Annotated in this window: 48 protein-coding genes and 1 pseudogene (1 of these 49 cut by a window edge); 25 read left to right on the top strand and 24 right to left on the bottom strand. The window is 62.3% G+C overall.

The window, feature by feature from the left end; genetic code table 11:
- The 3 genes from ABEH27_RS19375 to ABEH27_RS19365 all read left to right on the top strand — a co-directional run.
- Nucleotides 1–365, top strand: the 3' portion of a protein-coding gene (locus ABEH27_RS19375; RefSeq protein ID WP_346615114.1) for a response regulator. Its footprint begins 331 nt before the window's first position; the window shows 365 of its 696 coding nt (coding positions 332–696); its start codon lies beyond the left edge, outside the window; the stop codon is at nt 363–365.
- 179 nt (nt 366–544) lie between these two features.
- Nucleotides 545–1,897, top strand: coding sequence for an MFS transporter (locus ABEH27_RS19370; protein ID WP_346615113.1), 1,353 nt, complete (start codon nt 545–547; stop codon nt 1,895–1,897).
- A gap of 222 nt (nt 1,898–2,119) precedes the next feature.
- Nucleotides 2,120–4,312 (top strand): TonB-dependent siderophore receptor, encoded by a 2,193-nt coding sequence (locus ABEH27_RS19365; RefSeq protein WP_346615112.1) that lies wholly within the window; start codon nt 2,120–2,122, stop codon nt 4,310–4,312.
- A 133-nt stretch (nt 4,313–4,445) separates the two neighbouring features.
- Here ABEH27_RS19365 and ABEH27_RS19360 read toward each other — a convergent pair whose 3' ends face one another.
- From ABEH27_RS19360 to gloB, 7 genes are all read right to left on the bottom strand, one after another.
- A complete protein-coding gene (locus ABEH27_RS19360; protein WP_346615111.1) occupies nt 4,446–6,065 on the bottom strand; it encodes an ABC transporter ATP-binding protein in 1,620 nt (539 codons plus the stop codon).
- Nucleotide 6,066: 1 nt separating this feature from the next.
- Nucleotides 6,067–7,086, bottom strand: coding sequence for an ABC transporter permease (locus ABEH27_RS19355; RefSeq protein ID WP_346615110.1), 1,020 nt, complete (start codon nt 7,084–7,086; stop codon nt 6,067–6,069).
- A 1-nt stretch (nt 7,087) separates the two neighbouring features.
- Nucleotides 7,088–8,161, bottom strand: a complete 1,074-nt coding sequence (locus tag ABEH27_RS19350; protein WP_346615109.1) for a microcin C ABC transporter permease YejB — start codon at nt 8,159–8,161, stop codon at nt 7,088–7,090.
- A 1-nt stretch (nt 8,162) separates the two neighbouring features.
- Nucleotides 8,163–9,998: an extracellular solute-binding protein gene (locus ABEH27_RS19345; RefSeq protein WP_346615108.1), complete on the bottom strand. Its 1,836-nt coding sequence runs from the start codon at nt 9,996–9,998 to the stop codon at nt 8,163–8,165.
- Entirely contained in the window at nt 9,995–11,824 is a 1,830-nt protein-coding gene (locus ABEH27_RS19340; protein WP_346615107.1) for an extracellular solute-binding protein, read from the bottom strand. The genes ABEH27_RS19345 and ABEH27_RS19340 overlap by 4 nt, the downstream gene beginning before the upstream one ends.
- Nucleotides 11,825–11,983: 159 nt before the next feature.
- Nucleotides 11,984–13,414 (bottom strand): transglycosylase SLT domain-containing protein, encoded by a 1,431-nt coding sequence (locus tag ABEH27_RS19335; RefSeq protein ID WP_346615106.1) that lies wholly within the window; start codon nt 13,412–13,414, stop codon nt 11,984–11,986.
- Between the two features lie 100 nt (nt 13,415–13,514).
- The gene (gene gloB, locus ABEH27_RS19330) at nt 13,515–14,294 is read right to left on the bottom strand and encodes a hydroxyacylglutathione hydrolase (RefSeq protein ID WP_346615105.1); all 780 of its coding nucleotides are present in this window, start codon (nt 14,292–14,294) and stop codon (nt 13,515–13,517) included.
- Nucleotides 14,295–14,379: 85 nt separating this feature from the next.
- Here gloB and ABEH27_RS19325 point away from each other — a divergent pair, with 85 nt between their 5' ends.
- The 4 genes and pseudogenes from ABEH27_RS19325 to ABEH27_RS19310 all read left to right on the top strand — a co-directional run bounded on the left by ABEH27_RS19325 (nt 14,380) and on the right by ABEH27_RS19310 (nt 18,767).
- Nucleotides 14,380–15,153, top strand: coding sequence for a methyltransferase domain-containing protein (locus tag ABEH27_RS19325; RefSeq protein ID WP_346615104.1), 774 nt, complete (start codon nt 14,380–14,382; stop codon nt 15,151–15,153).
- Nucleotides 15,154–15,166: 13 nt separating this feature from the next.
- Nucleotides 15,167–15,613 (top strand): ribonuclease HI, encoded by a 447-nt coding sequence (gene rnhA, locus ABEH27_RS19320; RefSeq protein WP_012315304.1) that lies wholly within the window; start codon nt 15,167–15,169, stop codon nt 15,611–15,613.
- Nucleotides 15,614–15,721: 108 nt separating this feature from the next.
- Nucleotides 15,722–16,426, top strand: coding sequence for a DNA polymerase III subunit epsilon (gene dnaQ / locus ABEH27_RS19315; protein ID WP_346615145.1), 705 nt, complete (start codon nt 15,722–15,724; stop codon nt 16,424–16,426).
- A 93-nt stretch (nt 16,427–16,519) separates the two neighbouring features.
- Nucleotides 16,520–18,767, top strand: a pseudogene (locus ABEH27_RS19310) (Orn/Lys/Arg decarboxylase N-terminal domain-containing protein).
- Here ABEH27_RS19310 and ABEH27_RS19305 read toward each other — a convergent pair.
- Entirely contained in the window at nt 18,751–18,969 is a 219-nt protein-coding gene (locus tag ABEH27_RS19305; protein WP_346615103.1) for a hypothetical protein, read from the bottom strand. The pseudogene ABEH27_RS19310 and the gene ABEH27_RS19305 overlap by 17 nt on opposite strands.
- A 156-nt stretch (nt 18,970–19,125) precedes the next feature.
- On the opposite strand from ABEH27_RS19305, the gene ABEH27_RS19300 reads away from it, so the two are divergent.
- Together ABEH27_RS19300 and ABEH27_RS19295 are read left to right on the top strand one after the other, a co-directional pair.
- The gene (locus ABEH27_RS19300) at nt 19,126–19,686 is read left to right on the top strand and encodes an NADPH-dependent FMN reductase (protein ID WP_346615102.1); all 561 of its coding nucleotides are present in this window, start codon (nt 19,126–19,128) and stop codon (nt 19,684–19,686) included.
- A 126-nt stretch (nt 19,687–19,812) separates the two neighbouring features.
- Nucleotides 19,813–24,270 carry an NEL-type E3 ubiquitin ligase domain-containing protein gene (locus ABEH27_RS19295; protein WP_346615101.1) on the top strand — a complete coding sequence of 1,486 codons (4,458 nt, stop codon included), beginning with the start codon at nt 19,813–19,815 and terminating at the stop codon, nt 24,268–24,270.
- A 137-nt stretch (nt 24,271–24,407) separates the two neighbouring features.
- Here ABEH27_RS19295 and phnX read toward each other — a convergent pair whose 3' ends face one another.
- Both phnX and ABEH27_RS19285 read right to left on the bottom strand, forming a co-directional pair.
- Nucleotides 24,408–25,235 carry a phosphonoacetaldehyde hydrolase gene (phnX, locus tag ABEH27_RS19290; protein WP_346615100.1) on the bottom strand — a complete coding sequence of 276 codons (828 nt, stop codon included), beginning with the start codon at nt 25,233–25,235 and terminating at the stop codon, nt 24,408–24,410.
- Nucleotides 25,236–25,269: 34 nt separating this feature from the next.
- Nucleotides 25,270–26,376 (bottom strand): 2-aminoethylphosphonate--pyruvate transaminase, encoded by a 1,107-nt coding sequence (locus tag ABEH27_RS19285; RefSeq protein WP_346615099.1) that lies wholly within the window; start codon nt 26,374–26,376, stop codon nt 25,270–25,272.
- 133 nt (nt 26,377–26,509) lie between these two features.
- On the opposite strand from ABEH27_RS19285, the gene ABEH27_RS19280 reads away from it, so the two are divergent.
- The 10 genes from ABEH27_RS19280 (at nt 26,510) to ABEH27_RS19235 (ending at nt 39,748) form a co-directional block, all read left to right on the top strand.
- Nucleotides 26,510–27,373 (top strand): LysR substrate-binding domain-containing protein, encoded by an 864-nt coding sequence (locus tag ABEH27_RS19280; RefSeq protein WP_346615098.1) that lies wholly within the window; start codon nt 26,510–26,512, stop codon nt 27,371–27,373.
- 64 nt (nt 27,374–27,437) lie between these two features.
- Nucleotides 27,438–28,460 carry an AraC family transcriptional regulator gene (locus ABEH27_RS19275; RefSeq protein ID WP_346615097.1) on the top strand — a complete coding sequence of 341 codons (1,023 nt, stop codon included), beginning with the start codon at nt 27,438–27,440 and terminating at the stop codon, nt 28,458–28,460.
- A gap of 101 nt (nt 28,461–28,561) precedes the next feature.
- Nucleotides 28,562–33,070 carry an NEL-type E3 ubiquitin ligase domain-containing protein gene (locus ABEH27_RS19270; RefSeq protein ID WP_346615096.1) on the top strand — a complete coding sequence of 1,503 codons (4,509 nt, stop codon included), beginning with the start codon at nt 28,562–28,564 and terminating at the stop codon, nt 33,068–33,070.
- Nucleotides 33,071–33,158: 88 nt separating this feature from the next.
- Nucleotides 33,159–34,805 (top strand): AMP-binding protein, encoded by a 1,647-nt coding sequence (locus ABEH27_RS19265; protein ID WP_346615095.1) that lies wholly within the window; start codon nt 33,159–33,161, stop codon nt 34,803–34,805.
- A gap of 10 nt (nt 34,806–34,815) precedes the next feature.
- The gene (locus tag ABEH27_RS19260) at nt 34,816–35,583 is read left to right on the top strand and encodes an SDR family NAD(P)-dependent oxidoreductase (RefSeq protein WP_346615094.1); all 768 of its coding nucleotides are present in this window, start codon (nt 34,816–34,818) and stop codon (nt 35,581–35,583) included.
- 12 nt (nt 35,584–35,595) lie between these two features.
- Nucleotides 35,596–36,789 carry an acetyl-CoA C-acyltransferase gene (locus ABEH27_RS19255; RefSeq protein ID WP_346615093.1) on the top strand — a complete coding sequence of 398 codons (1,194 nt, stop codon included), beginning with the start codon at nt 35,596–35,598 and terminating at the stop codon, nt 36,787–36,789.
- 8 nt (nt 36,790–36,797) lie between these two features.
- Complete coding sequence (locus ABEH27_RS19250) at nt 36,798–37,925, top strand: acyl-CoA dehydrogenase (protein WP_346615092.1); 1,128 nt, start codon at nt 36,798–36,800, stop codon at nt 37,923–37,925.
- A 13-nt stretch (nt 37,926–37,938) separates the two neighbouring features.
- On the top strand, nt 37,939–38,712 hold the full coding sequence (locus ABEH27_RS19245) for an enoyl-CoA hydratase (RefSeq protein WP_346615091.1): 774 nt from the start codon (nt 37,939–37,941) through the stop codon (nt 38,710–38,712).
- 252 nt (nt 38,713–38,964) lie between these two features.
- Nucleotides 38,965–39,369, top strand: a complete 405-nt coding sequence (locus tag ABEH27_RS19240) for a TraR/DksA C4-type zinc finger protein (RefSeq protein WP_016485822.1) — start codon at nt 38,965–38,967, stop codon at nt 39,367–39,369.
- 184 nt (nt 39,370–39,553) lie between these two features.
- Nucleotides 39,554–39,748 (top strand): hypothetical protein, encoded by a 195-nt coding sequence (locus tag ABEH27_RS19235; protein ID WP_346615090.1) that lies wholly within the window; start codon nt 39,554–39,556, stop codon nt 39,746–39,748.
- Between the two features lie 7 nt (nt 39,749–39,755).
- Here the strand turns inward: ABEH27_RS19235 and ABEH27_RS19230 are convergent, their stop codons facing one another.
- On the bottom strand, nt 39,756–39,941 hold the full coding sequence (locus ABEH27_RS19230; RefSeq protein ID WP_346615089.1) for a hypothetical protein: 186 nt from the start codon (nt 39,939–39,941) through the stop codon (nt 39,756–39,758).
- A gap of 306 nt (nt 39,942–40,247) precedes the next feature.
- Between ABEH27_RS19230 and ABEH27_RS19225 the strand changes: the two genes are divergently transcribed.
- Entirely contained in the window at nt 40,248–40,718 is a 471-nt protein-coding gene (locus tag ABEH27_RS19225; protein WP_346615088.1) for a hypothetical protein, read from the top strand.
- A complete protein-coding gene (locus ABEH27_RS19220; protein WP_346615087.1) occupies nt 40,715–40,927 on the top strand; it encodes a hypothetical protein in 213 nt (70 codons plus the stop codon). The genes ABEH27_RS19225 and ABEH27_RS19220 overlap by 4 nt, the downstream gene beginning before the upstream one ends.
- A gap of 20 nt (nt 40,928–40,947) precedes the next feature.
- Here the strand turns inward: ABEH27_RS19220 and ABEH27_RS19215 are convergent, their stop codons facing one another.
- The 7 genes from ABEH27_RS19215 to ABEH27_RS19185 all read right to left on the bottom strand — a co-directional run bounded on the left by ABEH27_RS19215 (nt 40,948) and on the right by ABEH27_RS19185 (nt 48,099).
- Nucleotides 40,948–41,313 carry a Na+/H+ antiporter subunit G gene (locus tag ABEH27_RS19215; RefSeq protein ID WP_346615086.1) on the bottom strand — a complete coding sequence of 122 codons (366 nt, stop codon included), beginning with the start codon at nt 41,311–41,313 and terminating at the stop codon, nt 40,948–40,950.
- Nucleotides 41,310–41,588 (bottom strand): K+/H+ antiporter subunit F, encoded by a 279-nt coding sequence (locus ABEH27_RS19210; protein WP_110639073.1) that lies wholly within the window; start codon nt 41,586–41,588, stop codon nt 41,310–41,312. The genes ABEH27_RS19215 and ABEH27_RS19210 overlap by 4 nt, the downstream gene beginning before the upstream one ends.
- Complete coding sequence (locus tag ABEH27_RS19205) at nt 41,585–42,073, bottom strand: Na+/H+ antiporter subunit E (RefSeq protein WP_346615085.1); 489 nt, start codon at nt 42,071–42,073, stop codon at nt 41,585–41,587. Before ABEH27_RS19205 ends, ABEH27_RS19210 begins: the two co-directional genes overlap by 4 nt.
- Nucleotides 42,070–43,749 (bottom strand): monovalent cation/H+ antiporter subunit D, encoded by a 1,680-nt coding sequence (locus ABEH27_RS19200; RefSeq protein ID WP_346615084.1) that lies wholly within the window; start codon nt 43,747–43,749, stop codon nt 42,070–42,072. The genes ABEH27_RS19205 and ABEH27_RS19200 overlap by 4 nt, the downstream gene beginning before the upstream one ends.
- Nucleotides 43,746–44,090 carry a Na+/H+ antiporter subunit C gene (locus ABEH27_RS19195; protein WP_012315281.1) on the bottom strand — a complete coding sequence of 115 codons (345 nt, stop codon included), beginning with the start codon at nt 44,088–44,090 and terminating at the stop codon, nt 43,746–43,748. The genes ABEH27_RS19200 and ABEH27_RS19195 overlap by 4 nt, the downstream gene beginning before the upstream one ends.
- A complete protein-coding gene (locus ABEH27_RS19190) occupies nt 44,090–47,005 on the bottom strand; it encodes a monovalent cation/H+ antiporter subunit A (protein ID WP_346615083.1) in 2,916 nt (971 codons plus the stop codon). The genes ABEH27_RS19195 and ABEH27_RS19190 overlap by 1 nt, the downstream gene beginning before the upstream one ends.
- Before the next feature lie 149 nt (nt 47,006–47,154).
- Nucleotides 47,155–48,099 carry a DMT family transporter gene (locus ABEH27_RS19185; RefSeq protein WP_346615082.1) on the bottom strand — a complete coding sequence of 315 codons (945 nt, stop codon included), beginning with the start codon at nt 48,097–48,099 and terminating at the stop codon, nt 47,155–47,157.
- An 83-nt stretch (nt 48,100–48,182) separates the two neighbouring features.
- Between ABEH27_RS19185 and ABEH27_RS19180 the strand changes: the two genes are divergently transcribed.
- The gene (locus ABEH27_RS19180; protein ID WP_346615081.1) at nt 48,183–48,746 is read left to right on the top strand and encodes an XRE family transcriptional regulator; all 564 of its coding nucleotides are present in this window, start codon (nt 48,183–48,185) and stop codon (nt 48,744–48,746) included.
- Nucleotides 48,747–48,750: 4 nt separating this feature from the next.
- Here ABEH27_RS19180 and ABEH27_RS19175 read toward each other — a convergent pair whose 3' ends face one another.
- Nucleotides 48,751–49,299 (bottom strand): cysteine hydrolase family protein, encoded by a 549-nt coding sequence (locus ABEH27_RS19175; protein ID WP_346615080.1) that lies wholly within the window; start codon nt 49,297–49,299, stop codon nt 48,751–48,753.
- 82 nt (nt 49,300–49,381) lie between these two features.
- On the opposite strand from ABEH27_RS19175, the gene ABEH27_RS19170 reads away from it, so the two are divergent.
- Nucleotides 49,382–50,365 (top strand): helix-turn-helix domain-containing protein, encoded by a 984-nt coding sequence (locus ABEH27_RS19170; protein WP_346615144.1) that lies wholly within the window; start codon nt 49,382–49,384, stop codon nt 50,363–50,365.
- A gap of 9 nt (nt 50,366–50,374) precedes the next feature.
- Here ABEH27_RS19170 and soxR read toward each other — a convergent pair whose 3' ends face one another.
- Nucleotides 50,375–50,827 (bottom strand): redox-sensitive transcriptional activator SoxR, encoded by a 453-nt coding sequence (soxR, locus tag ABEH27_RS19165; RefSeq protein WP_346615079.1) that lies wholly within the window; start codon nt 50,825–50,827, stop codon nt 50,375–50,377.
- Nucleotides 50,828–50,913: 86 nt separating this feature from the next.
- On the opposite strand from soxR, the gene ABEH27_RS19160 reads away from it, so the two are divergent.
- On the top strand, nt 50,914–51,294 hold the full coding sequence (locus ABEH27_RS19160) for an antibiotic biosynthesis monooxygenase (RefSeq protein ID WP_346615078.1): 381 nt from the start codon (nt 50,914–50,916) through the stop codon (nt 51,292–51,294).
- On the opposite strand, the gene ABEH27_RS19155 is transcribed toward ABEH27_RS19160, so the two are convergent.
- Both ABEH27_RS19155 and ABEH27_RS19150 read right to left on the bottom strand, forming a co-directional pair.
- Complete coding sequence (locus ABEH27_RS19155; protein WP_346615077.1) at nt 51,273–52,043, bottom strand: alpha/beta fold hydrolase; 771 nt, start codon at nt 52,041–52,043, stop codon at nt 51,273–51,275. The genes ABEH27_RS19160 and ABEH27_RS19155 overlap by 22 nt on opposite strands.
- Complete coding sequence (locus tag ABEH27_RS19150) at nt 52,027–53,145, bottom strand: DUF3182 family protein (RefSeq protein ID WP_346615076.1); 1,119 nt, start codon at nt 53,143–53,145, stop codon at nt 52,027–52,029. The genes ABEH27_RS19155 and ABEH27_RS19150 overlap by 17 nt, the downstream gene beginning before the upstream one ends.
- A 220-nt stretch (nt 53,146–53,365) precedes the next feature.
- Between ABEH27_RS19150 and ABEH27_RS19145 the strand changes: the two genes are divergently transcribed.
- On the top strand, nt 53,366–55,174 hold the full coding sequence (locus ABEH27_RS19145) for an aminopeptidase P family protein (RefSeq protein WP_346615075.1): 1,809 nt from the start codon (nt 53,366–53,368) through the stop codon (nt 55,172–55,174).
- Between the two features lie 55 nt (nt 55,175–55,229).
- Here ABEH27_RS19145 and ABEH27_RS19140 read toward each other — a convergent pair whose 3' ends face one another.
- Together ABEH27_RS19140 and rhtA are read right to left on the bottom strand one after the other, a co-directional pair.
- Nucleotides 55,230–55,511 (bottom strand): hypothetical protein, encoded by a 282-nt coding sequence (locus ABEH27_RS19140; RefSeq protein WP_346615074.1) that lies wholly within the window; start codon nt 55,509–55,511, stop codon nt 55,230–55,232.
- A 189-nt stretch (nt 55,512–55,700) separates the two neighbouring features.
- Nucleotides 55,701–56,588 carry a threonine/homoserine exporter RhtA gene (rhtA, locus tag ABEH27_RS19135; protein WP_346615073.1) on the bottom strand — a complete coding sequence of 296 codons (888 nt, stop codon included), beginning with the start codon at nt 56,586–56,588 and terminating at the stop codon, nt 55,701–55,703.
- Nucleotides 56,589–57,211: the final 623 nt, after the last annotated feature.

The following is a 57,211-nucleotide window of genomic DNA, read 5'->3' as shown; positions in this document are numbered from 1 at the left end:
TTCTGGCCCGTGTGCGTGCGCTGTTGCGCCAGGTACCGCAGGCTGGAGGGGGCGAGGTGGCGGCAAGTTTCGGGCCGTTGACTGTGGACCTTGCGTTTCGCAAGGTGACCCTGGATGGCGTAGAGGTGGCGTTGACCCGCAAGGAGTACGCGCTGCTGGCGCAGCTGGCCGGGCACCCGGGGCGGGTGATAACCCAGCAGCAACTGCTGAAGGATATCTGGGGGCCGACGCATGTGGAGGACACCCATTACCTGCGCATTGTGGTGGGGCATCTGCGGCAGAAGCTGGGGGATGACCCTACGGCACCGCGGTTCATCATTACCGAGGCGGGTGTTGGTTACAGGCTGGTGGCGCCTGTCAACTAACGGCATGCACAAGCCTAGTTTCTGCAGATAGCCATTGGAGCGCGCTGAACTGGAGTAGACGCGGCGATCCCCATTCCCCGTCATCAGCGCGGTCAATGTTGGCAGACGGATCCACGCTCCGCCGGTAGATTCGTCAGGCGTGCTGGAAGCCCCGAACAACAATAACGAGGGACCCGACAATGCGGACCGCCACCCAAGCGAGCAACGCCTGGCGCATTCTGTTTCTGCTGTTCCTGGCCAACCTGTTCAACTTCTTCGATCGCACCATCCCTGCCATCATCATCGAGCCGATCCGCCTGGAGTGGCACCTCAGCGACTTCCAGATCGGCCTGATCGGCACCGCCTTCACCTTGGTATACGCCATAGCCGGCCTGCCGCTGGCGCGCATGGCCGACACCGGTTCACGCAGCCGCTTGATGGGCTGGGGGTTGATGGCCTGGAGCGGGCTGACGGCGGTCAACGGCATGGTCGGCAGTTTTTGGAGTTTCCTGCTGGTACGCATGGGCGTGGGCATCGGCGAGGCCAGTTACGCGCCCGCCGCCAACTCGCTGATCGGCGATTTGTTTCCCGCCGAGCGGCGGGCGAGGGCGATGGGCATTTTCATGCTCGGCCTGCCGTTGGGCTTGTTGCTGGCCTTTTTCACCATCGGCGCCATGGTCCAGGCCTTCGGCAGCTGGCGAGCACCGTTCTTCATCGCCGCTGTGCCCGGCGTGCTGCTGGCGCTGTTCCTGTTCATGATCCGCGAGCCCGCACGTGGCGCGGCGGAGGTGGTAGCCGTTTCCCAGGCGCCAGTGGACCACCCCCTGCGCCGGGTACTCAGCGTGCCTACATTTGCCTGGCTGGTGCTGGCCGGCCTGACCTTCAATTTTGCTTCGTACGCCTGCAATTCGTTTATGGTCCCGATGCTGCAGCGCTACTTCGAATTGCCCCTGCAGCAGGCAGCGGTGGCCACCGGCATGATCGTCGGCCTGACTGGCCTGGTGGGGCTGACCCTTGGTGGGTGGGTGGCCGACAAGGTGCATCAGCGGTTCGCCAACGGTCGGCTGCTGTTCGCCGTATTGAGCATGCTGGTGGCAACGCTGGCCACCGCCTGGGCGCTGCACGCCGGGCGTATCGAACTGGGCCTGTTCGTGGCCGTTTTCGGTGTCGGTTGGCTGTTTTCGTACAACTTCTACACCTGTGTGTACACCGCGATCCAGGACGTGGTGCAACCCCGCCTGCGGGCCACGGCCATGGCCCTGTACTTCGCCGGCCTGTATCTGCTCGGCGGCGGCTTGGGCCCGGTGGTGGTGGGAGGGCTGTCAGACCACTTCGCCGTGGCCGCCATGGACGCGGCGGGGGAAGCAGTGATGAACGAGGCGTTCAAGGCCGAAGGGCTGCATGACGCGATGTACCTGATACCCGTGGCGCTGATGCTGACCATGGTGTTTCTCTTGGCGGCGTCGCGGTGCTTCAGCCGGGATGCACAGCGGATGCGCGAGGGAATGGCGGCCGACTGTGGAATAGAGGTGGGCAAAGCCGCCCAAGCCTGAAGCCAAGCCTGCAAAGCGCCGGGGGAGCAACTCCCCCGGCAGAGCACATCGCTGCAATACGCGTTGTCGCCAGCGCTCTAGCATGCTCGTCCGGTGAAGGCTTCAGGCACCACTTGTCCAGTACATGGCATTTGGCCGCATTGCAGGTTGATGTTTGTATTTGCGAAGCATTAACATTTACGCCCTCACTCCTATTTCCTACTCCCTGTCAGGATTCGAACGATGGCGTCTCGCTTTCCATCACGCCCAGCCTTGCTGGCGCTCTGCTGTTCCGTAACGTTGATGGCGCACGCTGGCGAACCGATCCAGCTCGAAGCCACCGACGTCAACGCCGATGCCGTGAAGCCCAGCCCCAATGCGCTGCCGGAGGCATTTGCCGGTGGCCAGGTCGCACGGGGTGGGCAGATGGGGGTGTTGGGCAACCAGGACAACATGGATGTCCCGTTCACCATGACCAGCTACACGTCAAAGGTAATTGAGGATCAGCAGGCCGAGGACATCGGCGATGTACTGGCCAATGACCCGTCAGTGCGAGAGTCGTATGGTTTCGGTAACCAGGCCAAGGTCTTCGTGATTCGTGGGCTGCCGCTGGCCGGGGACGACATTTCGTTCAATGGGCTGTACGGCATTCTGCCGCGCCAGATCATGTCCACCGACGGTGTGGAGCGTGTCGAGGTGTTCAAAGGCCCCAATGCCTTTCTCAACGGTGTGAGCCCGACCGGCACCGGCCTGGGCGGTAACGTCAACCTGCAACCCAAGCGCGCCGACGACGTCCCGACCCGCCGCTACACCCAGGACATCAGCTCTGATGGGCGCATCGGCGAGCACCTGGACATCGGCCAGCGCTTTGGCGAAGACAACCGCTTTGGCGCACGCCTCAACCTGAGCCAGCGCGAAGGCGAAACTGCCGTCGATGACCAGGACCAGCGCACCAAGCTGTTCACTGCCGGCCTCGACTACCGAGGCGACGGCTTCCGTGTTTCGACCGACGTCGGCTACCAGAAGCAGCGCATCAACCACCTGCGTAACTCGGTGCGCCCTGGCACAGCCAGCAAAGTGCCGACGGCGCCAGACGCCAGCCGCAACTACGGCCAGGATTGGACCTACAGCGAGTCGGAAGACACCTTCGGCATGGCCCGTGGCGAATGGGACTTGAACGACAGCTGGACCGCCTACCTGGCCGGCGGCGCCCGGCATACCCGCGAGCACGGTACCTACGGCACGCCGGTGCTGGTCGGCAATAGTGGCCTGGCCACGCTCTCCGGGTCGGATATCGTTCACGGTGAGGACAACACCAGTTTCAGCGCCGGTCTCAATGGCCGCTTGCAGACCGGCCCCTTCAGCCATCAGATCGCAGTGGGCGCCACAACCCTGTGGACGCAGCAGAAAAACGCCTACACCTTCTATCGCTCCACCGCCGGCAACACCAATATCTACAACCCGGTGGCGCTGACGAAACCGACGGATGTGAGTATCACGGGTGGCGAGATGGGTGACCCGGGTGTGACCGGCAAAACCCGTAACCGCAGCATTGCCGTTTCCGACACGGTCGGTATGTTCGACGACCGACTGCTGCTGACCTACGGCGTGCGCCGCCAGCAATTGCGAGTAGAAAACTACTTGTATGACGGCACTACATCCAACGGCGTCGCCAACCCCGCCAATGACGGCAGCCGCAATGGCGACCCGTACGAAAAAGGCGTCACTACACCGGTCTATGGCATCGTGTTCAAGGCGACCGACAGCATCTCGTTGTACGCGAACCGGATCGAGGGCCTGGCCCAGGGCCCGACCGCGCCGGCCAACACCGTCAACGCGGGTCAGATGTTCCCACCCGGTCGCACCAAGCAGCTCGAGGCGGGCATCAAGCTCGACAAGCAGACCTATGGCGCGAACCTGGCGGTGTTCCGCATCGAAAAGCCGTCGGATGGCTATACCTTGGGCAACACCTATATCCGCGATGGCGAGCAGGTCAACAAAGGCCTGGAGCTGAGTGTGTATGGCGAACCCATCGAAGGCCTGCGCCTGATGGCGGGCGGTACGCGCATGACGTCTGAGCAGAAGAAGACCCTGAACGGTACCAACGACGGCAACCACGCCATCGGCGTGCCGACCTTCCAGCTGAACGCCAGCGTGGACTGGGATGTGCCCGGCGTCCCTGGCCTGGCGCTCAACGCTCGGATGTTGCGCACCGGCGGCCAGTACGTCGACGCCGCCAACAACCTCAGCCTGCCGACCTGGAACCGCTTCGACGCCGGCGCCCGGTACAAGCTGAAGCTCGCCGAGAAAGACCTGACGCTGCGGGTGAACGTTGAAAACCTCACCGACAAGAACTACTGGGCCTCGGCCAATGGCGGTTACATGACCCAGGGCGATCCGCGCTTGGTGAAGTTCTCGGGCACGATTGATTTCTGACACCTGGCAGATCGACCCGTCGAGTTTCTGCTGCTGAGATTTCAAGTGGTCAGGTTGAGTCGAATGGCACGGGCTTGCCCGTGATCGCGGGCAAGCCCGCTCCTACAGGGCTTGCAAGGTAGGCTTTTGCAAACTATTGCTGGGTGCCGACCGCCTCTACCTTGAGGAACGCGGCTTCCAGCAGTTTGCGGGTGTACGGATGCTGGGGCTCATGGAAGATGGCCTGCGCGTCACCCTGTTCCACCACATGCCCGTGCTTGATCACCATAAGCTGATGACTCAACGCCTTGACCACCGCCAGGTCATGGCTGATGAACAGATACGTCAGGTTGTACTTTTGCTGAAGATTGCGCAGCAACTCCACGACCTGGCGCTGTACCGTCCGGTCCAGCGCCGAGGTCGGTTCATCCAGCAGAATCAATGCGGGCTTCAACACCAGTGCTCGGGCAATGGCGATACGCTGGCGCTGGCCACCGGAGAACTCATGGGGGTAACGGTGGCGGGTACGCGGGTCCAGTCCCACTTCCTCCAGCGCGGCGATAATCGCCGCTTCCTGTTCTTCGGCGGTGCCGATCTTGTGGATGCGCAGCCCCTCGCCAACGATATCTGCCACACACATCCGTGGGCTCAGGCTGCCAAACGGGTCCTGAAACACCACCTGCATCTCCCGGCGCAGGGGCCGTACTTCCTTCTGGTTCAACCCTTCGAGTGACTGCCCGTGGAAGCGGATGCCACCCTGGCTTGAGATCAAGCGCAAGATCGCCAACCCCAGCGTCGACTTGCCCGACCCGGACTCACCGACAATCCCCAGCGTCTGCCCTTGCGGCAAGCTGAAGTTGATCCCGTCCACCGCTTTTACGTGGTCGACCGTGCGCCGCAGCAACCCTTTCTTGATCGGGAACCACACCTTCAGGTCATTTACCTCCAGCAGCGGTGCCCCCACAGGGTTGTGCGCAGGGCCACCGCTGGGTTCGGCATTGATCAGCATCTGCGTGTAATGGTGCTGCGGCGCGCTGAACAAGGTTGCGCAATCGGCCTCCTCGACAATCTTGCCGCGCTGCATCACGCACACCCGGTGGGCAATGCGCCGCACCAGGTTGAGGTCATGGCTGATCAGCAGCAGCGCCATGCCCAGCCGCGCCTGCAGCTCCTTGAGCAGGTCCAGGATCTTCAACTGCACGGTCACGTCGAGGGCCGTGGTCGGTTCATCGGCAATCAGCAGCTCCGGCTCGTTGGCCAGCGCCATGGCAATCATCACCCGCTGGCGCTGCCCGCCGGACAGCTCGTGGGGCAAGGCCTTCAGGCGCTTGCGCGGCTCTGGAATGCCTACCAGTTCCAGCAGCTCCAGCGTGCGCGCCGTGGCCTCTTTGCCGGTAAGGCCTTTGTGTATCAGAAGAATTTCGTTGATCTGCTTTTCGATGCAGTGCAGCGGGTTCAGCGAGGTCATCGGCTCCTGGAAGATCATCGCAATGCGGTTGCCGCGAATGCGCTGCATGGCTTTTTCGCCTTGCTGCAGCAGGTCCTTGCCCTCATAGCCGATGGTGCCGCTTGGGTGGCGAGCCAACGGGTAGGGCAGCAGGCGCAGAATCGAGTGGGCAGTCACGGACTTGCCCGAGCCGCTTTCGCCCACCAGCGCCAACGTTTCACCCTTGCGGATATCGAAGCTGATGCCGTCGACCACGCGGTTGACCTGGTCGCCGGTAACGAATTCCACCGCCAGGTCGCGCACTTCGATCAGGTTCTGTTCACTCATTTCACTTCCTCGGGTCGAAGGCATCGCGGGCGGACTCGCCGATGAATACCAGCAGGCTCAACATGATCGCCAGCACGGCGAAGGCGCTGATGCCCAGCCACGGCGCCTGCAGGTTGGACTTGCCCTGGGCGACCAGCTCGCCCAGCGACGGCGCGCCGGGTGGCAGGCCGAAGCCGAGGAAGTCCAGGGCAGTGAGGGTGCCGATGGCGCCGGTGAGGATGAACGGCATGAAGGTCATGGTCGAGATCATCGCGTTGGGCAGGATGTGCCGGTACATGATCGCGCCATTGCGCATGCCCAGGGCGCGGGCGGCGCGCACGTATTCGAGGTTGCGCCCGCGCAGGAACTCGGCGCGCACCACATCCACCAGGCTCATCCACGAGAACAGCAGCATGATGCCCAGCAGCCACCAGAAGTTGGGCTGTACGAAGCTGGCCAGGATGATCAGCAGGTACAGCACCGGCAAACCGGACCATATCTCCAGAAAGCGCTGGCCGACCAGGTCGACCCAGCCACCGTAGAAGCCTTGCAGTGCGCCGGCAATCACGCCGACAACGGAGCTGAGCAGGGTCAGGGTGAGGGCGAACAGCACCGAGATGCGGAAGCCGTAGATCACCCGCGCCAGCACGTCGCGGCCCTGGTCGTCGGTGCCCAGCAGGTTGTCCGCCGAGGGCGGAGCGGGGGCGGGCACGCGCAGGTCGTAGTTGATGCTCTGGTAGCTGAACGGGATCGGCGCCCACAGCACGAAGCTGTCCTTTTGGGCCAGCAGTTCGCGGATGTAGGGGCTCTTGTAGTTGGCCTCCAACGGGAATTCGCCACCGAAGGTGGTTTCCGGGTAGCGCTTGAAGGCTGGGAAGTACCACTCGCCGTCGTAGCGCACGGCAATCGGTTTGTCGTTGGCGATCAGCTCGGCGCCCAGGCTCAGGCCGAACAGGATCAGGAACAGCCACAGCGACCACCAGCCCCGGCGGTTGGCCTTGAAGCGCTCGAAGCGCCGACGATTGAGAGGGGACAAGGCCATGTCAGTGCTCCCGGCTGGCAAAGTCGATGCGCGGATCGACCAGGGTGTAGGTGAGGTCGCCGATCAGTTTCACCACGAGCCCCAGCAGGGTGAAGATGAACAGGGTGCCGAACACCACCGGGTAGTCGCGGTTGATCGCGGCTTCAAAACTCATCAGGCCCAGGCCGTCGAGGGAGAAGATCACTTCGATCAGCAAGGAGCCTGTGAAGAAGATGCCGATGAACGCCGAGGGGAAGCCGGCGATCACCAGCAGCATGGCGTTGCGGAACACGTGGCCGTAGAGCACGCGCGGGCGGCTCAGGCCCTTGGCCTTGGCGGTGACCACGTACTGCTTGTTGATCTCGTCGAGGAAGCTGTTCTTGGTCAGCAGGGTCATGGTGGCGAAGTTGCCGATCACCAGTGCGGTGATGGGCAGTACCAGGTGCCAGAAGTAGTCGAGCACCTTGCCGGTGGTAGACAGCTCGTCGAAGTTGTTCGAGGTCAACCCGCGCAGCGGGAACCAGTCGAAGTAACTGCCACCGGCGAACAGCACGATCAGCAGGATGGCGAACAGGAACGCGGGGATGGCGTAGCCGACGATGATTGCCGAGCTGGTCCAGACGTCGAAATGGCTGCCGTGACGCACCGCCTTGGCGATCCCCAGCGGGATCGACACCAGGTACATGATCAATGTGCTCCACAGCCCCAGCGAGATCGACACGGGCATCTTCTCCATGATCAGGTCGATGACCTTGGCATCGCGAAAGAAGCTGTCGCCGAAGTCCAGCTGGGCGTAGTTCTTGACCATGATCCACAAGCGCTCGGGCGGCGACTTGTCGAAGCCGTACATGCGCTCGATTTCGGCGATCAAGGCCGGGTCAAGCCCCTGGGCGCCGCGGTAGTTGGAACCGGCCACGGCCACCTCGGCGCTGCCACCGGCAATGCGGCTGGTGGCGCCTTCGAAGCCTTCGAGTTTGGCGATCATCTGTTCCACCGGGCCGCCGGGGGCGGCCTGAACGATGATGAAGTTGATGACCAGGATGCCGAACAGGGTCGGGATGATCAGCAGCAGGCGGCGCAGGATGTAGGCCAGCATGTCAGTTGGCCTCTTCCACGGGCGCTTCGGTCACGGCAGGCGTGACGCCTGGCTTGATCCACCAGGTGTCGATGCCGACGTCGTACTTGGGCGAAACCTTGGGGTGGCCGATATGGTTCCAGTAGGCCACGCGCCAGGTCTTGATGTGCCAGTTGGGGATCACGTAGTAGCCCCACAGCAGCACGCGGTCGAGGGCGCGGCAGTGGTTGATCAGGCTCTGGCGCGAGTCGGCGTTGATCAGTTGCTCGACCAGTTGGTCGATGGCCGGGTCGCGCAGGCCCATGAAGTTGCGGCTGCCGGGGTTGTCCGCCGCCACGCTGGACCAGAACTCGCGCTGTTCGTTACCGGGCGAGTTGGACTGCGGATAACCACCGACGATCATGTCGAAGTCGCGTGAACGCAGGCGTGTGATGTATTGCGAAACGTCGACACGGCGGATGTTCAGGTCGATGCCCAGGTCAGCCAGGTTGCGCTTGAACGGCAACAGGATGCGCTCGAACTCCGTCTGGGCCAGCAGAAACTCGATGGCGACCGGCTTGCCGTCCTTGTCGACCATCTTGTCGTTGACGATCTTCCAACCAGCGTCCTGCAGCAATTTGTAAGCCTGGCGCTGCTGCTCGCGGATCATGCCGCTGCCGTCGGTGACCGGGTTGTGGAAGGCCTCGCTGAACACCTGCTCGGGCACCTTGCCGCGCAGCGGTTCGAGGATTTTCAGTTCGTCTGGGGAGGGCAGGGCCCTGGCGGCCATGTCGGAGTTTTCAAAGTAACTGCCGGTGCGGGTGTAGGCGCCGTTGAACAGTTGCTTGTTGGTCCACTCGAAGTCCAGCAGCAGGCTCAGCGCCTGGCGCACGCGGATGTCCTGGAACACCGGCTTGCGCAGGTTGAAAATGAAACCCTGCATGCCGGTGGGGTTGCCGTTGGGCAGTTCTTCCTTGATCAGGCGGCCGTCACGTACCGCCGGCACGTTGTACGCAGTGGCCCAGTTTTTTGCACTGACCTCCAGGCCGTAGTCGTACTGGCCGGCCTTGAGCGCCTCGAGGGCGACTGTGTTGTCGCGGTAGGAGTCGAAGGTCATGGCATCGAAATTGAACTGGCCACGGTTGATCGGCAGGTCCTTTGCCCAGTAGTCCTTGACCCGTTCGTAACGGGTCGAACGGCCGGCCTTGACCTCGGTGATCTTGTACGGGCCGCTGCCCAGCGGGATCTCCAGGTTGCCGCGGTTGAAATCGCGGCCTTCATACCAGTGCTTGGGCAGCACAGGCAGTTGACCGAGGATCAGCGGCAGTTCGCGGTTGTTGCTGTGCTTGAACTTGAACAGCACGCGCAGCGGGTCTTCGGCAACCACTTCGGCGACGTCGCCGTAGTACTGCCGGTACAGCGGTGCGCCGTCCTTGATCAGGGCGTTGAAGGTGAATACCACGTCATCGGCGCGCATGGGGTGGCCGTCGTGGAAACGTGCCTCGGGGCGCAGGTAGAAGCGCACCCAGCTGTTGTCCGGGGCTTTTTCGATCTTGCCGGCCACCAAGCCGTACTCGGTGAACGGCTCGTCCAGGCTCTGGCGCATCAGGGTGTCGTAGATGGCGCTGACGTTTTCGGCGGCGACGCCCTTGTTGATGAACGGGTTGAGGCTGTCGAACCCGCCGAAGCTGGACTGACGGAAGGTGCCGCCCTTGGGCGCATCGGGGTTCACATAGTCGAAATGCGCGAAGCTGGCTGGGTACTTCGGCGGTTCATCGTAGAGGGTCAGTGCGTGTTGCGGTGCGGCCAGGGCCGGCAGGCTCAGGCAGGCGAGCAACAGGCTGCCTGCCAGCTGGCGCAGGCGGTTGCTGGGCATCATTGGGCTTTCTCCGAAGTCTTTAGCCACCAGGTGTTCAGCCCGAGGGTGTAGGGCGGCGTGGTGACGAAGCCGAACCGGTTGCGGTAGGCCAGGCGGTGATTGTCGAGATACCAGTTGGGGATCATGTAGTACTGCCATGAAAGCACGCGGTCCAAGGCGCGGGCGGCGGCGACCTGGTCGTCGCGGGTGCGCGCGGCGAGCAAGGTGTCGAGCAGGTGGTCGACCACCGGGTCCTTGACCCCAGCATAGTTCTTGCTGCCTTTCGTCGCGGCCTGGCTTGAGTGGAAGTACAGCCACTGTTCGAGGCCGGGGCTCAGGGTCTGGCTCAGGGTCATCAGGATCATGTCGAAGTCGAACTGGTCCAGGCGTTGTTTGTACTGGGCACGGTCGACGGTGCGCAAATGGGCGTCGATGCCGATGCTGGCCAGGTTTTCGACATAAGGCTGCAGAATGCGTTCGAGGTTAGGGTTCACCAGCAGCAGCTCCATGCGCAGCTGCTTGCCGTTCTTGTCTACCAGGCGTTGGCCGTCGAGATTCCAGCCGGCCTGATTGAGCAAGCCCAAAGCCTGGCGCAGGGTTCGGCGGCTGATGCCGCGCCCATCGGTGTGGCTCACCTGGTAGGGCTGGGTGAACAGCTTTGCTGGCAACTGGTCGCGCAGCGGCGCCAGCAGCAGCCACTCCTTGCCCGTCGGCAAGCCTGCGGCCGCAAACTCGCTGTTGGGGTAATAGCTGGTCGAGCGGCGGTAGGCACTGCTGAACAGGGCGCGGTTGGTCCACTCGAAATCGAGCATCAGGCCCAGCGCCTGACGCACCCGACTGTCGCTGAAGGTGGCCCGGCGGCTGTTCATGAACAGGCCCTGGGTCTGGGTCGGGATGCGGTGAGGGATCTGGGCCTTGATCACTTCGCCACGGCGCACGGCCGGGAAGTTGTACCCGTTGGCCCAGTTCTTCGCCTGGTGCTCGATATAAATGTCGAACTCGCCGGCCTTGAAGGCTTCGAACGCCACAGTAGCGTCACGGTAGAACTCGTACTCGACGCGGTTGAAGTTGTATTTACCGCGGTTCACTGCCAGGTCTTTGCCCCAGTAGCGCTTCACCCGCTCGAACACCAGGCGCCGGCCTGGTTGCACCTGGGTGATGCGGTAGGGGCCGCTGCCCAGTGGTGGCTCGAAGGTGGTGGCCTGGAAGTCGCGGCCTTGCCAATAGTGCTTGGGCAGCACGGGCATTTCACCCAGGCGCAGGATCAGCAGCGGGTTACCAGCGCGCTTGAAGACGAAGCGGATGCGCAGTGGGCTGAGGATGTCGACGCGCTGTACTTCCTGCAGGTTGGTGCGGTAGATCGGGTGGCCTTCCTTGAGCAAGGTGCGGTAGGAAAAGGCCACGTCCGCCGAAGTGATCGGCTGGCCGTCATGCCAGCGGGCTTCCGGGCGCAGATTGAACACCACCCAGCTGCGGTCCTCGCTGTACTCCACCGAGCGCGCGATCAGGCCGTAGCTGGAAGTAGGTTCGTCACCTGAAGGGTCGTACTGGCCGGTGCCCACCATCAGCGTCTCGTTCAGCTCGCTGATGCCGTACTGCAAGAAATTCGGCGTGGTGACCGGGCTGGAGCCCTTGAAGGTGTAGGGGTTGAGCGTGTCGAACGTGCCGAATGCCATGGCCCGCAAGGTACCGCCTTTGGGCGCTTGCGGGTTGACCCAATCGAAGTGGGTGAATGTGGCTGGGTACTTGAGCGTGCCGAACTGCGCGTATCCGTGGCTTTCGCTCACCATCGCGGCTGCGGGAAAGCTCAAGGCCAGGCTGAGTGACAGCAGGAGGGGACGTATCAAGTCGGCATCCGATCCAGAGGCGTTGGGCTTTGGTCGGCGTACAGTAACAGCTTGGCGGGGTTGGAAAAAGGGTGTGCCAGGTGGGACATCAGGGGCTGCCTTGCAGCCCATTCGCGGGCTTGCCCCGCGAATGGGGCGCGGAGCGGCCCCAGGTTTGCATCAATGCGACAGGTAGACGGTCAGGGTCTGGCCTGGCTTCAGCGCATGCCCGCTGCGCGGATTCCAGCGCTTGAGGTGTTGCATTTCGACATTGAAACGTTTTGCCACCAAATACAGTGAGTCACCCTTGCGCACCTTGTACTGGGTCGAGCGCTTCGAGGACGCTGCGACGCGGTTACCCGCTGCACTCGGAGCATTGCCGCCGCGCAATGCCAGCACCTGGCCGGCCTTCACGCGGTTACCCGGCAGCTTGTTCCAGCGCTGGATGTCCTTGACCGACACGCGGTTGGCTTTGGCGATGGTGCTCAGGTTGTCGCCACGCTTCACCCGGTAGCTGCGCGCGGTTGCCGGCGCCTTGCCTTCGGCCACGGCGCGGGCGAACACGGCCTTGTTCGGCTGCAGGCTGACCAGTTGTTCTGGCTTGAGGTTGGACAGGCTGGCGGACAGCAGTTGCGCCTTGGCGGTCGGCACCAGCAGTTGCTTGGGGCCGTCCACGGTCATGCGCTTCTTGAACGCCGGGTTGAGCTGGATCAGCTCGTCTTCGTCGATGTTGGCGAAGGCGGCGACCCGCGACAGGTCGAGGCGGTCGTTGATGGCGACGGCTTCAAAGTAGGGTTCGTTGGCGATCGGGTTGAGGTTTACGCCATAGGCCTCGGGGGTCGACACCACCTGCGACAGGGCCAGCAGCTTGGGCACGTAGTCGCGGGTTTCCTGCGGCAGGGGCAGGTTCCAGTAGTCGGTCGGCAGGCCGAGCTTCTCGTTGCGCTCGATGGCCCGGCTGACGGTGCCTTCCCCGGCGTTGTAAGCGGCCAGGGCCAGCAGCCAGTCGCCGTTGAACATGTCGTGCAGGCGCGTCAGGTAGTCCAGCGCGGCATTGGTCGACGCGGTGACGTCGCGGCGGCCGTCGTAGAAATTGGTCTGGCGCAGGTTGAAGTGGCGGCCGGTCGCGGGCATGAACTGCCACATGCCTGCGGCGCTTGCGCGGGAGTAGGCCATCGGGTTGTAGGCGCTTTCGATGGCGGGCAACAGGGCCAGCTCCAGCGGCATGTTGCGCTCTTCGAGACGCTCGACGATGTAATGCAGGTAGAGGCTGCCGCGTTCGCCTGCGCTCTCGATGAAGGTCGGGTTGCTGGCGAACCACAGGCGCTGCTGCTCGATGCGCGGGTTGACGTCGATGCTGTCCTGCAGCGCGAAGCCCTGGCGCATGCGTTCCCACACATCCTGTGGCGCCTGCTCGACGGGTTTCACCGCGAGCGGGGCTGGCTTGTGCTTGATCCGCGCCTGGTAGCTGTGGGCGCGAACACTGTCGGATTCGTCGAGCTGACGGGTGCTCTGGCAGCCCACCAGGGTGGCGGCCAGCGCCAGCGCACTGATTTGGGCCAGGCGCGTCAAGGCGACTGAATGAGAGGTTCTGCGGCTACGGGAAGACATCGGCTGGGACAGGTATCCGGGCAAAAAATTTCGGCGATTCTAGGAACCGCATCCAGCCGGGTCAACCTTCCGTGGCACTTTGCGATATATCTTCAGGTTATCAGAAGCTGTCCTTCCAAGACCTCAAGGCAGCAAAAACAGTGACCTGCGTGTCGTTTGAACGTCCCTTCCATTCGTCTGCTTTTTGTTTAACTAATGTTTCAGAGGTACGCAAAAAGGGGTTGGTCAGCCGTTCCAGGCCTATGGTTGATGGCAACGTGATGCGATTGTCGGCGCGCAACCGGGTAACGTCCTCGAAACGTTGCAGAACGTGTGGGCTTTGCGGTTCGACAGCTTTGGCGAAGCGCAGGTTGCTCAAGGTGTATTCGTGGGCGCAGTACACTTCGGTCTGTTCAGGCAGCGCCGCCAGGCGGGCGAGGGCAGGCTGCATTTGCTCCGGCGTACCTTCGAACATCCGCCCACAACCGGCGGCGAACAGCGTGTCGCCACTGAACAGCACGGGTGTGGCAGGCTGCGGGCTGAAGAAGGCGATATGGCCCAAGGTGTGGCCAGGCACGGCCAGTACCTGGAAGGTCACGCCCAGCACCGTGACCTGGTCACCCTCGTCCAGGGCCAGGTCGCGACAGGGGATCTGCTCGTTGGCCGGGCCGCAGACGCGGGCACCGGTCAGCTGCTTGAGCCGTGCCACACCGCCGACATGGTCCTGGTGATGGTGGGTCACCAGGATGTCTGCCAGCACCCAGCCGGGGTTGGCGGCCAGCCAGGCTTCCACCGGGCCGGCATCACCGGGGTCGACCACCGCGCAGCGTCGTTTGGCAGTATCCTGTAACAACCAGATGTAGTTGTCGGAGAAAGCGGGGAGAGCATCGATCTGTATCATGGTGCGGATCCGTATCGCCAAGCGTGGCACATGAGGGCATCTTAGCCGCGATGGCGCGGTGCGAGAACCTTCGAGGGAGAGCGCAATGACCGACCAAGCCTTTGCCCAGGCCGACCCGGACTGGGTCGAACTGATCAGCCTGGCCCGTGAGTGGTTCAACGGCCCACTCGGCCAACTGATGCTGAAGGAAGAGGAAAAACTGCTGGAGGAAGAGCTCGGGCGCTTCTTCGGCGGTTACCTGGTGCATTACGGCCCCTGCGCCGAAGCGCCGCCCAGCGCACCCCAGGTGCAGCGCAACGTGCGTTTGGGGGCGCCGTTGCCGGGGGTGGAGATCGTCTGCGAGGAACAGGCCTGGCCGTTGAGCGAGCACGCCGCCGACGTGGTCGTGCTGCAGCACGGCCTGGACTTCAGCCTGTCGCCCCATGGCCTGCTGCGCGAGGCAGCCAGCGCAGTGCGCCCGGGTGGCCACCTGCTGATCGTTGGCATCAACCCCTGGAGCAGCTGGGGCGTGCGCCACTTCTTTAGCCATGGCGCGTTGCGCAAGGCCCGCTGCATCTCGCCGTCCCGGGTCGGCGACTGGCTCAACCTGCTGGGCTTCGCGCTGGAGAAACGCCGCTTCGGGTGCTATCGTCCGCCGCTTGCCTCGCCGGCCTGGCAACAACGCCTGGCGGGCTGGGAACGGGTTGCAGGCGGTTGGCAAAGCTCGGGCGGCGGGGTTTACCTGCTGGTGGCGCGCAAGATGGTGGTCGGCCTGAGGCCGCTGCGCCTGGAGCGCCGCGAGCCGATGGGCAAGTTGCTGCCATTGCCTCTGGCCAAGGTCAACCGCACTGCGGCTAGCCCTGACACCGAAAAGCACTGAACATGAGTGGTACATGAGCGATAGCGTCGAGCTGTATACCGATGGTGCCTGCAAGGGCAATCCCGGCCCAGGCGGCTGGGGTGTCCTGTTGATCTACAAGGGCGTCGAAAAGGAACTGTGGGGCGGCGAGCGCGAAACCACCAACAACCGCATGGAGCTGATGGCTGCGATCCAGGGTTTGATGGCGCTGAAGCGCGAATGCGAGGTGGTGCTGACCACCGACTCGCAGTACGTGATGAAGGGCATCAACGAGTGGATGGTCAACTGGAAGAAACGCGGGTGGAAGACCGCCGCGAAAGAGCCGGTTAAAAATGCCGACCTGTGGCAGCAGCTCGATGAGCAGGTCAACCGGCACAAGGTCACCTGGAAGTGGGTGCGCGGGCACATCGGCCACCCTGGCAACGAGCGCGCCGACCAGCTGGCCAACCGTGGTGTCGACGAGGTGCGCGCCAAGCGTTGAGCTGGGGTACAATCCCCGGCTTTGTAACTGATGCAAGTCGGAGCGCCCCGCGTGGAGCAGCAGCAACAAGATAAACGCCTGGTCATTCTCGATACCGAAACCACCGGCATGCCGGTCAGCGAAGGCCACCGGATCATCGAGATCGGGTGCGTGGAAGTCATGGGCCGGCGCCTGACCGGTCGGCATTTCCACGTGTACCTGCAGCCGGACCGCGAGAGTGACGAGGGCGCGATCAACGTCCACGGCATCACGGACGCCTTCCTGATCGGCAAACCCCGTTTCGCCGATGTGGCCGACGAGTTCTTCGAATTCATCCAGGGCGCCACGCTGGTCATCCACAACGCGGCGTTCGACGTCGGCTTCATCAACAACGAATTCGCCTTGCTGGGGCAGCGCGACCGCGCCGACATTTCGCAGCACTGCACCATTCTCGACACCTTGCTGCTGGCGCGTGCCCGCCACCCCGGCCAGCGCAACAGCCTCGACGCGCTGTGCAAACGTTACGACATCGACAACTCCGGCCGTGAGCTGCACGGCGCATTGCTCGACTCGGAATTGTTGGCCGACGTCTACCTGGCGATGACCGGTGGCCAGACCAGCCTTTCGCTGGCGGGCAACGGGCAGGACGGTGACAACGATGGCCAGGGCAGCGGTGGCAGCGAGATTCGCCGCATTACCGGGCGTGCGCCGGGGCGGGTGATCATGGCCAATGCCGAGGAGCTGGAGGCGCATGCCGAGCGCCTGGCGGCCATTGCCAAGTCGGCGGGCGGGCCTTCGATGTGGCAGGCCTTGACCGAAACACCTGCCGGCTAGCTGATCGTCCGTGCCGGCGACAGGGCCGGCACTTAAACCATCAGGCTCAACTACCCTGAGATGGACGATCCGTCCTTCGGAGGTAGCCGCCTGATGTACAAGGACCTCAAGTTCCCGATCCTCATCGTCCACCGCGCCATCAAGGCCGACAGCGTTGCCGGCGAACGCGTGCGGGGGATCGCCGAAGAGCTGCGCCAGGACGGTTTCGCCATCCTCGCCGCCGCGGATAACGCCGAAGCGCGCCTGGTCGCCGCGACCCATCACGGCCTGGCCTGCATGCTGATCGCCGCTGAAGGCATTGGCGAAAACACCCACCTGCTGCAGAACATCGCCGAGCTGATTCGCCTGGCCCGCCAGCGTGCGCCGAACCTGCCGATCTTCGCCCTGGGCGAACAGGTCACCCTGGAAAACGCCCCCGCCGAGGCCATGAGCGAGCTCAACCAGCTACGCGGCATCCTCTACCTGTTCGAAGACACCGTGCCCTTCCTGGCCCGCCAGGTGGCCCGTGCCGCGCACAATTACCTTGACGGCCTGCTGCCGCCGTTCTTCAAGGCCCTGGTGCAGCACACCGCACAATCCAACTATTCCTGGCATACCCCCGGCCATGGCGGTGGTGTGGCCTACCGCAAAAGCCCGGTGGGCCAGGCCTTCCATCAATTCTTTGGCGAGAATACGCTGCGCTCGGACCTGTCCGTCTCGGTGCCAGAGCTAGGTTCATTGCTCGACCATACCGGGCCCTTGGCCGAGGCCGAAGCCCGCGCCGCGCGCAACTTCGGTGCCGACCATACGTTCTTCGTCATCAACGGCACCTCCACCGCCAACAAGATTGTCTGGCACGCCATGGTCGGCCGCGACGACCTGGTGCTGGTGGATCGCAACTGCCACAAGTCGGTAGTGCACGCGATCATCATGACGGGCGCCATCCCCATCTACCTGTGCCCGGAGCGCAATGAGCTAGGCATCATCGGGCCGATTCCTCTCAGTGAGTTCAGCCCCGAGTCGATCCAGTCCAAGATACTGGCCAACCCTTTGGCCAAGGGCCGTGAACCGCGCATCAAGCTGGCGGTCGTGACCAACTCCACCTATGACGGCCTGTGCTACCACGCCGGGCTGATCAAGCAGGCCCTGGGCAGCAGCGCCGAGGTGCTGCATTTTGACGAGGCCTGGTTCGCCTATGCGGCGTTTCATGAGTTCTTCACCGGCCGCTATGCCTGGCACCGAGTGCACGGAGGGGAGCCCGCTGGTGTTCAGCACTCATTCGACGCACAAGCTGCTGGCAGCCTTCAGCCAGGCGTCGATGATCCACGTGCAGGACGGTGCGCAGCGGCAACTGGACCGCGACCGCTTCAACGAAGCATTCATGATGCACATCTCCACTTCCCCGCAGTACAGCATCCTGGCGTCACTGGATGTAGCGTCGACCATGATGGAAGGCCCCGCCGGGCGGTCGCTGCTGCAGGAAATGTTCGACGAGGCGTTGAGCTTTCGTCGTGCCCTGGCCAACCTGCGCGAGCACATCGCTGCGCACGATTGGTGGTTCAGCATCTGGCAACCGCCGGCAGCAGAGGGCATTGCCCTATTGGCCGCGCACGACTGGCTGCTGCAGCCGGGGGCGCAATGGCATGGCTTTGGCGAGGTGGCTGACGATTATGTGCTGCTCGACCCGCTCAAGGTCACCCTGGTGATGCCAGGGCTGAGTGCCGACGGCGTTGCAGGCGAGCATGGCATTCCAGCGGCGGTGGTCAGCAAGTTTCTCTGGGAGCGCGGGTTGGTGGTGGAGAAGACCGGGCTGTACAGCTTCCTGGTGCTGTTCTCCATGGGTATCACCAAAGGCAAGTGGAGCACGCTGCTGACCGAACTGCTGGAATTCAAGCGCCATTATGATGCCAACACTGCCTTGAATCTGTGCCTGCCCAGCATCGTTGCGGTCGATGGGGCGCGCTATCAAGGTATCGGCTTGCGTGACCTGTGCGACCAGCTGCATGACTGCTACCGCGTGAATGCCACGGCCAAGCAGCTCAAGCGGCTATTCAGCCGTTTGCCGGATGCAGCACTTAGCCCGGCTCGGGCTTACGACCAGATGGTGCGGGGAGAGGTGGAGGCGGTGCCGATAGACGCGTTGCTCGGCCGCATCGCGGCGGTGATGCTGGTGCCGTACCCACCCGGCATTCCGTTGATCATGCCAGGCGAGCGATTCACCGAAGCGACCCGCTCGATCCTGGAATACCTGGCGTTTGCCCGTGCCTTCAACAGCGGCTTCCCGGGCTTCGTCGCCGATGTGCATGGCCTGCAGAACGAGACCGGCACCTACACCGTGGACTGCGTCAAGGAATGCGAATGATTTCGACGCCGGTCTGCGCCAGTTCGAAGCGGTCTTCACCCAGGTGGTTGACCCGGTCGCCGATGGCCAGGCGATAGGTGGTGATCGGCGAGCCCAGGGCGCTGCCATCGGTCTGCAGGGTGGACTCCTGGAACTCGTGAACGGGGTAGATACGGCCTTCGGCGTCACGGGCGTGGAATTGGCCGACCATTACTGCTGCCATTTAGGTGAAAACCTCTGAAATACGTAGGAAATGTCTGCCTGAATAGACCGTGGAAGGTACCCGGAAGTTTTCCGCCCCGTTAAAAAAAACCAAAGCGCCGAAGAACGGTCATCTATAACTACCAAGTCTCTTACCCAGCAAAGGTTGGAAATCGCCATGAGCCAGGTGTATTCGGTAGCGGTCGTCGTCGGCAGCTTGCGCAAGGACTCCTACAACCGCAAGGTGGCCCGCGCCCTTGCAGAGCTGGCGCCGTCCAGTCTCAACCTGAAAATCATAGAGATCGGCGACTTGCCGTTGTACAACGAAGATGTCGAGGCGGCTGGCGTGCCAGAGCCCTGGAAACGTTTTCGCGACGAGATCCGCCACAGTGATGCGGTGCTGTTCGTTACCCCGGAATACAACCGTTCAGTACCCGGCGCGCTGAAGAATGCCATCGACGTGGGCTCACGGCCGTATGGGCAAAGCGCCTGGAGTGGCAAGCCGGCTGCGGTGGTCAGCGTGTCGCCGGGGGCCATTGGCGGGTTTGGTGCCAACCATGCCGTGCGTCAGTCGCTGGTGTTCCTCGACATGCCGTGCATGCAGATGCCAGAGGCCTATATCGGCGGGGCGGCGACCCTGTTCGAGGACAGCGGCAAGCTCGGTGACAAGACCCGGCCGTTCTTGCAGGGCTTTATCGACAAGTTCGCTTCGTGGGTGAAGTTGAACCGGGCGGTCTGAATTCAAGCCCTCACCGGATGCCAGGCACGGCCTCGCCAGCCGTGCACGCGGCATCCATTCCAACTGCGGTGATGCCGAGGCCCTCCTACAGTATTGGCGCTCCTGAACCTGATTGCTGGAGCGACAATGACGCACAATTCCTCGGCGACGCGCACGGTCGATGAAAAGACCCTTGCTGCCACTGACGACTTTATCGCCGCAAGGCTGCCAGCGTGGTTGAAGCGCGCCTCGCGTGCCCAGATGACGAGGTTGCGTGCCGCCTTCAATGCCCATCAGGCCAGCCAGGCGCGCCTGCGTGGGCTCACCCTCAAGCTTGAACCGCTGGATGTATTCGCCGAAAAGCATCTCAAGTCGCTGTTGGCCAAGCCGCTGCCTGCGGGGGTGGAGTTTTCGCAGCTCGAGTGGCTGGAAGTGACGCCCTGGATCGGTACGCTCGGCAGCTCTGACATGCAGGCGTTTGGTTACCAGGCATCACGCACCGTCGGCATCTTGAGGCTGATGAGCAACTTCGAATCTGACAGCCCCTTATACGCAGGCTCTGGCCTGGTCGCGCCGGGGCATGATGGGGTGTTGTCAATCTCGGAAACGTTGCTTGCGGCCGAGTGCAGAGGGCTGGATGTGGGGCAAAAGTACCAGGATGAACTGGAACGGATCTTCAATGCTACGGCCTTGAGTATTCTGGCCGACGACAAGCGATCCGGGCTTGCGTTGGCAGGCAAGATTGCAGCGATGAAAGGCGACATTACGGCCGAGGTGGAAATAGCGCTGCTCGAGATGACCCGTGCAGAGTCGCACCTTCATAAGTCGGGGCTGCGCGGTTATGGTGGCACTTTGCAGGTGCTTGGCCAGGCAGCAGCCGACGGCATGCTCGTCCGGTTGCGCAATGTGCAGGGTACGCAGAAGGGTATCCTGCTCTACTTGCCAAGCGATCCGCAGCAGGCCTTGCGCTATTTTGCTGATGAAGCGTCGATGAACAGCGCCATGGCCACCTTGCTGCAAGGTGAAACCTATCGCTCGTTCTTCTCTCAGTTGATCAGCCTGAGCGCTCGGGCCAATTTTGTCGACCTGCTCGGCAAGCGTCTCCAAGACCCATCCCCTGATCTTGAGATGGAAGGTGTTGTGATTCAGGGCAGCATTTTTACAGCGCTGGCCAGCGCCCAGGTCGAGCGCACCATGGCAGATGCGCGGATGCTGTTGGTGCCAACCGCCGAGGCCGATGCCAAGGCAGCCCGCGCCAGGCACGAGGCCTGGAAGTCGGCAGGCCTCAACCTGATCAATCTGGCAGGGCTGTTCATCCCGGTGGTCGGGGCCGTGTTGCTGGGGCAACTGGTACTGCAGACCTTGGGTGAGGTCTTCGAAGGCGCGCAGGACTGGTACGAGGGCCACCGGCATGAAGCATTGGAGCATATGCTCGGTGTCGCCGAAGCGCTGGTAGCGACAACGGCGACCGTGGTTGGCGTGATTGTGTTGCGCAGCGCCTGGGTAGCTGCCCTGGAGCCCGTCAATGTGCGAACCGGCACTCAGCGTTTGTGGGACGACAGCCTCGTACCTTACGAGTCGGTACCTGAAAATATCAGCCTGCGTTCCGACGGCTTGTATGGCGATGGCAGTCAGCGCTGGCTGCGCTCCGGTTCGCGTTACTATGAAGTGCATCGGCCCGAACCTGAGGGCCCCTATCGGCTCCGCCATTCACGACGTTCAGGCGCTTACGAGCCCGTCGTGCTGCATAACGACGAGCGCTGCTGGCGGCCGATTTGCGAACGGCCCTGGGTGTGGGCTGACAACGCGCAGATGCTTGACAGGTTGTGGCCACAGCACCCGATGATAGACGCGCAGCGGGCCGAGCAGGTACTGCGCGTAGCAGGGGTCGATCAAGACGAGCTGCGCGGCATCCTGATGGAAAACCGAGCGTTGCCTGTCAACCTGCGGGAAACCCTGCGCAGCTTTGAAGCGGACGGGCTGATCGAGCGCTTCTTCGATCATTTGCAGCGCAAACGTCTGGATGCACAGGACGAGGAACTGCTGACGTGGTGCGAGTCATCTCCCGATGTCGGCAAAGGCATTGCGCAGGTGCTGGGGGCGAAGCTGCAACTGCGTGGCAAGCTTTACGCGCACCTGACGCGTCTGGACCGTGTTGGCGATGACCCGTTGCTGCAGCAGTTGAAGAGGGATTTTCCTGGGTTGGGGGATGCGTATGCTCAGATGCTGGCAGGCGAGGCCAGTACAGTAGAACACAATGAAGGGTTCAGAACCGGCAAGCTGCCCCTGGCTTTGGCGCTCAAGGCGGCGTCGTTATTGCGTGTTGCGAGAATCAACAAGGCCTTGGCGGGCCTCTACCTGGCCAATGGATATGCCACCGAGACAGGCGAATTGGTATTCGCATTGCTCAATCAGCTGGGGCCTCGGACCATCAACATCAATCTGTGTGAAGGTGAAGTTGACGGGCGTGTTATTGCAAGCCTGGTGGCGCAGGAACAAGGGACGCCGTTGCGGATACTCGTCCACCAGGACGGAAGGTTCAATGTTTTCGCGGCCAATGGCGGCGAGGTCACGGTTTCAGCAGGCGACCCAGGAGATCTCTTCCAGGTAGTCGTCGCACTGCTAACTCCCGCTCAGCGTGTCGAGTTGGGAATAGCGGGGAGTGACGATGCAAGTCAGCTGCTCCTGGCTCGGGCGCTGGCGCAACTGCCTCGAACTCATGAAGAAGTTGCGCGTTTCCTGGAATGGCCGGAACGTGCACGCTGGATCAACCCCGGGCAACGCCTGGACGATGGCCGGGTCGGTTACTTGCTCAGTGGTCGTGGTCAAGGCCAGCGCAGAACCCCAAGGGACGTGTTGCGCGACGGTCTGCGCCGGTACTTTCCTGGCTTGAGCGAAGCGCAGATTGACGAGGAGCTGCAACGCAGGCTTGAAGGACAGGCATCGGCGTACGAGCTTCTGCTCGAGGTGCAGAACGAGCATGAGCAACTGGAAAGGGCGCTGCAGCGCTGGCAGGGGAGTGAGCTCAACGATACCCGGCGGCGCACGCGGGGTTACGTTGCCCAGCGCATGCGAAGCGCCTGGGCTGCGCAGGGCGAGCGTTTCCCCGCCGACAATGGCGGTGTAGCAGGGCAGCGCCTGACCCTCACCGGCCTGAATATCACCACGCTTCCAGAGTTACCCCTGCGCCTGAATTTCACTTTCATCACTTCATTGGTGATGGAGGGTACAACGATTACCGGAGTGCCGACACAGTTTCTCAGTTCATTCACCAGCTTGCAGGTGTTGAATATGGGGGGGAATACGCTGCTGCGCATTCCCGAGGGTATTTCATACCTGATCGAACTGCGCGAGCTGCGCTTGGCGCGTAATAACATCCGATTGGATGCGGCAGCCCAGCAGGCCTTGAGCACGCTGCCGCGTCTTGCCTATCTCGATCTCAGCCACAATCCGCTGGGCCAGTTCGCAATGAGGTTCAATCACCTGTCGCACATGGTGAGCCTCTTTATGCGCAATTGTCGTTTGGGTGCCTGGCCGGAGGGTGTGGAGCTCTGTGGCTTTCTCGAAATAGCTGACTTGCGTGACAACCAGCTGCACGCTGCGCCTGATGTCTTGCTGCAGATGCCTTATGAGTTTCGCCGCATTTTTCAACTCGACGGCAACCCTTTATCTAGCCAGGCATTGCAGCGTTTCTATGCGTTGGACAGCATTCCGGAAGAGCCGGCGCAGTTGCGGATCGCGGCGACCGATGCCCGTGCATGGTGGGTCGGCGAGGATGCCGCACTGCGGGTTGTTCGTGACACTCGTTGGAGCGCATTGACGGCATCGGTAACTGGGGCACGGCTTGTTGCACTGTTGAGCGAACTTATCGAGTTCGCCGACTTCAGCTGGCCGCGATCGTATCTGATCGAGCAGGGTTGGGATGTGCTGAACGAATGGGAACACAATGCGGAATTTCGCGGGCAAATCGACGGATTGATGGAGCGGCCGCTGATGGATCACAACGCGGCTATCGAGCGCTTCAGCCAGTTGACTTTACGCTTGCATATCGCCCGGGCAGAGGCCCTTGTAGCGGCTGGGCGGAGTGCCGACCTGGTGGAACTGGGGCGGGCGCTCATGCGCCTGGATTTTCTGGACCAGTACGCGCGTCGGGATATCGCCCAACGTCAGACGTTGCGAGTACCCGTAGACCGTACAGCCATTATCCTGGGCTATCGGGTGCGTCTGCGGCAGCGCTTGAGCTTGCCCCGACAGCCGCTGGCAATGCGCGAATCGCAGGACGGTAGGGTAACCGAGGACCAGTTGCTGGAGGCATTGCGTGCCTTGCGTGAGGCCGAAACACCTGAACACTTGGCCGCTAGCCTGTGTCGACGCTCGTTCTGGCGGCGACACCTGGCACTGGTGAATGCTGAACCTTTCAACGACCTGGTACAACTCTACGAGCAGAGGCGCAACGTGATCGAAGGGCAGCGCGCTCAGTTGGGTGAGCCGCAGTACCGGAACGACCTTGACGAGTTGGACAATGAGCAGGACGCCGATACCCATGCCTTGAGGCTGGAGCTCACCTTGCGGCTCGTTCGCAGCCTGGAAAGAAGTCGAGGTTGAGTGCGGGGCGCGGCCGTATTCGCTGACCTTGTTCCCCCGCGTGACGAACAGGCGCTTTTGCGGGTAGACCGCGCCCACAGGTTCGATGGCGAAGCTGTGGGCACGCTCTTGCCCGCGATGGGTGCAGCACCGCTGCGTCAGAACGCCTGCGGCATTTCACCTTTGGCCAAGCGCCGGTTGATGTCGGCGATCACCTCAGGCAGTTCATTGATGGTGTCGATCAGGTAGTGCGGGCGCGAGCTTTCGAACATTGCGTGAATTCGCTTGCGCTCGCCCTCCAGCTTCTCTGCGCTCAAGGCCCGGTAACCTTCCCAGGTCAGGCCCAGCGCGTTGCCGGAGCACACCAGGGCCACAGTCCACATGCCGGCGCGGCGACCTTCCAGGATGCCCGGCACGGTATCGTCAACCTTCACACAGGCCGCCACATCGTCGATGCCCAGGGCAATCACGTTGGCCAGTGCCTGGGCCGGCCATGGGCGGCCGTTCGGGGTTTCGTCGGTGGCCACCACGTGGTCGGCGACATAGCCGTTCTGCGCCGCCAGCTCCACCACCTTGTCCATCACCACTTTCGGGTAGCCCGAGCACGAGCCGATCTTCAGGCCGCCCTTGCGCAAGCCGGTGAGGGTGTCCAGGGCGCCAGGGATCAGCGCCGAGTGCACAGCGATCTTTTCGATCTGCAGGGGCATGAAGCGGTTGTAGATGGCGGTGACGTCATCGTCAGTCGGGGTACGGCCGAATACTGTGCGGTAACGCTCGGCGATGGCAGGCACGTCGCACAGGGTACGTATGTGGTCCCACTTGCCCATGCCCATCGGGCCACGGGCTTCTTCAATGGAAACCTGGACGTCGAACTCGGCGAAGGCTTCGACGAAGATCTGCGTCGGGGCGAAGGAGCCGAAGTCGACCACGGTGCCGGCCCAGTCGAGGATGGCGGCTTGCAGCTGGGTAGGGTTGCTGTAGTTCATGTGCGGTGATTCCTGAAATCGGGTGGGCAAAGGGTCAGATATCCAGTACTTCCATTTCCCGTAGCACGTCGGCCACGGCATTTACAGCGGCTTGCATGCCGTCCGGGCCGACCACGCCTATGCAGCCGACGCGGAAGGTCTCGACCTGGGTCAGCTTGCCTGGGTAGAGGATGAAGCCCTTGGCTTTGACCCGTTGGTAGAAATCCGTGAACTGATAGCGAGTGTCGTCAGGGGCGTGGAAGGTGACGATGATCGGCGCCTGGATGTCGGCCGGCAGGAAGCTGCGCAGGCCGATGGCAGCCATGCCGTCGAGTAGCGTCTTGCAGTTATTGGCGTAGCGCTGGTGGCGGGCGGGCAGGCCGCCTTCCTCGTTGTATTGCTGCAGCGCCTCATGCAGTGCAGCCACGACGTGCGTGGGCGGCGTGAAGCGCCACTGGCCGGTCTTGGCCATGTACGTGTGCTGATCGTGCAGGTCCATGGCCAGCGAGTGGGCGTTGCCTTCGGCGGCGGCCAGTGCGGTTTTTTCGGCGAAGACGAAGCCCATGCCCGGTACGCCTTCCAGGCATTTTCCGGAGGCGGCGATCAGCGCCTCGAAGGGGATTGCGCGGGCATCGATCGGCAGCGCGCCGAACGAACTCATGGCATCGATGATCAGGCGCTTGCCGTGGCGCTTGATCACCTGGGCGATCTCTGGCAGCGGGTTGAGGATACCGGTGCTGGTTTCGCAGTGGATCAACGCCACGTGGGTCACGGCCGGGTCAGCGGCCAGCAGGCGATCGACATCGGCAGCAGTGGTCGGCTGATCTTCGGCGGTTTCGAAAGTAGTGTAGGTGCGCCCCAGAACCTTGCAGATCTTTGCCAGGCGTTGACCGTAGGCGCCGTTGATCAATACCAGCACCTTGCCGTCGCGTGGTACCAGGGTGCCGATGGCGGCTTCCACGGCAAAGGTGCCACTGCCCTGCAGAGGGACGCAGTGGTGGCTGGCGCTGCCGTCGATGATGGCGAGCAATTGTTCGCAGACGCTGGCAGTGAGTTGGTTGAAGTCGCGGTCCCAGGAGCCCCAATCCACCAGCATGGCTTGGCGGGTGCGAGCGGAGGTGGTCAGGGGGCCGGGGGTCAGCAGGATCGGGGCGGTGCTCATTCCGTGGTTCCTCACAAGCGGCGGGTGGTCAGCCGAATAATCTGGCGCTGAAACTACGGGGCTAGGTTGCAATTCCCCTTCCTATCAATCAAATTGTTTGTTGTTATTCGAGCTATAAGTCAGGCCGATAAATATGAACCTGTTTCAGCTACGTGCCTTCGATGCAGTTGCCCGCGAAGGCAGCTTCACCCGCGCCGCCGCGCGGTTGTTCATCAGCCAGCCGGCGGTCACCGGGCACGTCAAGGCGCTGGAAGAGCACTACCAGATCACCTTGTTGCGGCGCACCGCAAGGCGGGTAGAGCTGACCGAAGAGGGCACCCGCCTGGCAGCCATTACCCGGGCCATGTTCGGCCTGGCGCAAGAAGCACAGGCGATGCTCGAGGCCAATCGGCAGTTGCTCACTGGCCGCCTGGAGGTCGCTGCGGACGGCCCGCACCGGGTCATGCCGATGCTGGCTCAGTTGCGCGAGCGTTACCCGGGCATCACCGTCAACCTGCGCCTGGGCAATGCCCAGGAGACGCTGGCTGCATTGCTTTCCGAACATGCCGATGTTGCCGTGCTGACCGAGATCGAGCCACGCAAGGGCCTGTACCTGCAGGCCCTGTGCGAGTCGCGCCTGTGCGCGCTGCTGCCGGCGGGGCATGCCTGGGCGAGCGGCGAGGGGGATTTGCCGTTGGCCGAGCTCAACCAGCAGATCATGGTGTTGCGAGAGCCCAGTTCTACCACCCGCCGCACTTTCGATAAGGCCTGTGCCGCAGCGGGTGTGCACCCCCGTGTGCTGCTGGAGCTGGACAGCCGCGAGGCGGTCACCGAGGCGGTGGCTTCGCAGCTGGGCGTTGGGGTGGTTTCGTCGACCGAGGTGGCCAACGACCCCCGTGTGGTGGCGCGGCCGCTCACCGGAGAGGGCCTGGTCAATCAGCACATGATCGGCTGCCTGGAGCGTCGTCGCGAACTGCGCTTGATTCAGGCATTCCTGGGCCTGGCCGCGAACCTGTGAGGCAGGGCTGGTGTTTTTCCTGACCGGGCCTAAGATGGCCGGCACAGATCAATCTGGATGGCCGATGAGCGAAAAAGACACCATCTCCATGCAATTGGTGCGCGAAGCGCTGTTGCAGACCTGCCCGGCAGGGCAACCCGATGTCGGTGTGCTGCGGCGTGCCGGCATCGACCCGGCGCAGCTTGAGCTGCCAGAGGCGCGGGTGAGTGCTGATGCCTATGCCCAGCTTTGGCGGCTGCTGGCGCGACGCTGCAACGATGAATTCTTCGCCATGGACCCGCGTGGCCTGGCCGTCGGCAGCCTGGCCTTCATGACCCGTGCAGCCATGGCCCAGCCGACGCTCGGTGAGGGGTTGGACGTCGCGCTGGGTTTTCTCTCGTTGATGCTCGCGGACCTGCATCCAACCCTGATACGCCAGCAGAGCCTGGCTGAAATCGTCATCAATGAACCCCGCGAACAGTCGCGGCGAGCCTTCACCTATTTTACCTTCTGGATGATCGTGCACGGCGTCGCCTGCTGGCTGGCGGGCCGGCGCATCCCGATCCTGGCCATCGACATGCGCTGCGCCGAGCCTTCGTTCTGCGATGATTACCGGGTCATGTTCTCGGAAAGTTTGCAATTCGATCGGCCGCGTACGCGCATGATCATTGCCGCCGACAGCCTTGACCTGCCAATCAAGCGTACGCCCCAGGAATTGCAACGCTTCTTGGCCGAAGCGCCGGGCAATATTCTGGTCAAGTATCGCGACCCTGCCAGCCTGGGGCGGCGTGTGCGCAACGATCTGTTGCATCGGCACCCCAATCAGTGGCCCGACGCCGATGCCCTGGCCCGGCAGTTGTGCTTGTCACCTTCCACCCTGCGCCGGCGCCTGGCCGAAGAAGGGCAGACCTACCAAGGGCTGAAAGACAGCGTGCGACGTGAATTGGCGATTGCCTGGCTCAGCGAGGCTGAACCCGCCATGGCGGACATTGCCGAGCGGCTGGGGTTTGCCGACAGCAGCTCGTTCTACAAGGCCTTTCGCAAGTGGTTTGGCTGCAACCCCGGCCATTACCGTGCGTTGGTCCAGGCGCGTGAGCCTCACTGCTGAGCGGCTGTCTGCCTTGACTGCGACAGCTGTTCGGCTTCCCTCTGAAGCGTTGCCGCAATGAGTGAAAGATTGTGCCCTCTCATCAGCACAGAGGGTTCCTCATGCGCACATTTCCGGCTGTACCCAGTACCCGTAACAGTGTCACTGCCCAAGATATGCAAAAGGCTGCTACGGCTTTTACCGAATCGCTACCTGAATGGATCAAAGGTGCCTCAAAAGCCAACATCTACAAGCTGCGAGTATTGATCGCCAGCCATAGAGCCAGCCAGATAGCCGTGGCCGGGGCGACCAAGGCAGCGGTACCCCTGCAGGCGTTCGCCGAGAGCAAATTCTCCGAAGCCCTGGCAGGCATGCTGCCCAGTGGGCAGACACTGAACGCGTTGCAGTGGCGAAGGAAGACTCGCAGACCGGTTGGCCATTCGGTTCCCCACCTGGAAGACGCTTTTGAAGTGCAGCCAGCGTTGTCGCGCCTGGTGCAGAACTTCGCCGAAGATGACATCCCCTTGAGCGGCAGTGGTCTGGTTGTCCAGGCTGACGATGAAGGGGTCATTGGCAATACCGCGCAATTGATCGAAGCGTGCCGCCAATTGGATGCTGGAAAGCAGTACCAGGCACTGCTTGATCAACATTTCACCCAGAACAAGGCTCTGCTGGTGGCGGACAAGCTTGCGGGCTTCAAGCTGGCCGTGCAGGTCGCCTTTCTCAAGGGCAAGATCGACAACGATGTCCGAGACGCACTGGAGCACTATGCCGAAAGCCCTGGCGGCACGGCTACCGAGCCCAGGCTCACGGCGTACCCAGGGCTGATGTCCATGCTGGGGGTGCTGGTTCATGAGGCTTTGATAATCCAGTTGAAAACTGCCGATGGCAACAGTGCAGGTGTCGTGATCTACATGCCTGGCGATGCCGACAATCCACTGCGCTGGCACAGCTCCACCCAGGAGTTGCAAGTTGAAATGGTATCCGCCCTGCAGCACCAAGGTTATCAGCGTGAACTCCTGCAATTGATCGCGCTGGATGCTCGCAGCGCGTTCTTCCAGCAGCTGCAATTGCGCTTGATGGATGACGTGCCTGACCTGCAGATAGAGGGCATGACCGGGCACGGCACAGTCTTCACCCACTGGGTGGATGAGCAGGTCGAGCGGGTGCGCGCGGATGCCAAGGTGCTGCTCGTACCTACCGCAGACGCTGATGCCGAGGCCAGCCGTCAACGCCTGGAGGACTGGAAGTCGCTTGGCTGGGGGCTGGTCGGGCTGGCCGGGTTCTTCATCCCCGCGGTAGGGGCCGTGCTGTTGGGGGCGTTGCTGAAGGATGTTTGCGCCCAGGTGTTCGAAGGCGTTACAGACTGGGCCAAGGGGCATGACCACGAAGCATTGCAACATGCACTGAACGTGGCGCAGGTTGTCGTTGCCACGGGGGCTGCGGGGGGTGCGGGCGCCGCTGCTGGCCGTTTGGTCGACAGGGCGCTGGAAGAGGGCCTGGAAGCGGTCACGTTGGACGATGACAGCCAAGGGCTGTGGAGCGGCGACCTGAGTATCTACCAGCGTGAATTGCCGGATGATGCGGTCATGGGTGCAGATGGTTTGTATTTCAAAGGCAACCGCCGTTGGCTAAGGGTCGACGAGCACTATTACGAGGTGCATCAGCCGAGTGAGAACGGGGCCTGGCGGCTGCTTCATCACGACCGGCCACAGGCTTACGGGCCGGTGCTGCAGCGCAACGCCGAGCGCCTGTGGCTGTTACCTGACGACTCGCCCATGGGCTGGAATGACCCACAGCAGATGCTCGCCCGCCTTTGGCCACAGCAAATTCCCCTTGACCAGCTACGTGCCAAGCAGGTGCTGCAAGCGGCTTGCAGCGATATAGACGAACTGCGCGGGATCCTGGTGGAGAATCGTCCTTTGCCGGCGAACCTGCGCGATACCCTGCGCCGTTTCGAGGCCGATGAAAGGATCGAGCGCTTCTTCAGGTCGCTGGCGCCCGGTGCGACGGGGGCCGATGACCTGGCGCTGCTTGACTGGTGCGAGCAGCGCCTCGATTTAGTTCAGTTGACAGCCGCCGAGCGACATGGGGCGATTCTTGATCAACAGATCCAACTACGTCAGGACCTGTTAGATCACCTCACATTCGTCGAGCCGGGTTCTGACCTTGTTGTTCAAGTGCTGAAGCGGGATTTTCCTGGTTTGCCTACCGATTACGCCATCGAATTGGCCTGTCAGGTGAGCGCAGACGAGCGGGAAGAGGTGCAGTTGCGGCAGCGGCTGCCCTTGTCTGTCTCTACCAAAGCGCGCTCCCTGCTTCAGCTCGCCAGGCTGAATCATGCTGTACAAGGCGTGATGCTGCGAAACGCGTTCTGTGATAGCAGCGACGAGTTAGCGCTGGGACTGCTGTCCAGGCTTGACCATTGGTCTTTCTCGAGTCGCCTCGAAATACGCCTCGGGTCGGCGGAGGGGCGCTTGCTGGCAGCTATCAACACGCAGGCATCGCAGGGAGAGCCAATAACGATGGTACGTCATGCGGGGGCGTTCCGGTTGTATGACGCTCAAGGCCTCCCGCTGGAAGAGCAGAGCAGCGTTCCTGATGACTTCTTCCAGGCCATTGCCACCGTACTGACAGCGGCACAGAAAACCGCCCTTGGCCTCGGCAGCGAGGAGCAGGCAGGCGAGCTACGGCGACTGGTCGTCAAGCAGCTGCCCACAGGCCGGCAAAAGCTGGTAAACCAATTGGCCTGGCAGGAGCAGCCGGGCTGGTTCAATCCGGGGCAGCAGCTGGACGATGGCCGTGTCGGGTATCCGCTGGGCGGCAGTGCCTCTCAGTTGCGCAGGCCGGGGTGGCGGGCCCGGCGGCGATTGGCCAGGCTCTATCAGGGCGATTCGCCCAGGCAGATCGATGAGCATTTGAATCGCATTCTGGACGCTGCCAACCCCTACGCAGCTCTGGTTCTGGAAGAGCAGAACTGTCAGATGCTCGACCATTGCCTGGGGACGTGGATAGCTGATGGGCCAGAAGGGGAACGGGCAGCGCGTCGCCTGCTTGGGCAAAGGTTGCTACAAGCCTGGCGCAGGCAGTTGCCGGTCGATGCCCACGGGAATGGTTTGCGCGGCTTCGTTCTGGACCTGAGTGGGCATGGTGTGAGCAGCTTGCCTCAACTGAATGCCGCGATCGACTTCCATCACATCACCGCCCTGGCCATGGTCAATACGCCACTGCAGGTGGTGCCAGATGCCTTCCTCAGTTGCTTCAGGCATGTTCGCCGTCTGAATATGGCGCGCAACCGCCTGGAAGCACTACCGGTCGGCATTCGGCATCTGCGGGGGCTTGAAAGGCTGGACCTTTCATACAACGGTATTCGCAACGGCGAGCGTGTGTCTGAGGCGCTCAGCACACTGACCGAGCTGCAGGAGCTGGACCTCAGCGCCAATCCGGCGATCCGCAGTTTGTATCTGAGCAACTGGGCTTCAGGGCTCAGGCGCCTGCACCTGAGGGAGTGCGGGTTGCTGGAATGGCCTGAGGGCCTGGAGCGGTGCCGATTATTGCGCTGGATCGACCTGCGTTCCAATCATCTGATCAACGTACCTGCAGCCATCCAGGCAATGCCGTATGGCTACCGTATCTCAATTTTGCTGCATCGCAACGCCATTGAGGAGGCGCAACTGGAGCGCCTCTATGCGCGCCCTGTGCATGTCCATCCGCCGGCCGCCCACCCCGCGCCTCAGCTACTTGCTGCCAGGGATGTCTGGGTGACTGGTGAGCATGTGCAAGCGCGCGGGGAAACGTGGGATCGGTTGTTCGCTGAGCCACGACGCAGTGAGCTGGACACGATCCTGGGCAGGCTGCAGCAAAGCAGTGACTACAGAAATAAGGCCCTGCGCAGTGAGCTGGAGGCCCGAGTGTGGACGATACTTGACGCCATGGACACCGACACTGAGCTGGCCAATAACGTCCATGCCTATGTTCGCGGCACTACTTGTGTAGATGATGTCGCCGATCTATTCAGCGAGCTGCATCTGCTTGTATTGGTGGAGAATGCAACGCGATCGTCAGCAGAGGCCGGGCAGCAACAGGCGTTGCTCGAGCTGGGCCAGGGGTTGTTCCGGCTCACGCTGTTAAAGGAACATATCGGCAGGTACATCGCTGAAAAAACCGTGAGCAAGCCAAACCTTGATGCCATCGAAGTCAGCCTTTATTTCCGATTGGCCTTGGCCGAAGAGATGAAGCTGCCAAGCCAGCCGAGCTCGATGATGTTCGGTGCGATAGCCAACGTCAGCGAGGCGGATCTTGATGCTGCACGGGCCTTTGTCAGGGATGCGGCCACAGTCGAAGCGAAAGCCGCTTTCCTGAGCCAGCAGACCTTCTGGTGTGAATGGGTGGAAAAGCAACACGCGGAGGCGTTTGCTCCCCTGCTCGACCAATTCCAGGAAAGTCTGGACGAAGTGTTTGAACAGCGGGGTGAGATCGACGACGCGCCATATTGGGAACAAAGCAATGAGTTGTCCAGGCAGCTTGCACAAAACAAAACCCGTTTGGTGATCTTGTTGACCAAACCCATGCTGACGCCCGACGCAGATCCAATCCTGCCAGCTGGCGACCAAACCGGTCATCCAGATTGACAGCTTTGGCCATTGCCCGTTAGGGCATGTAGCGACAACATCGTCAGACCAATGGCGCACTCCAACAATAACAACCAGGAGTCTGACGATGCGTGATTATGCCGATGCCGCCCGTTCGTTCGACCATGCCAAGGCCGCCCGCGCGGCACTGCACGGGCAGCTGAATGCCCTCAATGCCTGTGTCGAATGCTGCGACCGCCATGTTGGCAGCGGCAAGCTGGCGCTGCGGTGGGAAGGCCGTGATGGCGACAGCAAGCAATATACCTTCGATGAGCTGGCCGGCTTGGCGGCACGCTTTGCCAACGTGCTGAAAGCCCAGGGGGTAGGCGCCGGCGACCGTGTTGCCGGCTTGATGCCACGCACCCCCGAATTGCTGGTGACCATCCTCGCCACCTGGCGCCTGGGTGCGGTCTACCAGCCGCTGTTCACTGCCTTCGGCCCCAAGGCCATCGAACATCGCCTGGCGCAGTCCGCAGCGCGCGTGGTCGTGACCGACCAGCAGAACCGCGCCAAGCTGGATGAGGTGAGTGATTGCCCGAAGGTCATCACAGTTCAAGCACGCGCTGGCGAACTGGATTTCCATGCCAGCCTTGAACACGTTGCAGATGGCTGTGAACCTGTCATGCGCACGGGTGACGACCCGTTCCTGTTGATGTTCACCTCGGGCACCACCGGCCCAGCCAAACCCCTTGAAGTGCCGCTGCGCGCCATCGTCGCCTTCCAGGGCTACATGCGTGATGCGATTGACCTGCGCCCGGAAGACAACTTCTGGAACCTGGCCGATCCAGGTTGGGCGTATGGCCTGTATTACGCCGTGACCGGCCCGTTGTCGCTGGGCCACGCCACGACCTTCTACGATGGCCCGTTCAACGTCGAGAGCTGCGCGCACATCATCAACAAGCTGGGCATCAGCAACCTGGCCGGTTCGCCTACGGCCTATCGGTTGCTGATTGCTGCGGGCGGTGAGTTTTCCGCGCCAATCCAAGGCCGCCTGCGGGCCGTCAGCAGTGCCGGCGAGCCCCTCAACCCGGAGGTCATACGCTGGTTTGCCGACGAACTGGGGGTGACCATCCACGATCACTACGGCCAGACCGAACTGGGGATGGTGCTGTGTAACCACCATGGCTTGAAGCACCCCGTGCATCCAGGGGCTGCCGGTTTCGCCATTCCAGGCCACCGTATCGTCGTGCTCGATGAGCAGGGCGCGGAGCTGTCGGTCGGGCAACCTGGGATTCTGGCCGTCGACCGTGAGCAATCGCCCTTGTGCTGGTTCGGCGGTTATCGCGGCGTGCCTACCCAATCGTTCGTCGGCAAGTATTACCTCAGCGGCGATACCGTCGAGCTCAACGCCGACGGCAGCATCAGCTTTGTCGGCCGCAGCGACGATGTGATCACCACCTCGGGTTACCGGGTTGGCCCTTTCGATGTGGAAAGCGCGCTGATCGAGCACCCAGCGGTGATCGAAGCGGCAGTCATCGGCAAGCCCGACCCGGAGCGCACCGAGCTGATCAAGGCCTTCGTCGTGCTGGCCAAAGGCGTGACAGGCACCGCCGAGCTGGAAGATGCGTTGCGCCGGCACGTGCGCCAGCGACTGTATGCCCACGCCTATCCGCGTGAAATCGAATTCGTCAGCGAGCTGCCCAAGACGCCGAGCGGCAAGCTGCAACGCTTCATCCTGCGCAATCAGGAAATCGCCAGACAACAAGCGCCGCTGGCCACACGCGCCAGCGCCTGAGGGACCCCACATGCAGATCAACCACAAACATTTCATCGTCAGCGGCGCGGCTTCCGGGCTGGGTGCCGCCACTGCGCAGATGCTGGTCGAGGCAGGTGCCAAGGTCATGCTGGTCGACCTCAATGCCCAAGCCGTCGAAGCCAAGGCACGCGAACTGGGCGACAGCGCCCGTTTCGCGGTCGCCGACATCAGCGACGAGCAGGCCGCAAAGGCTGCGGTCGATGCTGCTGTCAGTGCTTTTGGCAGTATTCATGGCCTGATCAACTGTGCCGGTATCGTCGGCGCCGAGAAGGTGCTGGGCAAGCAGGGCCCGCATGGCCTGGCCAGCTTCACCAAGGTCATCAACGTCAACCTGATCGGCAGTTTCAATTTGCTGCGCCTTGCAGCGGCAGCCATGGCCGAGGGCCAGGCTGAAGAAGGAGGGGAGCGCGGCGTGATCATCAACACCGCCTCGATCGCCGCTTATGACGGGCAGATCGGCCAGGCCGCCTATGCTGCATCCAAAGGCGCGATCGCAAGCCTTACGCTGCCTGCGGCCCGTGAGCTGGCGCGCTTCGGGATCCGGGTGATGACCATCGCCCCCGGCATCTTCGAGACGCCAATGATGGCCGGCATGACCCAGGAAGTACGCGACTCCCTGGCCGCCGGCGTACCGTTTCCGCCGCGCCTGGGCCGGCCACAGGAATACGCCGCCCTGGCCCGCCACATCATCGAGAACAGCATGCTCAACGGCGAGGTGATACGCCTCGACGGCGCGCTGCGCATGGCTGCCAAGTAAGGAGCATTGAACATGACCCTCATCAACGATCCTATTGTCATCGTCAGCGCCGTGCGCACGCCCATGGGCGGCCTGCAGGGCGACCTCAAGAGCCTCACCGCACCGCAACTGGGCGCAGCGGCGATCCGCGCAGCCGTCGAACGCGCCGGTATCGATGCCGCCAGCGTCGAGCAGGTGCTGTTCGGCTGCGTGCTGCCGGCAGGTCAGGGGCAGGCCCCGGCGCGCCAGGCCGCGCTGGGCGCAGGCCTGGACAAACACACCACGTGTACCACCTTGAACAAGATGTGCGGCTCGGGCATGCAGGCGGCGATCATGGCCCACGACCTGCTGCTGGCCGGCACCGCCGATGTGGTGGTGGCTGGCGGCATGGAGAGCATGACCAATGCCCCCTATCTGCTGGACAAGGCCCGCGGCGGTTACCGCATGGGCCATGGCAAGATCATCGATCACATGTTCATGGACGGGCTCGAGGACGCTTACGACAAGGGCCGGCTGATGGGCACCTTCGCCGAGGACTGCGCCCAGGCGGGCGCCTTCAGCCGCCAAGCCCAGGACCAGTTCGCCATTACCTCGCTGACCCGCGCGCAAGACGCAATCAAGAACGGCCTTTTCGCTGCCGAGATCGTCCCGGTGGAAGTCACCGAGGGCAAAGAGAAGCGCCTGGTCAAGGATGACGAGCAGCCGCCCAAGGCGCGTCTGGACAAGATCCCGCAGCTCAAGCCGGCCTTCCGTGAAGGGGGGACGGTGACCGCCGCCAACTCAAGCTCGATCTCCGATGGTGCCGCAGCGCTGGTGCTGATGCGCCGCTCCGAAGCAGACAAGCGCGGCCTCGAACCGTTGGCCGTGATCCATGGCCATGCCGCTTTTGCCGATGCCCCGGCGCTGTTCCCCACCGCGCCAATTGGCGCTATCGACAAGCTGATGAAGCGTACCGGTTGGAACCTGGCCGAAGTCGACCTGTTCGAGATCAACGAAGCCTTCGCTGTGGTCACCCTGGCGGCCATGAAGCACCTCGACCTGCCACACGACAAGGTCAATATCCATGGCGGCGCCTGTGCGCTGGGCCACCCGATCGGCGCTTCGGGCGCGCGGATTCTGGTGACGCTGTTGTCGGCCTTGCGCCAGAACAACCTGCACCGCGGCGTGGCGGCCATCTGCATTGGCGGAGGCGAGGCCACGGCCATCGCCGTCGAATGCCTGTACTGAGGTGAACCATGCTGGTAACTGACGAGCAACAACAAATTGTCGACGCCATCCGTGACTTTGCCCAGGAGCGTCTCAGACCGTTCGCCGAGCAATGGGACAAGGCGCATCGTTTCCCGCGCGAAGCCATTGACGAGATGGCTGCCCTGGGCCTGTTCGGCATGCTGGTGCCGGAGCAGTACGGCGGCAGCGATACGGGGTACGTGGCCTATGCCCTGGCCCTGGAAGAGATCGCCGCAGGCGACGGTGCCTGCTCGACCATCATGAGTGTGCACAACTCGGTGGGTTGCGTGCCCATACTCAAATTTGGCACCGAGCAGCAAAAGCAGCAGTTCCTCGCGCCGTTGGCCAGCGGGTCGATGATCGGGGCCTTCGCGCTGACCGAACCCCAGGCGGGTTCCGACGCCAGCAGCCTGAAGACCCGTGCGCGCCTGGAGGGCGACCACTACATACTCAACGGCAGCAAGCAGTTCATTACGTCCGGGCAGAACGCCGGTGTGGTCATCGTCTTCGCCGTCACCGACCCGGAGGCCGGCAAGCGTGGCATCACCGCGTTCATCGTGCCAACCGACACGCCGGGTTACCAGGTAGCGCGTGTGGAGGACAAACTCGGCCAGCATGCATCCGACACCTGCCAGATCGTCTTCGACAATGTGCGCGTGCCTGTCGCCAATCGGCTGGGCGAAGAGGGGCAGGGCTACAAGATCGCCCTGGCCAACCTGGAGGGTGGGCGTATCGGCATCGCTTCGCAGTCGGTCGGGATGGCCCGCGCCGCCTTCGAGGTGGCGCGCGACTATGCCAAAGAACGGCAGAGCTTCGGCAAACCACTGATCGAGCACCAGGCCGTGGCCTTCCGCCTGGCCGACATGGCTACGCGCATTGCCGTGGCCCGGCAGATGGTGCTGCACGCCGCCGCGCTGCGTGATGCCGGGCGTCCAGCGCTGGTTGAAGCGTCGATGGCCAAGCTTTTTGCCTCGGAAATGGCCGAAAAGGTCTGTTCGGATGCCTTGCAGACATTGGGCGGTTATGGCTATCTGAGCGACTTCCCGCTGGAGCGGATCTACCGCGACGTTCGGGTCTGCCAGATCTACGAAGGCACCAGCGACATTCAGCGCATGGTCATTGCGCGCAATCTTTGAAGGAGCAGACTGCATGGCATTCGAAACCATCCTGTTGGACATCCATGGCAAGGTCGGCCTGATCACCCTCAACCGGCCCCAGGCGCTGAATGCGCTGAATGCGCAGATCGTCAGCGAGATCAACCAGGCGCTGGACCAGCTCGAGCGTGACCCGAACATCGGCTGCGTGGTGCTGACCGGCTCGGCCAAGGCGTTTGCCGCCGGCGCCGACATCAAGGAAATGGCAGAGCTCAAGTACCCGCAGATCTACGTCGACGACCTGTTCAGCGATGCCGATCGGATTGCCAACCGCCGCAAACCGATCATTGCTGCCGTGTCCGGCTTTGCCTTGGGCGGTGGTTGCGAGCTGGCGATGATGTGCGACTTCATTCTGGCGGGTGACAACGCCAAGTTCGGTCAGCCGGAAATTAACCTCGGCGTACTGCCAGGTATGGGCGGTACCCAGCGCCTGACCCGGGCGGTAGGCAAGGCCAAGGCCATGGAGCTGTGCCTGACGGGGCGCTTGATGGGCGCGGAAGAAGCCGAGCGTGCCGGCCTGGTGGCACGCGTGGTGCCGCAGGCCGAGCTGGTCGAGGAAGCGTTGAAGGTAGCTGCAACCATCGCCAGCAAATCGATCCCGGTCAGCATGATGGTCAAGGAGAGCGTCAATCGCGCCTTCGAGGTCACCCTCAGCGAGGGTGTGCGCTTCGAGCGACGCGTGTTCCATGCCGCCTTCGCCACTGAAGACCAGAAGGAGGGTATGAGTGCCTTCATTGGCAAGCGTGAAGCGCAGTTCAAGGATCGTTGAGAGGCCGGTGCGCTGCATGCAGCGCACTGTTTGAGTCATGTCTTGAAACAGGCCCAGGCACGCCGGCTGGCGGAATCGGTGCCATTTCAGTCAAAATCCCCCGTGATTGCAGTTGCTCCACGCGACGTGGAGCCTTAGACTGCCGCCCCCTGTAAAAGAGTGCCGATTGGCGCTTGAAGAATTCCGCTGCTGACGCGTTGGCGTCGGCGGCACCCGAATCGCCCAAATGCACATTTTTTCATAGAGAAATCGATGACCAAGGAACAGTTGCTGGCCATGTCGGCCGATGACTACATGAACGCTGATCAGCTGGCCTTCTTCACTGGCCTGCTGCAGTCGATGAAAGTCGAAACCCATGAGCGCATCGAGTTGAGCCGTGCCACCATCGAGGGCCTGGACACTCCGTCGGACCCTGCTGACGTGGCTTCGGTAGAAGAAGAGCGTAGCTGGTTGGTCAATGCCATCGACCGCGACCAGCGTTTGCTGCCACAGCTGGAAATGGCGCTGGACCGTATCTCCGACGAGAGCTTCGGCTGGTGCGATGACAGCGGTGAGCCGATTGGCCTGAAGCGTCTGCTGATCAGCCCGACCACCAAGTACTGCATCGAAGCCCAGGAGCGCCACGAGCAGCTCGACCGCCACCAGCGTCAGGTCTGATCGAGCGTTGCGTGCCAGGCCCCATGGAGCGATCCCTGGGGCTTTTTGCGTTTGCTAGGCGCAGCGCCGACGAGTTTGTTGCCCGTAGCGCAACACAGCTCTACCAACGTTGGCTTTCTCCCGCCTGATCGCGGGCGTATCATGACCATATAGTTAGGTTGCTAATTAAGTTCCGGAGGGAATCATGAATAGCCGAGTCGATGTGGCCGTGATGATTGGCTCAGGTGTGCCCGAGACACTGCAGGCGCTGGGTAGGCGGGTATGTTGGGTGGTGCTGGTCAATGGCGAGCGCCGTGGCACGGCGTTCGCAACGCGTGGCGAGGCGCTGGAGTGTCAGGCGGCCTGGCTGCAACAGTTGCACAAAGGGCAGGCCGCCTGATTGCACGCTAGCGCTCCAGGCGTCTGGCGAGCTCGCAGGCATCATGGTGTCGGCGGCGAAACCCCTTGACCTGCCCGGTAGCGCTCTCGGTGACGTGGAAGAACTCGACACCTGCAGGAATGACGACGAAACGAGGTTTTGAAAGATAAGAAATCTTCTTTGCCTCTCGACGGATTTCAGTGTTTTCGTGCATATTTCTTCCTCAGTAAGCGATGATGGATTGCCGAGCCCATTCTGCCGAGGGGCCTGCTGTTATCTATCGCATCTTTTCCAGCGGAGTAGTTGTAGGACGTTACGCTTCCCGATTGGGGAATGTGCCCAAGCTCGCTGTTGCGGCTAAGTCTGGCGATCCGGAGTAAGGTTTCCTGCACGCCGTATCGCCAAAAGGCACAGACGTATTACGCATCGCTTAATTATTCTTTTCGCCTATCGAATTTAAATGGCCGCGCCTCACCGACTGCGAGTGGGGGCGGATGTCACCGGTTTGAGGATTACTTCATTGGCAGTCAGTACTCTGGATACCCACGCCCTGTTCGCCCTGGGCGATTTGCGCGGTAAGTTGGCCAAGCTGTTTCAGGGCCGTTTCGTGTATGTTACCGAGCAGAACCCCGAAGGCCTGTACATGGCCGAAATAGATACCGATAGCGCGTTGGTTGTCGATGACAAACAGCGCCTGGAGCTGAAGGTCGGCGATCATTTTCGCGCTGCCGTGTTGCCCAGCCGAGAAGGCGGGAAATTGGAAATGCGCTTTCGTGAAATCAAACTCAATGTCTATGGTGTGGGTGATTACGCGTTTGTCTCGGTGCCGGAAGGCGAGGGCATCGTGTTCCGCGACGGCCAGGGCGTGATGTTGGTGTTCGCTGCGCAACAGCAAGTGCAGGAAGGCCTGGGCAAGTTGCTAAAGGCAGTGACCGGCAAGGTCGCGAAATGGCGAAAGGGCGAGCTGATCACGTTCAAGGCAAGTGAATGAGTGACGGCGAGTCACTGCCCGGTTCGCGTGCCGCGTTCCATCGGCAGTATCACGCGCAGGCTGTCTTGCAGGCCGAAAGCCTGCTTGCCAGGCGCCAGGAGATGCAAGGGGCGTGGTTGACCTGGGTGGCCGCCCAGCTCTATCAGCTCAGCCCGCCACCCTACGCCGCCATGGTTCGGCGCGAGCTGCAGCGCCTCACCCAGGGCTGAGGCGGCCGCCGAGCCTTTGATCAGTTGCCGCTGTCGCGGCCGCTGCTGACCTCTTCAGGTACTGCTTCCCTGGACATGCGCTTGCGGAACAACGCCGCCCTGGCCAGGAGTAGTGTGGTAACCGGTACAGTGATCGACAGCAGAATGGGAATCAGCCAGGCGTGCAGCACCGGGCTTTGCTTCAGCCACGAAAAGTAGATGATTGAAGCCAGTGCAACGCACCAGGCGCCAATGGTCGAGGCCAGCGCCGGTGGGTGCATGCGCTGGAAGTAGTCCTTCAGCCGTAGCAAGCCAATCGCCCCGATCAGGGCGAACAGGCTGCCGAGCAGCAGCAGGGCGGCGGTGAGCAGTTCCAGCCAGAGCGGCAATTCAAGGGCTTGATTCATTCGATCACCTCGCCACGCAGCAGGAATTTAGCCAGGGCGAACGAGCCGACAAAGCCAAACAGGGCAATCAGCAGGGCACCTTCGAAATAGGTGTCACTGGCATAGCGAATGCCCAGTACCAGCATCATCAGCATGCCCAGAATATAGAGGTAGTCCAGTGCCAGTACCCGGTCCTGCGCCGAAGGGCCGCGGAACAGCCGGATCAGCGCCAGGCCCATGGCCAGGGCGAAGATGAACAGGCTGGCGAGGACTGCGTTGGCGAGCAGGCCTGTCATTCGAAAATCTCCATCAGCGGGCGTTCGTAAGTGTGTTTGAAGTGCTCGATGAAAGCAGTCTCATCCTGCAGGTCAAACACATGCAGCAGCAGGACGCTGCGGTCCAGCGCCAGTTCCGACCAGACCGTCCCGGGCACCACGGTGGTGATCATCGACAACGCTGCGAGGCCGTGGGCGTCGCGCAGGTCCAGGGGGATGTGCACGAAGGCCGAACGAGGTGGCCGCTGCGCTGCCCGCAACACACCCAGGGCGACCTGCAGGTTGGACTGGATGACGTCGATGCCCACCCGGCAGATCAACCTTGCCACGACCAGTGGCCGACGCACATGGGCGTGCTGAGGGCGCAGCGGCGCCAGCAGCATGGGTGCGACAACAGCAAAAGCGGCAGCCAGCAGCAAGTTGCCGGGGCTGACAGACAGGTTCAGCAGCAGCCAGAGCACGAACAGCGCGACCGACAGCAGCGGAGCGGGGAACAGTCGGCTCATGGCTGCACCTGTACGTCGAGGGAGGTCGGGCCAGGGACGGGGCGGGCGGCCATCACCGCCTGGATGTAGGCGTCGGGCGCCTGCAAGCTGGCGGCGGTGTCCTGGGTGTATCGCAGCAGCGGTTCGGCCCTGACGCTTAGAATGATGCACAGCCCGAGCAGGATCACGATGGGCAGGCATTCATAGCGACGCAGCAGGGGCGAGGGGCGCTCTTCGGGCTTCCAGAAGCGCAGGATGCCTACCCGGCCGAAGGCGATCAGCGAAGCCATGCCCGACAGAATGAGCAGGGCAACCAAAGCCCAGCCTGCGCCGGACAATGGTCGTTCGCTCGGAACGCCCAGCCCCAGCGGGTTGAACAGTGCGCTGATCAGGTTGAGCTTGCCGACGAAGCCTGATAGCGGGGGCATACCGATGATTAGCAGTGCGCAGGCGATGAAGCTCATGCCGAGGAATGCCATGGTCCAGGGGATGATCTGGCCGATAACGGCCTTTTGTTCGTCGTCGAGGTTGATGCCCTTGGGTGGGTGCAGCGACTCGAGCGGCGAGGGCATGGCACCCTCTTCGTCTTCCAGCGGCGCCTCGTTGGCCGATCGCGAGCGTTCGACCAGTTCGGCGAGCAGGAACAGCGCGCACAGTGCCAGGGTTGAGTTCACCAGGTAGAACAAAGCCGCGCCGGTCAGGGCCGGCTGGGCAAAACCGACAGCGCCGAGCAGGGTGCCAGCGGAGACCAGAATGCTCAGTGCGGCCATGCGTTCCAGGCGTTGTGCCGCCAGGATCGACACGGCCGCCACCGCCAGGGTGACCAGGCCACCGTAGATCAGCCATTGGCCACCGAAATGCGCCGATGCGCCGGCCTGGCCGGAAAACAGCAAGGTCCACAGGCGCAGCACGGCATACAGGCCAACCTTGGTCATGATGGCAAACAGCGCCGCTACTGGCGCGCTGGCCGAGGCGTAGGCCGGTATCAGCCAGAAGTTCAGCGGCCAGATGCCTGCCTTGGCCAGGAAGGCGACGGCCAGAATCGCCGCCCCAGCGTGCAGCAGGCCGCGGTCTGCTTCCGGGACCAGCGGGATTTTCAGCGCCAGGTCTGCCATGTTGAGCGTGCCGGTCACCCCGTAGAGCATCGCCGCGCCCACCAGGAACAACGACGAGGCGAACAGGTTGATGGCGATGTAATGCAGGCCCGACCGCACCCGTGCCCGCCCCGAGCCATGCAGCAGCAGGCCATAGGACGCCGCCAGCAGTACCTCGAAGAACACGAACAGGTTGAACAGGTCAGCGGTCAGGAACGCGCCGTAAAGGCCCATCAGCTGGATCTGGAACAGCGCGTGGAAGTTGGCGCCCGCGCTGTCCCAGCGGGCGCGGGCGAACAGCAGTGCGCTGAAACCGATGACGCCGGTCAGGGTCAGCAGCAGTGCCGAAAGGTGGTCCAGTACCAGCACGATGCCGAAGGGCGCAGGCCAGTTGCCCGGCAGGTAAACGCCGATGGACTCAGCCTGCCCTTGGCTGCGAACCCACAGCAGCAGGGTAGCCGCGATGGCCAGGCCACTGAACGTCGACAGCAGGTTGAGGCGCGCCTTCAGATGACGACGCTTCTCGCCCAGCAACAGCATCACCGCTGCAGTGAGCAGCGGCAGCAGAATGGGGGCGACGATCAATTGACTCATCACAGTCATTCGTCACGCTCCCTGCCATCCACATGGTCGGTGCCAGTCAATCCACGTGACGCCAGCAGCACCACGAGGAACAGCGCGGTCATGGCAAAGCTGATGACGATGGCGGTGAGCACCAGCGCCTGGGGCAGCGGGTCGGTGTAGTGCAGAAGGTCCTGGGTGACGCCTTCCTTGATGATCGGCTCCTTGCCGATGAACAGGCTGCCCATGCTGAAAATGAACAGGTTGACCCCGTACGACAGCAGGCACAGGCCCATGATCACCTGGTAGGTCCGTGGGCGCAGGATCAGCCAGACGCCCGAGGCGGCCAGTACCCCGATGGCGACTGCAATGACTTCTTCCATCAGGCGGCTCCTGCTTGGCTGGATTTCGACGATTGGCCCGGCCGGTAGGCACGGACCGATTGGTGCGCCAGGGCGGTGAGGATCAGCAGGGTCGAGCCGACCACCACGGTGTACACGCCGATATCGAAGAACAGTGCACTGGCCACGTGCACGTCGCCGAGCAATGGCAGGTGCAGGTGGGCGGTATGGGTGGTCAGGAACGGATAACCCAGCACCATGGCACCGGCCCCGGTCAGGGTCGCACACAACAGGCCGGTGCCCATCCAGCGCAGCGGTCGCAGGCTCATCTGCGCCTCGACCCATTGAGTGCCCGCAACCATGTACTGGAGGATGAACGCCACCGACATCACCAAGCCGGCGACGAAGCCGCCGCCCGGCTGGTTGTGGCCGCGCATGAACAGGTACATCGACACCAGCAGCGCGATGGGCAGGAGCAAGCGCACCAATACGGCGGGCACCATCATGAAGCCCAATGCGGTGTCGGTGGCATGGCGCGGGTTGATCAGGTCGGTGACCACGTCAGGCGCAAGCTGGCGCTGCTGGGCAGGCAGCTGCATGCTCTCCTTGGGGGGGCGGAAGCGGCGCAGCAGGGCGAACACGGTCAGGGCCACGGCCACCAGCACGGTAATTTCACCGAGGGTATCGAAGCCGCGGAAGTCCACCAGCATCACGTTGACCACGTTGGTGCCGCCGCCCTGGGGCAGGGCACGGCTCAGGTAAAACGAGGAAATGTCGTTAGGTGTGGGGCGGGTCAGCATGGCGTAGGACAGCAACGCCATGCCGCCACCGACGAGGATGGCCAGCAGCAGGTCGCGCAGGCGCCGAACGCGGGCGCGATCGAGGCTGCCCGGTAGCGGCGAGACACCTTCTATTCGCCGCGGCAGCCAGCGCAGGCCGAGCAGGATCAGCACCGTGGTAACCACCTCGACCACCAGCTGGGTCAAGGCAAGGTCAGGCGCGGAGAACCAGACGAATGTGATGCAGGTCATCAGGCCGCAGACGCCGACCATGATCAACGCAGCCAGGCGGTGATACTTGGCCTGGTAAGCGGCACCGATCGCGCAGGCGATGGCGATCAGCCAGAGTGCAACAAATACCCCGGAGCCGGGAATCTTCGGCCGGTCGCCCCAGCTTAGCCCGCTGTACAACAGGGGCGTGAGGCCGGCAAGGAAGGCCGCCAGCACCATCATGAACAGTTGCGACTGCAACCGGCGGGTGGTCAGCAGGCTTTCGACGCGCTTGGCCAGCAGCATCAGGTGCACCTGGCCGTGCTCGAACAGCCGCTTGCCATTGAAACGCTCGATCAGCGGCGGGTAGGGGAAGCGGCCACGGCGTAATTGGTTGCGCAACAGCAGGTAGAGCACGATACCGCCACTCATGGCGACCAGGCTCATGATCAGCGGAGCGTTCCAGCCATGCCAGATGGCCAGGCTGTACTCCGGCAACGTGCCGCCTACCACCGGCAGGGCAGCGGCGGCCAGTAGCGGGCCGACGGACTGGGCGGGGAAAATACCTACCACCAGGCAGGTGAGCACCAGCAACTCGACCGGCGCGCGCATCCAGCGTGGCGGTTCGTGAGGCGTGTGTGGCAGATCCTGGGCGGTAGGGCCAAAGAACACGTCAACGGTAAACCGCAGGGCATAGGCAACGCTGAAGGTGCCGGCGAGGGTGGCGATCACTGGCAGCGTGGCTTCGACCCAGGCGGTGGATGTGATGAACACGGTTTCGGCGAAGAACATTTCCTTGGACAGGAAACCGTTCATCAATGGCACGCCGGCCATGGAGGCACTGGCCACCATGGCCAGCGTGGCGGTGTAGGGCACCAGGCGGATCAGGCCGCTGAGGCGGCGAATGTCGCGGGTGCCGCTTTCATGGTCGATGATGCCGGCGGCCATGAATAGCGAAGCCTTGAAGGTGGCATGGTTGAGGATGTGGAACACGGCGGCAACAGCGGCCAGCGGGCTGTTCAACCCCAGCAGCAGGGTGATCAGGCCCAGGTGGCTGATGGTGGAGTAGGCCAGCAGGCCCTTGAGGTCGTTCTGGAACATCGCTGCGAAGGCGCCCAGCAGCAGCGTGATGGCGCCAGCACCGCCGACGATCCAGAACCATTCTTCACTCCCCGATAGCACTGGCCAGAGCCGTGCCAGCAGGAATACGCCGGCCTTGACCATGGTCGCCGAATGCAGATAAGCCGATACAGGCGTCGGCGCTGCCATGGCGTGGGGTAGCCAGAACTGGAAAGGGAACTGCGCGCTCTTGCTCAAGGCACCGATCAGGATCAATGGCAGCAGCACGGGGTACAGTGCATGTTGGCGAACGGTATCGCCGGCAGCCAGGACCTTGTCCAGGTCGTAGCTGCCGACCACATGGCCGAGCAGGAGGGCCCCCACCAGCAGGCACAGGCCACCGGCGCCTGTGACCATCAGTGCCATGTATGCGCCGCGGCGGGCGTCGGCGCGGTGGTGCCAGTAGCCGATGAGCAGGAACGAGAACAGGCTGGTCAGCTCCCAGAAGAACACCAGCTGCACCAGGTTGCCTGAGATGACCAAGCCAAGCATGGCGCCCATGAAGGCCAGGAAGAAAGCGAAGAAGCGGGGTACCGGGTCCTGCGGCGACATGTAATAGCGCGCGTACAACGAGACCAGCGCGCCGATACCCAGTACCAGCACTGAGAACAGCCAGGCGAAGCCATCCATGCGCAGGACCAGGTTGAGGCCCAGGCTTGGCAGCCAGAGGAATTCCTCGCGAATCACACCGCCGTGAGCGACTTGAGGGTACAGCAGTGCTACCTGGACGGTGCCGACCAGGGCCACGAGCCCCGCTAGGATGGACTCGGCGTTACGTGCGTTGTGCGGCAGCACGGCTGCCAGGCAACTGCCCACGAACGGCAGAAGCAGTAGCACTATCAAGGACATAGCGTTCTATTCTGGAAAGGTTTGCAAGGATCATACGTGCCGAGCAGTTGATCACCAACACGCAAGCTGTCGCAGAATCATACAAACAGGGTGTGACAAGCTGTTTTTTTATAACAGTTTTTTACAGAGCATAGCCGTTGTTGGCTGATTCATCGGCCTGTTTCACCATCACCCAGCACTTCGGCTGCTTCGTCCACAGCACTGGCACGGCGGATCTTCAACTCACTGACCACCACGGCGATGACGATCAGCAGGCCACCGATCAGTGCCACACCGGGCAGGCGCTCACCGGCGATGCGGCCGACGATCCCGGCCCATACCGGTTCGCCTGCGTAGATCAGCGTGGCGCGGGTTGGCGAAACCGATTTCTGTGCCCAGTTCATCGCTACCTGAATGATTGCGCTCATGGCGCCGAGGCCCAGGGCACTGAGCAGCAACAACCAGGAGAAGTCGGGTATGCGCTCCTGAGTCGGCACGATCATCAGGAAAGACAGCAGGGAGGCGGTCGCCAATTGCACCACGGTGACGCGACGCACGTCGACCTGGCCAGCATAGCGGCTGATCAGGATAATCTCGGCGGCGATGGCCACTGCGCTCACCAGGGTCACGACTTCACCTTCGCTGAAATGCAGGGTGCCGCCCTCAGGCCCGGCCAGCAGCATCAGGCCGAGGAATGCCAGGCAGATACCGATGCTGGGCATCAGCCCTGGCCGACGGCCCAGCACCAGCCACTGCAGCAGCGGTACGAAAGGTACATACAGAGCGGTAATGAACGCCGACTGGCTGCTGCTGATGGTTTGCAAGCCCATGGTCTGCAAGCCGTAACCGAGCATGATGGACGCGCCGATCAGCACCCCGGCTTTCAATTCGGTCAGGGTCAGCCCAGGCAGCGCACGCGCCGAGACCAGCCCAACGAACAGCGCGGCGGCAGCGAAACGCAGGCCGACGAAAAACATCGGGCCGCTGACGGTCATGACGTTATGCACCAGCAGAAAGGTGCCGCCCCATAGCATGGTGATGAACACCAGCACCAGCTCGGCTTTGCTCAGGCGTAAATAAACGGAGGTCTGCGGGCTGCTGTTCGGTTGGGTCATGGCCTTGCGCACTCGGAGGGGGCGGCGCACAATCGCCGCAAAGTGGGCAGTATACTGCGCAACCGGAACAAGTGAGCAATATAGTGCACAAAGAATCTGCGCACCGTGCCTCGGTACTGCAGCATGTCAGCCTCAATGTCCGAAGCCTGCGCAATGCGCTGGGGATGAGCCAGGCCGCGCTTGCTGAGCGTTCAGGCGTGAGCCGGCGCATGCTGGTAGCGATCGAGGCAGGTGAAAAGAACGTCAGCCTGACCACCCTCGACCTGATTGCCGAGGCGTTGGGGGTCGCCTTCAGCACGCTGATCCAGGCGCCTGACCAGCGCGACACCAGTCGCATCGATGAACTGGCCTGGGCCGGCGAGCATCCGCAGAGCAAGGCGGTACTGCTGGCCAGCAGCGCCGCCCGCAAAGAGGTGGAGATCTGGGAGTGGACCCTGGCACCGGGTGAGTGCTACATCAGTGAGGCCGATGCCGAGGGCTGGAGCGAGCAGATCTACGTGGCCGAAGGGCAGCTCACGCTGATCATCGAAGGGGCCGAGCATTGCTTGCAGGTCGGCCAGTTTCATGTGTTTCCCAGCAACTGCCGCTATGCCTACCGCAACGATGGTGCTGTGCCCACGCGGTTTGTGCGAAACGTCGTGATATGAGCTGTCAGCCTTTCAGCAGTTCATCGGTCTTCACCACCTTGGCATAGGCAAACGCCAGCGCGGCCATCGCCGACGCCTGCACGTCCGCTGCCGGCACCTGCTTGCCATTGAAGTCGAGCGGCAACGTGGCACACGCATCATGGGCCACTGTGACGTCAAAACCGAAATCGGCGGCAGCGCGGGTGGCGGCGTCGATGCACATATGGCTCATGCTGCCAACGATGGTCAGGTCGGTGATGCCATGTTGATCGAGGGTGGTCTTGAGCGGGGTGTCACGGAATGCATTCACCTTGTGCTTGAGCACCACCGGTTCCCCATCCACCGGCTGGACCTTTGCATGGATCGCCGCGCCTTCTGAGCCTGGCACAAAGAACGGCGCATCGCTGCTTTCGAACTCATGTCGAACATGCACCACAAGGTCGCCGCGTTGGCGCGCTGCGTCCAGCAACCTTGCGGCGTTGTCGGCTGCCTGGTCAGCGCCTTCAAGAGCCCATTTGCCCCCTGGGAAGTAATCGTTCTGGATATCGATGATGATCAGCGCCTGCTTGCTCATGCTGCCTCCTGTGGCAGTAGTCGTTGGATGACGATAGTTATAGGCTGTGCGCAACGAGTTGAGGATTGGCGTGACCGACACAATGACGGCAAAAACTGACAGCCCAGGCAGCCTGGAGATCGGCCTGCTGCTTTACCCCGGCGCGCAGCGCGCGGCGGTGCATGGGCTCGCCGACCTGTTTAGCGTGGCCAACCGTGTCGCCGCTGAGCTCGGTGCTGTCGACCTTGCGCAAATTCGGGTCAGCCATTGGCAAGCGGATGAAACGGGGCAGTTGCAGGTCGTCGAGGACAGCCATCCCGGAGCACCCCATCACGTGCGCGTGCTCATCATCCCTCCCAGCCTGGAATCTGCACCACCGCCTGAGCTGCTCGAACTTCACCGGGGGCTACTGTGTCGTTGGCATGGCCAGGGCACGGTATTGGCCTCTGTTTGCATCGGCGTGTTTTTTCTCGCCGCCAGCGGATTACTGGACGGCCGTTCGGCGAGCACGCATTGGAATTACGCGCAAACACTGGCCCAGCGCTACCCCAAAGTCAGGGTTGAAGCCAACCAGCCGCTGCTGGATGACGGGGACATCATGACCTCGGCGGGGTTGATGGCCTGGACCGAGCTGGGCTTGCGCCTGCTGGACCGTTTTCTCGGCCCGTCGGTAGCGTGGGAAACGGCGCGTTATATGTCCGTGGAACCGGTCACGGCGCCGTTACCTGGGGCGCTGTTCAGTCCGCGGCTGGATCACGGCGATGCGGCGGTGCTCAAGGTGCAGCACTGGTTGCAAGCCAGTGCCGCGCAGGGCGCGGACTTGGCGGGCATGGCTGATTGCGCCGGGCTGGAAGAGCGAACGTTCCTGCGCCGTTTTCGCGCAGCCACCGGCCTGAAGCCCACCGAGTACTGCCAGCAGGTGCGGGTGGGCCGCGCCTGCCGGATGTTGGAGTTCACCCGGCGCACCGTCGAGCAGATTGCCTGGGGCGTGGGATATCAGGACCCAGGCGCATTTCGCAAGGTGTTCCAGCGCACCACCGGCTTGACCCCCAGCGATTACCGGCGTCGTTTCGCGCCGCCTAGATGACCGCGCTATTCAGGGCAAATGCGGCCCAGGCCCTTCGTCGGCCAGATGGTCCTGACGGTTGCGTAGCGGGCATTCCTTGAGTGACATGCACCCGCAGCCGATGCAGCCGTCCAGTTGATCGCGCAACAGGATCATGTCGTCGATACGCCGGTTAAGGTCATCACGCCAGCCTTCCGACAGGCGCTGCCAATCCTCGGCCGTCGGAATATGGTCATTGGGCAGCGCGGCGAGTGCCGTTGCGATGTCGGCCAGCGGAATGCCCAGGCGTTGAGCCATCTTTATTACCGCAACACGGCGCAGCACGGCGCGCGGATACCGGCGCTGGTTGCCGGCGTTGCGCGTGCTGCGGATCAGCCCCTTGGTTTCATAGAAGTGCAGCGCGGTGACTGCCACCCCGCTTCGGGCGGCCAGTTGGCCGACGCTGAGCAGCTTGTCCTGGGCCACTGGTGTAGTTTTCGGCATGCAAAAAGCCTCTTGACCTTGACTTAACTCGAGGTTTTACAGTGCTGGCCATCGCGCTGCAAGCGTCCGGAGCAAGGAGACTGTCCATGACGGCCAATCCGCATTCCCTGTGGTTTACCCAGATGATCGAATACGAAGTGCCTGCCGCACGCCAGGCGGCGCTCGCCCATGCGCTGGTGACGCGCAGTGAAGCGCTCGCCTACCGGTGCGAGGGCTTGCAAGGTGTCAGTGTTCAGGCCAGCGACGACGGCAGTCGGGTACTCCAGTACCTGCAGTGGCAGTCGCGCCAGGCCTGGGCTGCGGCGGCAGAATCCTTTACCGAAGAGCCTTTTCTCGACCTGGTGCGGCTGCACCAGGCGCGCAGTGTCAACTTTACCGCTTATCAGGCGCTGCGCAGCGTGGTGCGTGACGCCGACGGTGGCCTGCATTGCCAGGTCGGCGAGCCTCAGGCGTACCAGGGTGCGTAGTGCGGGTAGCGGTCCAGGCGCGCGCCGACCACCATCTCGCTGATCCACGACGCGAGGATCGAGCTGTAGGCTTTCTGACTTTCTTCGCTGGAAAGCCCGTGATCAGCACCATCGACTATTCGATGGGTGAGCGAGTGGGCGCTGATGAAGGCCGAGCGATAGCTCATCAGCGTGGCATGCGGCACATAATCGTCCTGCTCCGATTCCACCAGCAGCACATCGCCGGCGAATTCTGCGCAGGCTGCCAGGGCACGGTTGTCTGACGGCGCGAGCGGGCGCTGGCGATAGGCATTGAGGCGCTGGCGGTCGAGCGTCTGCTTGGGCGTGTCCCATTCGTCGTCCCAGTACATGGCCGGCACGCGCAAAGCCAGCCACTTCACCGGCCGCTGCAGGGTCAGCAAGGTGGCCAGGTAGCCACCGTAGCTGCTGCCGATGATGGCGATGGCGCTGCTGTCCACTGCCGGGTGGCTGACCAGCCGGTCGTAAGCCGCGAGCAGGTCTTTCAGGTTTTGCTCGCGAGTCACTGTGAGGCGCTGGCTCTCGGTCTTTTCGTGGCCGCGCAGGTCGAAGGTCATGCACACACAGCCCAGCCCGGTAATGTGCCTGGCGCGGGCGAGGTCGCGTTGCTGGCTGCCACCCCAGCCGTGCACGAAGAGGATGCCGGGCATCTTGCTTCCGGGGCTGACCAAGGTACCGACGATGCTGTCATCGTCGACTTGCAGCTCGATGGTCTCACTCTGAATGGTCATGCTCGCGAATCCGCGCGAATTTGCTGAGTTGTCCGAGTTCACTGTCGTTTCCTTGGTAGAAGAGGGTGGCGTCAGCGGGCAGGTCGGGCGTGCTGAACACTTCGTGGGTGGAGGCATGCACCCGCTGCAGTGCCGGGTCAGCCGCAAATGCCTGCAGGGCCAGCAGCTCTGCGCTGCTGGCCCCGCCCAGGCGCCAGGATTGTTCGAGCACGCCGCTGCGCAGATGGCCTTGCGCGTCGAAGCCGCGGGCAATGTCGTAGTTGCGACGCGAAGCGATGAAGCCTGGGAACTGCTGCTCGGCTGCCTGTTCGTAGGTCATGGCCTGGTTGATCGCCAGGCGCAGGTGATCCTCAAGTGGGAGTTGCAGCAATGCCTGGTAATCGCCGCGAACCACGATCAGGTCAGAGCCGCCATAGACTTCTATGCCCTGGTGGTCGCGGGTCAATTGCTGGGTGCCGTGGTAGCTGCAGGTCAGGCCGGCAACCCGAACCTGGCCGACGCTGTAGGTTTCTACCCCACTGAGGTCTTCCTCCAGCACCAGCCCCCATAACCCCAAGGCCTGGTCATCCATGTCTGCGAGCAGCGGCTCCAGTTCATCCAGTGCCACGATGACCTGTTGTCCGCGCCCGGCACAGGCCAGTACGGGCTTGAGCCGCACAGGGCCGTCGCGCAGCAGTAGCTCTGCGGCCCGGCGGGCATCGGCTTTGCTGAACACGGTATAGCCGCAGAGCAGGGCATCGCTGGCCTGGAGGGCGAATGCATCAGTCCAGCCGGGCGGGAAATCGGCGTTGGCCGGCAGTGGGTGAGAGATTGCCTTGGTTGCCATGTAAGGATGACTGACCACGCCGCCGAACAGGTCGTGCTCGGTCAGGATGCCTATGGCCGCCTGGCGCTGTGGGTCGACCAGGGTTTCAGTCGGCAGGTAATAGTAGCCGTCGGCGGCGGTAGGGGAGTAATCGGGCTCTACGTGGTGGCAGCCCAGAAGGCCGGCAATGCCGGCCGCCAGCTTGAGGTGCACGGCGTGTTCGTGTTCTGGCGTGTGCTCGCGTGTGTCGAGCAGTACGACACCTGTCTTCGGTTCGCAGGCGCTGGGCATGGGCATCAGCCTGTCTGCAATGAATGTAATGGTTGTGAAGCCCCATTGTTCGGGAAGTTCAGCCAGAAGCGATCGATGGTCCCGGCTTGATTGTAGGAAGCGTCCTGATTGCAGGTGTCGTCATGGGCATTGCATGCCGCGAGTTGGCCGTCCTGATTGCAGGGCAGTAATGGCTGTTCCATTATCGTGCTTTGGGCTTAACCAGGCTGTGATCGCAGGAGTGCGCATGAACGTTCAGACCACCATCGAGCAGAGTGTTCCGCAGCGCCTGGCGCGCGTGCGTGAGGTAATGGCCAGGGAGGGCGTCGATGCCCTGCTGGTGCCCTCGGCCGATCCTCACCTTTCCGAATACCTGCCGGGCTACTGGCAAGGGCGCCGGTGGCTGTCGGGGTTCGATGGTTCGGTGGGCACCCTTGTGGTCACTGCCGATTTTGCCGGGTTGTGGGCTGACAGCCGCTACTGGGAGCAAGCGGACAGAGAGTTGGCGGGCAGTGGCATTGAGCTGATGAAGTTGCTGCCGGGCAAACCCGGTGCGCTGGAATGGCTGGGTGACAACATCCGGGCGGCGGGCGCGGTGGCCGTGGATGGCGCGGTCATGGCCCTGGCGTCGGCACGCCAACTTGAGGAGCGCCTGAAGGCTCGCGATATCCGTCTGCTCACTGACCGGGACCTGCTTGCGCAGGTTTGGGATGGGCGCCCGGCGCTGCCATCAAACCCGGTTTATCAGCACTTGCCGCCCCACGCCACGGTCAGCCGGGCGGAAAAGCTCGCCCAGCTGCGTAGCACCCTGGCAGAGAAGGGTGCGGATTGGCACTTCATCGCGACACTGGACGATATCGCCTGGCTGTTCAACCTGCGTGGCAGTGATGTCTCCTACAACCCGGTGTTCGTTTCGTTTGCCCTGATTGGCCAAAAGCAGGCCACCCTGTTCGTCGGAGCGGGAAAGGTCGATGAGCACCTGCGGCATGTGTTGCAAGTCGACGGGATTGAGTTACGTGATTACGCCGATGTAGGCACGGTGCTGTCGCAAGTGACACCTGAGAGTCGGCTGTTAGTGGACCCGTCGCGGGTAACCTGCGGTTTGCTGAAACACCTGGATGCACAGGTTCAACTGATCGAGGCGCTTAACCCGACCACGCTGAGCAAGTCACGCAAGGGCGAAGATGAGCTGGTTCATGTCCGCAAGGTCATGGAGCAAGATGGCGCTGCCCTGTGCGAATTCTTCGCTTGGCTGGAGGCGCATCAGGGCACGGAAGTCATTACCGAACTGACCATCGATGAACAGCTGAGTGCGGCGCGCGCCCGTCGCCCCGGCTTCGTTTCGCTGAGCTTTTCCACCATTGCCGCGTTCAACGGCAACGGTGCCATGCCCCACTACCGGGCTACCGAGCAGTCTCATGCCGTGATCGAAGGCGACGGCTTGCTGTTGATCGACTCAGGAGGGCAATACCTGGGCGGCACTACCGATATAACCCGCATGGTTCCGGTAGGCACGCCCAGCCTCGAGCAGAAACAGGATTGCACCAGGGTGCTCAAGGGCATGATTGCCTTGTCACGCGCCACTTTCCCCCGCGGCATTCTTTCGCCGCTGCTCGACGCCATCGCGCGCGCGCCGATATGGGCTGATCAGGTCGACTATGGCCACGGTACCGGTCACGGTGTCGGCTATTTCATGAATGTGCACGAAGGGCCGCAAGTGATCGCCTACCAGGCTGCAACCGCGCCGCAGACGGCCATGCAGGCCGGGATGATCAGTTCGATCGAACCGGGTACCTACCGTCCTGGCGCCTGGGGTGTGCGTATCGAGAACCTGGTGGTAAACCGGGAGGCAGGCAAGTCTGCATTTGGCGACTTCCTCACATTCGAGACCCTGACGCTATGCCCTATCGATACGCGCTGCCTGCTGGCGGACTTGCTCACAAAAGAGGAGCTTGTCTGGCTGAACAGCTACCACAGGGTGGTGCGTGAGCGCCTTGCGCCGTTGCTTGCCGGCGATGCGTTGGCCTGGCTTGAGGAGCGTACGGCGCCGCTCTGAGTGGCTAGGGCAGCGTGTGAATGAAAGAAGGGCAGCTCATGGGCTGCCCTTTTCTTCATTTGCAGATGACGATCATGCTGCGGCTGGTGTAGCCGGCGGGGTTGATGCCGAAGAGGTAATCTCCCGGTTCCTCGCCAGTGTCGCCGGAGCGCGCGATGACTTTATAACCGCGCTTGCTGCAAGAGGTGGCTGCCTTGCTGTAGCACTTGTCCCACGACGAGGAAAGGCCGGAGCAGTTGATATGCAGGCCCTTTTTTCCCTTTTTGACCTCGGTCTTGGCCGTTGCGGCGCATCCAGCAATGGCCAGAACGGCCAGGATGAGCAAAATACGTTTCATTCCTGTCCTTAAATGCAGGGCTAATGGTGGTCTGACCCTGTCGTAATGGCTTCAGTTCTTCCTGAATCTTCCTCAGCTTCCGTGTTCGCTCAAGTAGATAGCCAAAAGATTATGACTTTGTGACAGCTTAATCAGCGAGGCGGGCCGCCACAATGGTTAATCCCATCCCAAATGGAAATATTTCTCAAATCAGTCGGCCGCAACGGGGGGGTTAGCTTCTTTGCGCATCGACAGGGTGGCACCGACAGAAGCGGCAATAATGGCGAAAATCGCCAGCCATTGGGTCACGCTCAACAACTCACCCAGGAACAGCAGGCCGGACAAGGCGCCAATGGCGGGTTCAATGCTCATCAGCGTGCCGAATGTGCGTGCTGGCATGCGAGTCAGGGCAACCATTTCCAAGCTATAGGGCAGTGCTGTCGAGAGTATGGCGACCCCGAGGGCCAGCGGGATGACTGCAGGTGTCAACAGGGCGCTGCCGGCATGAACGATACCGATTGGCGCTACGAAGATGGCGGCAACTACAACACCCAGTGCGGCACTCTGGATGCCATGCTCCGCGCCCGCGCGTTGGCCGAAGAGGATATACAGTGCCCAGCACACACCCGCGCCCAGCGCATAGCCAGCCCCTGTCAGGTCCAGGGACTGGCCACCGTGACCGACGGGGATCAATAGCAACAGGCCGGTGACCGCCAGGGCAATCCACAAGAAATCGATCACCCGCCGTGAGGCGAAAAGCGCTACGGCCAGCGGGCCGGTGAATTCCAGAGCGACGGCGATGCCAAGGGGCGTTGTTTGCAGTGCCATATAGAAGAGGAAGTTCATGCCCCCCAGGGCCATGCCGTAAATGACCACGTTGCGCAGCGTGCTGGCGGTCATGCGTACGCGCCATGGGCGCAATATAAGCAGCATGATGATACTGGCGAAGATCAGGCGCAGCGTCGTGGTGCCTTGTGCGCCGATCATGGGGAACATGCTTTTGGCCAAGGATGCGCCCGATTGTATTGATGCCATGGCGATGAGCAGCAGGCCGATGGGGAAGAGCGTGGAGGCCAGGCTGCGGGGCTGGGTGTTCATTTGTGGGCGGCGATCCTTGATAGGGGAGGGGGTGTGCAATATAGTGCGCAATTGCTGGGGGCCGGCGCAAGGCGTGCGCGCACTGGTTATTTCCTCCTTTAATGAAAGTAACTGTTGACGTGGTCTTCAATCCCCTTATAATGCGCCCCACTTCCAGCGACATCGGAACGACAAACTCCTTGAGATTCAATGAGTTAAGTAGTTAAGGTGGTGCTGCAAGGGCTACGATCGAATGATCGCAAGCGGTTGAAATGGTGGTTGACAGCGCTTCTAAACGCTGTATGATTCACCTCCGCTATGAGAGATCGCAGCGAGTTAAGTGTTTGAAGCTAAACGAGTTTCTCGGTAAAAACTTCAAAATAAACGCTTGACAGGTTCTGAGGAAAGCGTAGAATGCGCGCCTCGGTTGAGACGAAAAGCTCTTAACCAAACGCTCTTTAACAAATTGAATCAAGCAATTCGTGTGGGTGCTTGTGAGTACGGACTGATAGTCAAAAAGATTATCAGCATCACAAGTGACCATGCGAGAAATCACATAGTCATTTGAGATTGCTGAGCCAAGTTTAGGGTTTCTTAAAAACCCAAGCAGTATTGAACTGAAGAGTTTGATCATGGCTCAGATT

The organism is Pseudomonas sp. P39-UII1, assembly GCF_039672635.1.
Taxonomy (GTDB): Bacteria; Pseudomonadota; Gammaproteobacteria; order Pseudomonadales; family Pseudomonadaceae; genus Aquipseudomonas.
This window is presented reverse-complemented; position numbering and strand designations above follow the sequence as displayed.

Coding starts and splice junctions, on each gene's coding strand:
- ABEH27_RS19335 (WP_346615106.1), bottom strand. CDS start 13,414: ATGTCTTCCCGTAGCCGCAGAACCTCTCATTCAGTCGCCTTGACGCGC.
- ABEH27_RS19230 (WP_346615089.1), bottom strand. CDS start 39,941: ATGCACGAAAACACTGAAATCCGTCGAGAGGCAAAGAAGATTTCTTAT.
- ABEH27_RS19240 (WP_016485822.1), top strand. CDS start 38,965: ATGACCAAGGAACAGTTGCTGGCCATGTCGGCCGATGACTACATGAAC.
- ABEH27_RS19195 (WP_012315281.1), bottom strand. CDS start 44,090: ATGGAAGAAGTCATTGCAGTCGCCATCGGGGTACTGGCCGCCTCGGGC.
- ABEH27_RS19365 (WP_346615112.1), top strand. CDS start 2,120: ATGGCGTCTCGCTTTCCATCACGCCCAGCCTTGCTGGCGCTCTGCTGT.
- ABEH27_RS19160 (WP_346615078.1), top strand. CDS start 50,914: ATGACGGCCAATCCGCATTCCCTGTGGTTTACCCAGATGATCGAATAC.
- ABEH27_RS19200 (WP_346615084.1), bottom strand. CDS start 43,749: ATGACTGTGATGAGTCAATTGATCGTCGCCCCCATTCTGCTGCCGCTG.
- rhtA (WP_346615073.1), bottom strand. CDS start 56,588: ATGAACACCCAGCCCCGCAGCCTGGCCTCCACGCTCTTCCCCATCGGC.
- soxR (WP_346615079.1), bottom strand. CDS start 50,827: ATGCCGAAAACTACACCAGTGGCCCAGGACAAGCTGCTCAGCGTCGGC.
- ABEH27_RS19215 (WP_346615086.1), bottom strand. CDS start 41,313: ATGAATCAAGCCCTTGAATTGCCGCTCTGGCTGGAACTGCTCACCGCC.
- ABEH27_RS19255 (WP_346615093.1), top strand. CDS start 35,596: ATGACCCTCATCAACGATCCTATTGTCATCGTCAGCGCCGTGCGCACG.
- ABEH27_RS19350 (WP_346615109.1), bottom strand. CDS start 8,161: ATGCTGGCCTACATCCTGCGCCGCCTGCTGCTGATCATCCCGACCCTG.
- ABEH27_RS19175 (WP_346615080.1), bottom strand. CDS start 49,299: ATGAGCAAGCAGGCGCTGATCATCATCGATATCCAGAACGATTACTTC.
- ABEH27_RS19150 (WP_346615076.1), bottom strand. CDS start 53,145: ATGCCCATGCCCAGCGCCTGCGAACCGAAGACAGGTGTCGTACTGCTC.
- ABEH27_RS19285 (WP_346615099.1), bottom strand. CDS start 26,376: ATGAGCACCGCCCCGATCCTGCTGACCCCCGGCCCCCTGACCACCTCC.
- ABEH27_RS19235 (WP_346615090.1), top strand. CDS start 39,554: ATGAATAGCCGAGTCGATGTGGCCGTGATGATTGGCTCAGGTGTGCCC.
- phnX (WP_346615100.1), bottom strand. CDS start 25,235: ATGAACTACAGCAACCCTACCCAGCTGCAAGCCGCCATCCTCGACTGG.
- ABEH27_RS19245 (WP_346615091.1), top strand. CDS start 37,939: ATGGCATTCGAAACCATCCTGTTGGACATCCATGGCAAGGTCGGCCTG.
- ABEH27_RS19250 (WP_346615092.1), top strand. CDS start 36,798: ATGCTGGTAACTGACGAGCAACAACAAATTGTCGACGCCATCCGTGAC.
- rnhA (WP_012315304.1), top strand. CDS start 15,167: ATGAGCGATAGCGTCGAGCTGTATACCGATGGTGCCTGCAAGGGCAAT.
- ABEH27_RS19155 (WP_346615077.1), bottom strand. CDS start 52,043: ATGACCATTCAGAGTGAGACCATCGAGCTGCAAGTCGACGATGACAGC.
- dnaQ (WP_346615145.1), top strand. CDS start 15,722: ATGCCGGTCAGCGAAGGCCACCGGATCATCGAGATCGGGTGCGTGGAA.
- gloB (WP_346615105.1), bottom strand. CDS start 14,294: ATGATACAGATCGATGCTCTCCCCGCTTTCTCCGACAACTACATCTGG.
- ABEH27_RS19325 (WP_346615104.1), top strand. CDS start 14,380: ATGACCGACCAAGCCTTTGCCCAGGCCGACCCGGACTGGGTCGAACTG.
- ABEH27_RS19190 (WP_346615083.1), bottom strand. CDS start 47,005: ATGTCCTTGATAGTGCTACTGCTTCTGCCGTTCGTGGGCAGTTGCCTG.
- ABEH27_RS19305 (WP_346615103.1), bottom strand. CDS start 18,969: ATGGCAGCAGTAATGGTCGGCCAATTCCACGCCCGTGACGCCGAAGGC.
- ABEH27_RS19265 (WP_346615095.1), top strand. CDS start 33,159: ATGCGTGATTATGCCGATGCCGCCCGTTCGTTCGACCATGCCAAGGCC.
- ABEH27_RS19280 (WP_346615098.1), top strand. CDS start 26,510: ATGAACCTGTTTCAGCTACGTGCCTTCGATGCAGTTGCCCGCGAAGGC.
- ABEH27_RS19360 (WP_346615111.1), bottom strand. CDS start 6,065: ATGAGTGAACAGAACCTGATCGAAGTGCGCGACCTGGCGGTGGAATTC.
- ABEH27_RS19270 (WP_346615096.1), top strand. CDS start 28,562: ATGCGCACATTTCCGGCTGTACCCAGTACCCGTAACAGTGTCACTGCC.
- ABEH27_RS19300 (WP_346615102.1), top strand. CDS start 19,126: ATGAGCCAGGTGTATTCGGTAGCGGTCGTCGTCGGCAGCTTGCGCAAG.
- ABEH27_RS19370 (WP_346615113.1), top strand. CDS start 545: ATGCGGACCGCCACCCAAGCGAGCAACGCCTGGCGCATTCTGTTTCTG.
- ABEH27_RS19355 (WP_346615110.1), bottom strand. CDS start 7,086: ATGGCCTTGTCCCCTCTCAATCGTCGGCGCTTCGAGCGCTTCAAGGCC.
- ABEH27_RS19205 (WP_346615085.1), bottom strand. CDS start 42,073: ATGAGCCGACTGTTCCCCGCTCCGCTGCTGTCGGTCGCGCTGTTCGTG.
- ABEH27_RS19185 (WP_346615082.1), bottom strand. CDS start 48,099: ATGACCCAACCGAACAGCAGCCCGCAGACCTCCGTTTATTTACGCCTG.
- ABEH27_RS19275 (WP_346615097.1), top strand. CDS start 27,438: ATGAGCGAAAAAGACACCATCTCCATGCAATTGGTGCGCGAAGCGCTG.
- ABEH27_RS19140 (WP_346615074.1), bottom strand. CDS start 55,511: ATGAAACGTATTTTGCTCATCCTGGCCGTTCTGGCCATTGCTGGATGC.
- ABEH27_RS19220 (WP_346615087.1), top strand. CDS start 40,715: ATGAGTGACGGCGAGTCACTGCCCGGTTCGCGTGCCGCGTTCCATCGG.
- ABEH27_RS19260 (WP_346615094.1), top strand. CDS start 34,816: ATGCAGATCAACCACAAACATTTCATCGTCAGCGGCGCGGCTTCCGGG.
- ABEH27_RS19210 (WP_110639073.1), bottom strand. CDS start 41,588: ATGACAGGCCTGCTCGCCAACGCAGTCCTCGCCAGCCTGTTCATCTTC.
- ABEH27_RS19170 (WP_346615144.1), top strand. CDS start 49,382: ATGACGGCAAAAACTGACAGCCCAGGCAGCCTGGAGATCGGCCTGCTG.
- ABEH27_RS19145 (WP_346615075.1), top strand. CDS start 53,366: ATGAACGTTCAGACCACCATCGAGCAGAGTGTTCCGCAGCGCCTGGCG.
- ABEH27_RS19345 (WP_346615108.1), bottom strand. CDS start 9,998: ATGATGCCCAGCAACCGCCTGCGCCAGCTGGCAGGCAGCCTGTTGCTC.
- ABEH27_RS19295 (WP_346615101.1), top strand. CDS start 19,813: ATGACGCACAATTCCTCGGCGACGCGCACGGTCGATGAAAAGACCCTT.